Here is a 46,327-nt window from a genome sequence, read left to right as displayed (position 1 = left end):
TGGTCGTTCCGGCCACATGCGCACTCAACTCGATCAGTGCACGTAGGTGTCGTAGGTCCGCTCGCCACGGAACGGCGCGACGTGCTGCGCGACGAAGCCCTCCGGAACCGACTCACGCTTGAACACGCCGTACTCCTCCGGCCAGCTGCCGTCACGCGGCAGCCTGAACGACCCCATCAGCATGTCCACGACCGGGAGGTGGATCGCGTAGTTGCGGTCCCAGTAGTCGGTGTGCCGGGCGTGGTGCCAGTGGTGGTAGCGCGGCAGGGTGATGACGTACTCCAGCCAGCCGAACCTGATCCCGATGTTGGCGTGGGCGACGACGGCCTGGATGCCGACCAGCACGGCGTAGGCGTTGACGACCGGCTGCGAGAAGCCGAGGAAGAGCAACGGCAGCAGCACGACGCTACGGGTCAGGACGGTCTCGACGAAGTGCACCCGTGAGCCGGCCAGCCAGTCGAGCTCGGGGCTGGAGTGGTGCACCGCGTGAAAGCGCCACAGCACCATGACCCGGTGGTAGCAGCGGTGCAGGACGGCCTGTGCCGCGTCTGCCACGAAGACCGCCAGCAGGAACGCCGCCACGAACGGCAACCCGCCGATCCACGCCTGAAGCCCTTCGTGCTTCGCGGTGTCGACCACCAGTCCGGTCGAGGTCGTCACCAGGATCAGGATGAACTGCACGAGCACGTGGCTCATGAAGAAGTACGCCGCGTCGGTGCGCCATCCATGGCGGAAGACCGCGACGGGACGGCGCGCGAAGTGGTGCTCGAGCGGGATGAAGACGAGCGCAGACACGAAGAGCGACAGGACGAACCAGTCCAGTCCGAGCGAGTACGGCGTCTGCCGAATCGGCCCCTCGAACGGGACGTCGGCGCCGCCCAGCAGCAGGGCCGCCGTCGCGGTGCCGACGCCGGTGAAAGCGAGCCGCTTGTGCTCGTCGCGGAGGACCGCGAGCGTGCCGGTGAAGAAGGCGAGCGAGAGGCCGATGAGCAGCAGCGTGCGGGCGAAGTCCTCGGTGTACACAGCACGGAACTCACGGCTGGTCAGCAGATCGGGAAAGTGGAAGCAGACCACCGACACGAGCGCGAGCACGCCGAGGAAGCACGATGTCGTGGCGAGGAAGCGGGGGTGGCGGACCAGGGTGGCGAGCGGGCGCCGGGGCGCAGGCATCTCGGACATGCTCCGACCATGCCCGCGAGTGAGCCTGACCGTCCTCGGCACGGCTACTCAACTCGGTTCGGACGTACTCGTCGGACGTGGGAGAATCTCCTCCCGTGACCGTGCCGAACGTTCTTGCCACCCGCTACGCCGCCGCCGACCTCGCCGCCATCTGGAGCCCCGAGCACAAGATCGTGCTCGAGCGCCAGCTCTGGATCGCCGTGATGAAGGCCCAGAAGGACCTCGGCATCGAGATCCCCGACGGCGTCATCGAGGCCTACGAGGCCGTCGTCGACAAGGTCGACCTCGGCTCCATCGCGGCCCGCGAGCGGATCACGCGGCACGACGTGAAGGCGCGCATCGAGGAGTTCTGCGCGCTCGCCGGGCACGAGCACATCCACAAGGGCATGACCTCGCGCGACCTCACCGAGAACGTCGAGCAGCTCCAGGTGCTCTCCTCCCTCGCCCTCGTGCGCGACCGCGCCGTCGCCGCCCTCGCGCGGCTGGCCCGCCTCGCTGCCGAGCACGAGGCGCTCGTGATGGCCGGTCGCAGCCACAACGTCGCCGCCCAGGCCACGACGCTCGGCAAGCGCTTCGCGACGATCGCCGACGAGATGCTGGTCGGCGTCCAGCGCCTCGAGGAGCTGATCGCGCGCTACCCGCTGCGCGGCATCAAGGGCCCGGTCGGCACCGCGCAGGACATGCTCGACCTGCTCGGAGGCGACGCGACCAAGCTCGCCGAGCTCGAGTCCCGGGTCGCTGCGCACCTCGGCTTCGGCAACGTCTTCACCAGCGTGGGCCAGGTCTACCCGCGCTCGCTCGACTTCGACACGCTGTCCGCGCTGGTGCAGATCACCGCGGGTCCGTCCAACCTCGCCACGACGATCCGCCTGATGGCCGGCATCGAGCTCGTGACCGAGGGCTTCAAGGAGGGCCAGGTCGGCTCCTCCGCCATGCCGCACAAGATGAACACCCGCTCCTGTGAGCGCGTCAACGGCCTCGCCGTCATCACCCGCGGCTACCTCTCGATGGTCGGTGAGCTCGCCGGCGACCAGTGGAACGAGGGCGACGTCTCCTGCTCCGTCGTACGCCGCGTGGCCCTGCCCGACGCGTTCTTCGCCGTGGACGGCCTGTTCCAGACCTTCCTCACCGTGCTCGACGAGTTCGGTGCCTTCCCGGCGGTCATCCAGCGCGAGCTTGACCGCTACCTGCCGTTCCTCACGACCACCAAGGTGCTCATGTCGGCCGTCCGCAACGGCGTGGGGCGCGAGACCGCCCACGAGGTCATCAAGGAGGCCGCCGTCGGCACGGCGCTCGCGATGCGCCAGGGCCAGGTCGAGAACGACGTCTTCGCCAAGCTCGCCGCCTCCGAGGAGCTCGGCCTGACCCGGGAGCAGATCGACGCCCTCGTCGCGAACCCGATCGAGTTCACCGGTGCTGCCGTCGACCAGGTCCGGGCCGTCGTCGCGAAGGTCGAGGAGCTCGTGAAGCGGTTCCCGGACGCCGCGGCGTACGTGCCCGGAGACATCCTCTGACCCCACACCCGAGTGTTGCGTATAGCGCAGCGTGTTGCGAGGGTTGCATATTTCTCGTGAAATAGGGCACGGTCGAGGGGACGCATCCACGCACCCTCGAGGAGGACGGCGTCCCTGACGCCCTGAAACGTTGACCCTGGATCTCGGACGACCCCGACAGCCGGACCCCGACGACACGCCGGCGGACATCCCGCACCCGGAGCACCAGGCGCACCCGGCGCTGGACTTCGCGGTGCCCGACGAGCAGTTGGCGGAGACCGGCGGTCTCGACCGGGTCGTCTTCGGTGTCACGGCGGTCCTGGCGGTCGCGTTCCTGATCTGGGGCTTCGTCAGCACCGCGACGCTCGCCGACGTGTCGGGGCGCTCGCTGACCTGGGTGATGACCAACAGCGGCTGGCTGTTCGTCCTCGCTGCCAGCGCCTGTGTCGTGTTCGTGCTCTGGCTCGCGCTCGGCCGCTTCGGCAGCATCACCCTGGGCCGCGACGGGGAGGACCCGGAGTTCCGCACCGTGCCCTGGATCGCGATGATGTTCAGCGCCGGCATGGGCATCGGCCTGATGTTCTACGGCGTCAGCGAGCCGATCACGCACTTCGCCACCCCGCCCCCGGGCACCGGCGAGGCCGGCAACCCCGAGGCCGTGCAGCACGCCATGGCCACCACGCTCTTCCACTGGACGCTGCACCCGTGGGCGATCTACGCCGTCGTCGGCCTGGCCATCGCGTACGGCGTCTACCGTCGCGGCCGCCTGCAGCTGATCAGCGCCGCCTTCGAGCCCCTGCTCGGCCGGCACGCGCACGGTCCCGCCGGCAAGGTGATCGACATGCTCGCGATCTTCGCGACGCTCTTCGGCTCGGCAGCATCGCTCGGCCTCGGTGCGCTGCAGATCCGAAGCGGTCTGGAGATCGTCAGTGGTGCCGGCCCGGTCGGCAACGGCGTGCTCGTGATGATCATCGCGGTGCTCACCGCGGCGTTCGTGGTGTCCGCGGTCTCCGGCGTCGCCAAGGGGATCCAGTGGCTCTCCAGCGTCAACATGGTGCTCGCCGTGGCGCTCGCCCTCTTCGTCTTCGTCGCGGGGCCGACGGTCTTCATCCTCAACCTGATTCCGACCTCGATCGGCTCCTACGTCCAGGAGCTGGCGATGATGGCGGCCCGCACCGGCGCCGAGGGCTCCGAGACCAGTGAATGGCTCTCCGGATGGACGATCTTCTACTGGGCCTGGTGGCTCTCGTGGACGCCGTTCGTGGGCATGTTCCTGGCGCGGATCTCGCGCGGCCGGACGATCCGCCAGTTCGTCAGCGGTGTCCTGCTCGTGCCGAGCCTGGTCAGCCTTGTCTGGTTCTGCATCTTCGGTGGCGCCGCGATCGACCTGCAGAAGGCCGGCACCGACATCGCGGGCGCCGGCGGTGTCGAGTCGCAGCTCTTCGCCACGCTCGACGCCTTCCCGCTCGCGACCGTCGCGAGCATCGTGGTGATGGTGCTCGTCGCGATCTTCTTCGTGTCGGGAGCGGACGCCGCCTCGATCGTCATGGGCTCGCTCTCCGAGCGCGGCACCCTCGAGCCATCGCGCTGGACGGTCGTCTTCTGGGGTGTCGCGACCGGTGCCGTCGCCGCGGTGATGCTGCTGGTCGGGGGCGCCGACGCCCTGACCGGCCTGCAGACGATCACCATCGTGGCCGCGCTGCCGTTCGTCGTGGTGATGGTCGGGCTGAGTATCGCGCTGGTCCGCGACCTGCGGTCCGACCCGTTGATGGTCCGCCGGACGTACGCCGTCGAGGCGGTCGAGCAGGCCGTGATCGCGGGCGTGACCGAGCACGGCGACGACTTCGTCCTCTCGGTCCAGCACAACGACAGCACTGGCGAGACACCGATGGTGAAGGCGGAGCAGCCCGACGCCGAGCAGCCCGACGCCGAGCAGCCCGACGCCGAGCAGATCGAGGCCGAGGTCGAGCAGGTCGAGGCCGGGCGGCAGATCTGAGCGACAACGGCCCCCGACACTCCGCGTCACGCGGCGTGTCGAGGGCCGTTCGCCGTCAGATCGGCCCCGGGCTGACGAAGATGGCGGCATGCGGACCTTCGCTCTCCAGCCCGTCGCCGACCGTGACTTCGAAGTCGGCCAGCCCTTCACGCACCGCTTCACGGTCCGCACGAAGCGGTCCGCCAGTGAGGTCTTCGCCGAGCTCCACGGCGACCGCCCGCTGCACTGGTGCAAGGGGATCCGCCGGGTCACCTGGACCTCGCCGGGCCCGCACGCAGCAGGAGCGACACGCACCGTCGCGCTCGCCAACGGCCTCGTCGTCCACGAGCGCTACTTCCTCTGGGACGACGCCACCCGGGTGACGGCCTTCGCCGTCGAGTCGGCCAACCTGCCGCTCTTCCGCAGGTTTGGTGAGCGCTACACGGTCACTCCGACGGCCGATGGAGGCTCGGAGTTCCTCTGGGAGTTCCTCGCCGAGCCGAAGGTGCCGGGCCCGCTCAAGGGCGCGGTGCTGTCGCTGGTGAAGCGGCTCGACCTGGCGAAGCTCGAGCGCGACACCCGCGCCTACTTCTCCTGACCACAAGCGCAAGGTCGACCGACCACAACCGCACGTTCGACGCCGAGCCTGCAGGTGTGGTCAGTCGAACCGGTCGTTGTGGTCAGCGAGCGGGAGCGACATCCAGCACGACCTCGAACTCCAGCAGGTCGGCGCCCGTGGCGACCGGCCGCTTCGGTGCCTCACCGGGGGCCGAGGCGTGGGCGGCCTTCGCGTCACCGTCGCGCCAGGCGGCGAACGCCTCCTCCGACTCCCAGTGGGTGACGACGAAGTAGCGGTCGTCGCCGGCGACGGGTCGGAGCAGCTGGAAGCCGAGGAAGCCGGGAGACTTCTCGACCGCGCCTGCGCGCGCAGCGAAGCGCTTCTCGAGCTCGGCGCCGGCCTGGGCGGGGACGTGGATGGCGTTGATCTTCACGACGGACATGTCCCCGAGCCTAGGAGACGCCACGACTAGGCTCGGACCCATGCTGAACATCCCCGACGCGCCGGAGATCCCGGGCACGACGCACCTGCACTCCGGCAAGGTCCGCGACCTCTACCGGATCGACGAGGGCGAGCACGCCGGCAACCTGCTCATGGTGGCCAGCGACCGCATCTCGGCGTACGACTTCGTGCTCTCGTCGACGATCCCGGACAAGGGAGAGATCCTGACGCGGATGTCGCTGTGGTGGTTCGAGACGCTCGGTGTCCCGCACCACGTGCTCTCCACCGACGTGCCGGCGTCGGTCACGGGACGCGCGGTGGTCGTGCAGAGCCTCGAGATGTTCCCCGTCGAGTGCGTCGCCCGCGGCTACCTCACCGGCTCCGGCCTCGGCGACTACGAGCAGACCGGTGAGGTCTGCGGCATCGCGCTGCCGGCCGGCCTGGTCGACGGCAGCCGCCTGCCGGAGCCGATCTTCACCCCGGCGACGAAGGCCGCGGTCGGCGACCACGACGAGAACGTCTCGTACGACGCGGTCGTCGCCACTGTCGGTGAGGCCGACGCCGCCGCGCTCCGGGCTGCCACGCTCGACGTCTACGGGCGGGCGGAGGCGATCGCCCGTGAGCGGGGGATCATCCTGGCCGACACGAAGTTCGAGTTCGGCCGTGGTGCCGACGGGTCGCTGGTGCTCGCGGACGAGGTGCTGACCCCCGACTCGAGCCGCTTCTGGCCCGCCGACGCGTGGCAGCCGGGCCAGACCCAGCCCAGCTTCGACAAGCAGATCGTGCGCAACTGGTTGACCTCGCCGGCGTCCGGATGGGACAAGAAGTCCGGGGAGCAGCCGCCCGCGCTGCCTGCCGGCGTCGTCGAGCTCACCCGCGCGAAGTACGTCGAGGCGTACGAGAAGCTCACCGGCCAGACCTTCTGACCCACCGCCATTCCGAGGAGAGCACCATGACCGCCGCGCCCGCGCAGGACCCGACCCCCGCCACGCCCGCCGAGCTCGACGAGGCGGTCGAGGCGCTCGCCGCGGGCGCGCGCCTGGGCTGCGATGGGGCTCCGCGAGCGCGCCGCGCTCCTGCGCCGCACGCAGCAGGCGATCGCGGCGAACGCCGAGGCCTGGGCCACCGCCGCGTGTGCCGCCAAGGGCGTCCCGGCAGGCCACCTCGAGGGCGAGGAGTGGATGTCCGGTCCGGCCGCAACGGCCCCGATGCTCGGCGAGTACGCCACCTCGCTCGACAAGCTGGCGGCGGGCGGGTCGCCGCTCGACGGCCTCGCGCTTCGCACGGTCGGCGACCGCACGGTCGTCCAGGTCCTCCCCGAGGACCTGAAGGACTCCCTCCTCTTCAGCGGCTTCAAGGCCGAGGTCTGGCTCCAGCCCGGGGTCACCCCTGAGCAGGCGAAGGCCACGGCCGGCCTGGGCGCCCGCAGCGCCGGCGAGGCCGCCGGGCAGTCCCACGGTGTCGGCCTCGTGCTGGGCGCGGGCAACATCTCCGCGATCGCGCCGCTCGACGCGGCGTACGAGCTGGTGGCCTTCAACCGCGCGAGCATCATCAAGCTCAACCCGACGTTCCAGCACCTCAAGCCGGCGTACGACGCAGCGCTGGCACCGCTCATCGCGGCCGACCTGATCCGGGTCGTCAACGGTGGGGCCGAGGTGGGCGCCCACCTCGTCGACCACCCGGGCCTCAACCACGTGCACATCACCGGCTCGGCCCGCACCCATGACGCGATCGTGTGGGGCGTGGGTGACGAGGCCGCGCGCAACCGCGCGGCCGGCACCCCGAAGCTCTCCAAGGAGATCACCTCCGAGCTGGGTGGCGTCTCGCCGATCATCGTGATCCCGGGGAAGTGGACGAAGTCCGACCTGGCCTTCCAGGCCGAGCACGTCGTCACCCAGCGGCTGCACAACGCCGGCCACAACTGCATTGGTGGGCAGGCGCTGATCGTCTCCTCCGACTGGGACCAGAAGGACGCCTTCCTCGCCGCGATCCGCACGGTGCTGACGCAGGTCACCCCGCGCCCGCCGTGGTACCCCAACGGCCAGGCTGCCGTAGACCGTGCCAAGGCCACCTACGGCGACGCGGCGGAGCAGGTGGGCTCCTGCACGCTCGTGACGCTGCGCGACGACAGCCCGACCGAGCTCTACGACGGGGAGTACTTCGCCGGCGTCCTCGGCATCACCGAGCTCCCCGGCCTGGGGGCCGACTTCCTCGCCAACGCCGTGGCCTTCGCCAACGAGACCCTCGACGGCACGCTGGGCGCCTCGATGATCGTGCGCCCCCAGGACATCAAGGAGATGGGCGACCGGTTCGACTCCCTGGTCGCGGACCTGCGCTACGGAGCGGTCGGCATCAACGTGTGGAGCGGCATCGCCTTCCTCCTCGGCGGTGCGGTCTGGGGTGCCTTCCCCGGCCACACGCTCGAGCAGGTCGGCTCGGGCATCGGCGTCGTGCACAACACGCATCTGATCGCCCAGCCGGAGAAGACCGTCGCCCGGGGGCCGTTCCGTCCGTTCCCGCGGTCGGTGCTCCGTGGCGAGCTCGCGATGGCGCCGCGGATGCCGTGGTTCGTGACGGCGCGCACGTCGGACAAGTCGGGCAAGGCGCTCGCGGCGTACGGCGGAAAGCGGAGCTGGGGCAACCTGCTGAAGATCTTCCCGCCGGCGCTGCGCGGCTGAGGCGGGAGAGCGGTCGGCGACTGGAGGCGCGCACAACACCCCCGGATGGGAATTTTGTGCTCATGCACATCCCTTGGGTGACGTGTGTCGCCTAGGTTTGGGCGCATGCTGAACCTCTCCATCCTCCTCGAGGACTCCGCCCGCAAGTACCCCACCCGTGATGCGATCGTCCTCGGTGACGTGCGCCTGAACTACGCCCAGGTCAACGGCGCCGCCAACCAGGTGGCGAACCTGCTGGTCGAGCGCGGCATCCAGCCCGGCGACAAGGTGGCGCTGAGCTGCCCCAACCTGCCGTACTTCTCGATCATCTACTACGGCATCCTCAAGGCCGGAGCGACGGTCGTCCCGCTCAACGTGCTGCTCAAGGGCCGCGAGGTCGCCTACCACCTGGCGGACTCGGGTGCGAAGGCGCTCTTCGCCTTCCAGGGCACGCCGGACCTGCCGATCGGCGCGGAGTGCCACGCGGGCTTCCAGGAGACCGACACCTGCGAGAACTTCTTCGTCATCACCGTCGACCCGGCCGGCGCTTCGCCGATCGAGGGCACCGAGACGTTCGGCCAGGCGGTCAACGGCAAGTCGCCGGCGTTCGAGACGGTCGCCACCGACGAGGACGACACCGCCGTCATCCTCTACACCTCCGGCACCACCGGTCAGCCCAAGGGCGCCGAGCTGCGCCACCGCAACATGCACTCCAACGCGCTCACCGGTGCCGACCTCTTCGGGGCTGACGAGAGCCGCCCGGACACCTACCTCTGTGTGCTGCCGCTCTTCCACTCGTTCGGCCAGACCGTCATGCAGAACGGCGGCTTCGCCTACGGCGGCACCGTCGTGATGCTGCCGCGCTTCGACGCGACCCAGGCGCTCGGCCTGATGCTGAAGGAGAAGGTCACCTTCTTCGGTGGCGTTCCGACGATGTACTGGGGCCTGCTCGGCGAGGCGGCCAAGGGCGAGCTTCCGGTTGACCACATCAAGGACCACCTCCGCGTCGCCGTCGCCGGCGGTGCCAGCCTTCCGGTCGAGGTGCACAAGCAGTTCGGTGAGGTCTTCGACGTCACCATCCTCGAGGGCTACGGCCTCTCCGAGACCTCGCCGGTCGCGGCGTTCACGGCCAAGGGCACCGAGGTCAAGGTCGGCTCGATCGGCCAGGAGATCCCGGGCGTGCAGCTCAAGCTGATCGACCCGGACACCGGTGCCGACCTTCCCGAGGACCCCGAGACCGTGGGTGAGATCGCGATCAAGGGCCCCAACGTCATGAAGGGCTACCTCGGCCGCCCCGACGCGACCGCCGAGGCGATCGACGCCGACGGCTGGTTCCGCTCCGGCGACCTCGCACGCAAGGACGAGGACGGCTACTACTTCATCGTCGACCGCGCGAAGGACATGATCATCCGCGGCGGCTTCAACGTGTACCCGCGCGAGATCGAGGAGGTGCTCCTCACCCACCCGGCGATCTCGCTAGCCGCCGTCATCGGCGTGCCGCACGACTCGCACGGCGAGGAGGTCAAGGCCGTCGTGATCCTCAAGCCGGGCGCCGAGGCGACCCCCGAGGAGATCGTGGCCTGGAGCAAGGAGCAGATGGCGGCGTACAAGTACCCGCGCATCGTCGAGATCGTCGACGCCCTGCCGATGACCGCCACGGGCAAGATCCTCAAGCGCGAGCTGCCGCGCTGACCCACTCCGTCGAAGCGGCGCGCACCTGCACCCAGATTGCGTCGAAGCGGCGCGAACCTGCACCCCGAGTACGCCGAGGCGGCGCGGACCTGCAGAAGGCCTGCAGGTTCGCGCCGCCTCGGCGTGTTTCGGGTGCAGGTCTGCGCCGCTTCGGCGACTCAGAAGAGCGGGCGATCGGCCTTGCCGGAGTTCTCGTCGACGAACCGCGTGACGTGCGAGGCGATCACCGCGGGGGAGTGCTCGACCACCCAGTGGTTGCCGGTGACCTCGTGCGTGGCCAGCGACTCGCACCAGGGAGCCGGAGCGGTGCGCTGCATCTCGCCATCGACGTGCAGGTCGCCGGACGGCGCCAGGACCTGCACCGGCACCGTCGTACGGCGGGGCGCAGGGCGTGCGAGTCGCGACAGGAAGTTCGCGCGGTACAGGGCCAGGCCACGCTCGGCGTCGGAGCGGCTCTTCTCCCGGATCGTCGTCCCCGCATCGAGTCCGTGCAGGGCCGAGTGGCGCACGACGCGGTCGAAGAGGCCGAGGCGGATCGCTGCCTCGGGCAGCGCCGGCAGCTGGAAGAGCGCCACGTAGTAGGAGTCGAGCAGCTGCCGGGCGATCGCCCGGGGGCACTGCCGGACGCCGCGCAACCAGACGCCGACCATGTCGAGGTCGGGCCCGGAGATCGAGGTGTACGAGAGGAGTCGCTCGCTCCACGCGGGGTCCGTGACCAGGCCCCAGGTCTGGATCGAGCCCCAGTCGTGAGCCAGCAGGTGCACGGGCTTCTCGCCGGCCGTGGCAGTGACGACCTCACCGAGGTCCGCCGCCAGGCGCGGGATCGTGTAGTGGCGCCGGCCGCGCGGGCTCTCCGACGAGCCCGCCCCGCGCACGTCGTACGTCACGACGTGGAAGCGGCCGGCGAGCTCCGCGACCACGCCGTCCCACACGTGGTGGTCGTCGGGATAGCCGTGCACAGCCACGACCGTCGGCAGGGCCGCGTCTCCGTGCTCCTGGACGGCGAGGCGTACGCCGTCGGTCGTGGTCACGACGTGCTGTCGGGCGTTGGTCATGGCCGGAAACCTAGGGCATGTGATCGGTGTGCAGGCGAAGGTGTGGCGAGGGTCGCGTCGGCGGCTGAGACGCGGTTTCGGCGGGGCGCACAGCGCTCCGTAGACTGAGCGCGCCCCGAACCAAGGGCACAGTCGCCACCTTCCAAGGAGCTCATCGTGGCCCGTGTCGTCGTCGACGTCATGCTCAAGCCGGAAATCCTCGACCCGCAGGGCAAGGCCGTCCAGGGCGCGCTGCCGCGCCTGGGCTTCTCCGGCGTGACCGACGTCCGCCAGGGCAAGCGCTTCGAGCTCGAGGTGGAGTCGGCCGACGAGGCCACTCTCGCCGAGATCGAGAAGATGGCCGAGACCCTGCTCGCCAACACCGTCATCGAGGACTTCACCGTCCGCGTCGAGGACGCCCAGTGAAGATCGGCGTCGTCACCTTCCCGGGCACGCTCGACGACGTCGACGCGTCCCGCGCGGTCACCATCGGTGGCAACGAGGCCGTCGCCCTGTGGCACGGCGACCACGACCTGAAGGGCGTCGACGCCGTCGTCCTGCCGGGTGGCTTCTCGTTCGGCGACTACCTGCGCTGCGGTGCGATCTCGCGCTTCTCGCCGGTCATGACCGAGGTCATCGAGGCGGCCCACAAGGGCATGCCGGTCCTCGGCATCTGCAACGGCTTCCAGATCCTCACCGAGTCGCACCTGCTGCCCGGCGCGCTGATCCGCAACGACCACCGCAAGTTCGTCTGCCGCGACCAGCGCCTCCGCATCGAGAACAACGCCACCGCCTGGACCTCGTCGTACGCGAAGGACCAGGAGATCACGGTCGTCCTCAAGAACGGCGAGGGCTCCTACGTCGCCGACGAGGCCACGCTCGACATGCTCGAGGGCGAGGGCCGTGTCGTCGCCCGCTACCTCGACGTCAACCCCAACGGCTCGCTGCGCGACATCGCAGGCATCACCAACGAGCGCGGCAACGTCGTCGGTCTCATGCCGCACCCCGAGCACGCCGTCGAGGAGCTGTGCGGTCCCGGCACCGAGGGCCTCGGCTTCTTCACCTCGCTCGCCGCCTCCGTGTTCGCATGAGCGCCACCCAGACCAACGACCGCGCCGCGGAACCGACCACGGCGCTCGGGCCACTGCGGGTCTTCCGCATCGTCGCCGTTGCCGAGGCGATGACATGGGCCGGCCTGCTGGTCGGCATGTTCCTGAAGCGGGTCACCGACACGACCGACCTCGGCGTGACGATCTTCGGGCCGATCCACGGCGTCGCCTTCCTGGCCTACGTGCTGGTGACCGTCGCCGTCGCCGTCGACCAGCGCTGGTCCGTCGGGCGCACCCTGCTCGGCCTGGCCGCCGCGCTCCCGCCGTTCTTCACCGTCCTCTTCGATGCGTACGCCGAGCGGAGCGGGCTGCTGGGCACCTCCTGGCAGTCGCGTGCGGACAGCGCCTCGCGCGGCCAGCGTGCCGTCTGCTGGCTGCTGCGCAACAAGCTCCGGGCGCTCGTCGTCTTCGTCGTGGCCCTCGCGGTGCTCACGACCGCTGCTCTCGTCGCTGGTCCGCCGGTCGGCTGACCACCGCCGCAGGCTCGACTGACCACAAGCCCCACCTCGACTGACCACAAGCCCCACCTCGGCGTCGAGGTGGGGCTTGTGGCGTGTCGAGGTGGGGCTTGTGGTCAGCGGCCCCGGTAGAGCAGGTTCCAGAGGGCCGGAGTGACGACGCCGTTGACGGCCTGGCCCCGCGACGACTCATACGAGCGGACCGCGGAGTCGGTGGCCCGGTCGAAGACACCGGACAGGGGCACGGAGATGCCACGGGCGATCAGTGCACGCTGGAGTCGCCACACCGAGGCGCCGCTGGATCCGCGCTTCTGCCAGCCCGCACCACCGCGGGGGAGCAGGCCCTTCCAGTGGCCCGCACGCCAGGTCGTCGACGGCCGGAAGCCCTCGCGCGTCAGCCAGGCGTTGACCGCGTTGGCGGCACCGCGGCCGTAGTAGTTCGACTTCAGGTTGATGCCGTAGCTGGTCATGCCCTGTTCGACCAGGAGGCACTTGAGGGCCCGCACCTCGGGACGCGACGTGCCGATCGAGAAGCCCGGGTAGGACGGGTAGTCGACCCGGATGCCGCCGCAGTGCGTCTCGGTGCGGGACCGCGAGCCGCCGCCCACGTCGAGCCAGTTGCGGTCGATGTTGATGGTCACGCCGCCCCAGGTCTCGTTGTGGCCACCCTGGTACTGCTTGAGCCGGTTGCCGCCGGTCCAGCCGTCGCTGCGGAGGTAGCGCGTCTCGGTGGTCGTGTTGGCCACGCCGTCCCAGCGCGCGATCCACAACGTGTCGGGGAGGGCGAAGACGCCGGGATGGTTGACGCGGGCGTCGTCGACCATCTTGATGCCCGAGCTGGCGCTCGAGTAGAAGCCCGACTTGTAGCCGAGCTCGTGGAGCCGGAGCGTCCACGCGTGCACGAAGCGGAGGGCGGACTCGCGGCAGTTGGTGTTGCCGAGGTCGAAGCCCTCGAGGTCGTAGAAGAGCGTGCTGCGCGGGACGATGCCGAGGTTCTTCGCTGCGGTGACCGCTCGCTCGGCCTCGAGCTTGCCCTGGGCCTTCGCCTTGGACCACCAGCTCGTCGGGTCCGGGTTGATCCTCGGGTCGTCGTTGTACTTGGGGTAGCGCGGCTGGCAACTCGCCTGCGGGCCCAGCGTGATCGGCAGCAGTCGCCAGCCGCGGGCGAGCTGGGTGGAGACCCAGGTCCGGGTCAGGTTGGGCTGGCTGCGGCAGGCGCGCGAGTTGCCGCTGATGTAGATGCCGACCGCGTGGAACGGGGAGTTGTCCAGCCAGGCATCCATCTTGGCCTGCGTCGGCGCGAGGCACTGGTCGAAGCCGTAGCCGGTGAATGCCCCGGGCGTCGCCGGGTTGCTCCCCGCCGCGAGTACGGCGCGCCCCTGGTCGCGCGTGACGGCCAGGCCGCCGAGGCCGAGGCCGGCGACGGCGGCGAGGGCGACCAGCGTCGTGGTCAGGCGGGTGCGGAACTGGCCGGACGGCGAGGTCCTTGGGTCGTTCCGAGGGCGGGTCAGGGCGCGCATGTGACTCTCCGAAGTGGGGGAAGGAGACCACGTTAACCACATCAGTCACACCAGCAACAGAGATCACGGCGAACTACAAATGTGTAGTTTCCGCAGGTCAGACGGGGTCCGTCCGGGTGGGGCGGACCGTGGCTCGGAGCGCCCTCCCGCGCCCGTAGAATCTGGCGCGTGACTGAGAGCCGCACCTCCGCCCTGGACACCGTCGCTGTCGCCAGCACCGACCCCGAGCGGGAGCAGCCCTGGGCTGACCTCGGCCTCAAGGAGGACGAGTACGCCCGCATCCGCGAGATCCTCGGCCGCCGCCCCACGGGCGCGGAGCTGGCGATGTACTCCGTGATGTGGTCCGAGCACTGCTCGTACAAGTCCTCCAAGGTCCACCTCAAGCAGTTCGGCGAGCTCGCCCAGGAGACCCCGCGCGGCCCGATGCTCGCCGGCATCGGCGAGAACGCCGGCGTCCTCGACATCGGCCAGGGCTACGCGGTCAGCTTCAAGGTCGAGTCGCACAACCACCCGTCGTACGTCGAGCCCTACCAGGGCGCCGCGACCGGCATCGGCGGCATCGTCCGTGACATCATCGCGATGGGCGCCCGCCCGATCGCGGTCATGGATCCGCTTCGCTTCGGCCCGCTCGATGCTCCCGACACCCACCGCGTCCTGCCCGGCATCGTGGCCGGCGTCGGGGGCTACGGCAACTGCCTCGGCCTGCCGAACATCGGCGGCGAGGCGGTCTTCGACGCGACCTACTACGGCAACCCGCTCGTCAACGCGCTCGCGGTCGGCGTCCTGCGCCACGAGGACCTCCACCTCGCCAACGCGACCGGCACCGGCAACCTCGTCGTGCTGTACGGCGCCCGCACCGGTGGCGACGGCATCGGCGGCGTCTCCGTGCTCGCCAGCGAGACCTTCGACGCCGACGGGCCGGCCAAGCGCCCCGCCGTCCAGGTCGGCGACCCGTTCATGGAGAAGCTCCTCATCGAGTGCACCCTCGAGCTCTACGGCGCCCACGTCGTCGCCGGCATCCAGGACCTCGGCGGTGCGGGCCTCTCCTGCGCCACCTCCGAGCTGGCCTCCGCCGGCGACGGCGGCATGCACGTCCACCTCGACAAGGTTCCCCTTCGTGACTCGACGCTCTCGCCCGAGGAGATCCTCATGAGCGAGTCGCAGGAGCGCATGATGGCGGTCGTCGAGCCGAAGAACATCGACGCCTTCCTCGCCATCTGCGCCAAGTGGGACGTCGAGGCCGCGGTCATCGGCGAGGTCACCGACACCGGCCGCCTGGTCATCGACTGGCACGGCCAGACCGTCGTCGACGTCCCGCCGGGCACGGTCGCCCACGAGGGCCCCGTCTACCAGCGCCCCTTCGCGCGACCGGACTGGCAGGACGAGCTTCAGGCCGACGGCGCCGAGAAGCTTCCCCGCCCGTCGACGGGTGACGAGCTGCGCGCGACGGTGATCCAGCTGGCCGCCTCCCCGAACCTCTGCGACAAGTCCTGGATCACCGACCAGTACGACCGCTACGTCCGCGGCAACACCGTCCTCTCGCAGCCGTCCGACTCGGGCATGATCCGGATCGACGAGGAGACCAACCTCGGCGTCTCGATCTCCACCGACTGCAACGGCCGCTTCGCCAAGCTCGACCCGTACGCCGGTGCGCAGCTGGCGCTCGTCGAGTCCTACCGCAACGTCGCCACGGGTGGCGCGGAGCCGCTCGCGGTCTCCGACTGTCTCAACTTCGGATCGCCGGAGGACTCGGCGGTGATGTGGCAGTTCGCCCAGGCCTGCACCGGCCTCAAGGACGCCTGCAAGGAGCTCGGCACCCCGGTCACCGGCGGCAACGTCTCGCTCTACAACCAGACCGGCGAGACCGCGATCCTGCCGACCCCCGTGGTCGCCGTCCTCGGCGTCATCGACGACGTCACGCGCCGTACGCCGAGTGCGTTCGAGGCCGCAGGCCAGTCCGTCTACCTGCTCGGTGAGACCCGCGAGGAGCTCTCCGGCTCGGAGTGGGCCCACGTCGTCCACGGCCACCTCGGCGGTCTGCCGCCGAAGGTCGACTTCGCCGCCGAGAAGGCGCTCGCCGTCCTCCTCCGCGAGGGAGTCGGGCTGCTGACCACCGCCCACGACCTCTCCGACGGCGGCCTCGCGCAGGCGCTCGTCGAGTCGTCGATCAAGAACGGCATCGGCGCCACCGTGACGCTCGAAGGCGACCCGTTCCTCGCGCTCTTCGCGGAGTCGACCGCCCGTGTGCTGGTCGCCGTGCCTGCCGACCGTGCCGCTGAGCTCGAGGCGCTGGCCGCCAAGCACAGCGTCCCGGCTGCGGCGCTCGGCACCACCGGCGGCGACGCGATCGTCGTCGAGGGCCAGTTCGAGCTGCCGATCGCCGAGGTCCGCGAGGCCTGGAGCGCGACGCTCCCGGCCGCGATGGCCTGATCCCCGTCCGCTCGCTGCAAAGCGGGGCTACTTGCACTACCGCGCCCTCATGGGGGCGCGGTAGTGCCATCGAGGGCGCGGAAGTGGCGGGGACACCACCGGCATCCGCCAGCACACACGGAGCCGCCGCCCCTCCGGAATCGGGGTACCGGAGGAGCGGCGGGGTCTGGGGTCCGCGAGGGTGTCGGGACCGGGGAGACATCCCCTAGCTGAGCAGCCCGTCGTGGTCGTGGTCGTCGTGCAGGCCGCCACCCTCGGGGGTGCCGGTGCCGCTCGGCTCACCATCGGGCGTCGCCGGTCCGACCGGGTGGCCCTTGGTGCTGCCGTTGACCGACTTCGTGCTCATGGCGTAGCTCAGGATGGCGTGCGCGATCGCGTCGGAGTTGGCGTCGATGGCGTCGACGCTGACGTTGGCGATCGTGTCACAGGCCTGGTGGTAGCACGGGTCGTAGGCCTCGCCCGCGGTGCCGCCGAAGAGGGCAGCCTCCTCGGCGGTCTTGATGCCCTCGGCGCCGGTGAAGAGCCCGCCGGCCGGGATGCCGACCGCGATGAACGGCCCGTAGTCACTGCGCCCGCTGAACGGCGTCTCCGCCGACGGCGTGTTCACCGAGGCGAAGTAGTCGTGGAAGAGGTCCTCGATTGCGCCGGAGCCGGCCGGGCCCTCGGCTGCGCTCGGGCCGACCGGGAACTTCGAGTTGTCACCGTCGTAGACGAAGAGCGCGTAGTTCGGCGAGCCGACCATGTCGAAGTTGAGGTAGAGCGCGATGTCGCCGAGCTTCTCGGGGTCGTTGGCCTCGAGGTCCGCGACGTAGTGCTCCGAGCCGAGGAGGCCGAGCTCCTCCGCGCCCCACCACGCGAAGCGGACCTTGTTGACGGGCTTCACCTTCGCCATCGCTTCGGCGACCTCGAGGATCGCGGCCGAGCCGCTGCCGTTGTCGTTGACGCCCGGGCCGGGCACCACGCTGTCGAGGTGTGCGCCCGTCATGACGACGTTCTCGGCGTCGCCGCCCTTCGTCTCCGCGAAGACGTTCCACGTCGTGCGCATCTCCGACTCCGTCGAGGCCGCGACGTGGGCCTGGGCACCGTCGACGGCGAGCGCCTGGCCGATCGCGAAGCTGGTGCCGATCGCCGGCACGGTGCCGACGGGTGCGCCGAGCGTGCCGGCGAAGGCGTCGGTGCGGCCCTCGGTGCCCTGGTTCATGACGATGACCGCGCTCGCGCCGGCCTCCTGGGCGTTGACGACCTTCTCGCCGAAGCTGCAGGTGCCGCGGCGGATGAGGGCGATGTTGCCTGCCGTGAAGCCCGCGAAGTCCGCGTCCTCGCAGCCGCTGGTCGACACGGCGAGGTTGTCGAGGGCCAGGTCGACGCCCTGCACCGCGGCCGTCACGTCACCCGAGCCGGAGTAGGTCATCGTCGCGTAGTCGGTGCCCTCGGCGTACGACGTGGGGGTCGGTGCGACCTGCTCGAAGGTGGCCGGCGCCAGCTGTCGGTAGAAGGGGAACTCGAACGCCTGGACCTCCGGGGTGTAGCCCGCGGCCCGGAGCTTCGACACGACGTAGTCGCGCGAGGCCGCGTAGCCGGGCGTGCCCGAGGCGCGGGTCCCGCCGTTGGCGGTGCCGATGGCGTCGAGAGCCTCGAGGTGCTCCATGACGCCCGCGGGGGTGACCGCGGCGCGGAGGGACTTGGAGGTCGTGTTGGTGCGGTCGTCGGGGCCCGCCCACGCGGTGGCGGGGAGGGCTGCGGCGGCGAGGAGGGCGAGACCGGTCGCACAGGCAGCTGTGCGCCCGCGACCTCCCGCCCGGGAGTTGGTGTGGGTCACCACGGATAGGCCTTTCGCGAGAGGGCCTGCCCGATGCCGGCCCTCTCGGCACCCTGTGTGACCCGGGTCACGATCCGGTGACGGCGGGGTCACGTTTGTAGGCTGCCGGGATGCAGGGCGATCTGGTGGTGAGTCGTGGCTTCATCGTGCCCGCCGCCGATCTCGCCGAGCGGTTCTCGCGGTCGTCGGGGCCGGGCGGGCAGGGCGTCAACACCACCGACAGCCGCGTGGAGCTCTCGTACGACGTGGCTCGCGCGGCCTCGGTCCCGGCCCACCTGCGGGAGCGTCTGGTGAGCGTGCTCGCAGGGCGACTCGTCGACGGCGTGCTCACGATCGCGGCGAGCGAGCACCGCACCCAGCTCGCCAACCGCAAGGCGGCCCGCGAGCGCCTCGCCCAGCTGCTCCGGGAGGCCGCAGCGCCGCCCGCACCGAAGCGACGGCCCACGAAGCCGACGCGTGGCTCGCAGGAACGCCGGCTCGCCGGCAAGAAGCAGCGCTCCCAGATCAAGCGGGGTCGTAGCGGCAGCTTCGACTGACGACGTGCAGGCGGAGGGGTGCCGGCGGACGGGTGCTGGGAGACTGGTTCCATGCCTCCCCGTCAGCGCCCGGTCGACCCTGCGGCCGTCGCCGCGGCCTGGCAGGCGCGGCGCGACGGCACCGCGCAGCGCGCCGAGGTCAAGCTGCTCGTCAAGGAGACCCTCAGCCTCCTCGAGCGCCGCGCGCCGGGCCACTCCGTCGAGGTCCGCGTCCCGCCGTACGGCGCGGTGCAGGCCGTCGAAGGCGGCCGCCACACGCGCGGCACCCCCCGTGCGGTCGTGGAGACCGATGCCGCGACCTGGCTGGCGATCGCCGCTGGGGAGCTCTCCTGGCACGAGGCGCTCGACTCGGGCGCGCTGCGGGCCAGTGGTGAGCGGACCGACCTGACGGCGTACCTCCCGCTCGTCGCTCCCGCTGGCCCCTCGACTGCCGGGTAGTTCGCCCCATCGGTTGGCGTTGACACGCACCCGCCCGGCCGGACATCATCGCGGCGGCCGTTGGCCGCAGTGGTCTGGTCCACGTGCGGGGCCATGGGGGAAGGTGTCTGCGTGGAGATCTGGGAGGTCGACGACGACGGCAAGGCGTCCGTCGAGGGACTCTTCGAGGACGGTACGCCGGACCCGGCCTACGCCGCCGCCCTCGGACTCGTCTCCGCGCCTCTGGGTCGCCGCGCTGCGGCGTACGCGGTGGAGTACGCCATCTACGCCGTGGTGCAGCTGCCGCTGCTCATCTTCATGCTGCCGCTTCTCCTGAAGCTCCTGACGGGGCGGATCAGCGTCTACGGCTTCGTCAACCACCCGTCGTTCACCCTCGCGGCGATCATGGCCGGCGTCACGATCGGCCTCACGGTGGCCGGCGGCCTTGCCCAGCTCGTGCTCCATGGCGGCAGGGGAGTGACGCTCGGCAAGGCCGTCTTCGGCATCCGGTCGGTCAACGTGCGCACCCTCGAGAAGCCGGGCTTCTTCCGGATCGTGCTGCGCCTGCTGGTCGTCCTCGGAGCCTCGATCATCCCGTTCGGTGCGGTGGTGGTGCTGCTCTCACCGCTCTTCGACAAGACAGGTCGGGGCCGCGGCTGGCATGACCGCATCGGCGAGACCTGGCTGGTCGACATCCGCGCGGGCCTCGACCCGTACGACGAGAAGCGTATGCGCGTCGCCCGCAAGACCGTTGCCGCGCAGCCGCGCGCTGAACGGGCCGCGCTCCCGTCGCTGACCAGCGCGCCCGGCCCCGCCGATGGCTTCCGTCCGGGCCAGCGTCTGAGCGCGGGCGTGATCGGTCGCTCCGACAGCCGTGCCAGCGATGCTCCCGCCCCCGCCGGCGGCAGGCTCGCGACCGGCGCCGCGGTTCCGCGCGCGACGCCCGCACCGGCCCCGTTGCCTCCGGCGGCCGCACCGGCCCCCGTTCCTGCGCCGCCTGCTGCCCCGCCCGCTGCCGCACCTGCCGCACCTGCGGCACCTGTGGCCCCACCCGCGGCCCCACCCGCGGCCCCGGTGCCTGCTCCTGCTCCCGCTCCGCAGACGAGCGCGACGAAGGTCGACGCGGCCGCAGCGGCGTACTCCCTCGTGCTCGACGACGGCACCGAGATCGCGATCGACGGACCGGTGGTCCTCGGTCGCAACCCGAAGCCCCCCGCGGGCACGGATGCGCGATCGGTGTCCCTCTCCGATGAGCAGCTCTCGCGCACGCACCTGCTGGTCTGCCCGCTCGACGACGGTCTCGAGCTCACCGACTGCGGCTCCAGCAACGGCACCACCGTCACGCATGCAGGGGTCGAGCGGCGCCTCACGGCACAGCAGGTCACCCGCGCGGGCGCAGGCGACTCCATCGGCATCGGCCAGCGCACGGCGACGGTCAGGCGATCCTGACGCCATCGCGGCTCGGGACGAAAAGGACACAGGATGAAGCTCAAGCTCACGCTGCAACGACCGCAGGCAGAGGCCGTGGACGTCACGATCACGGTCGACTCGACGGCTACCGCGCACGACGTCGCCCGACACCTCGTCGACGTCGATCCCGGTCTGGGGCTGCAGGCCGGACCGGACGACCTCCTGACCCTCGCCGTTGCGGCCCCGGACACCGCCCGGCTGATCCCGCTCGAGTCGGGGATCCCGATGGGCGAGGCGCCGATCGGCTCGGGCTTCATGGCCCAGGTGGTCAATCTCGGACCGGCCTCGGCCCAGGGCCGACGTCGCGGCGGCGACGCAATCGCCGTGCTGCGGGTCCTCGAAGGTCCCTCGCGGGGTCAGGAGTTCCCGCTGCGTGCAGGGCTCTCCTCGATCGGTCGTGCTGACGACAACGACATCGTGCTCAGCGACCCCATGGTCTCCAAGCGCCATGCCCGCCTGGATGTCGGCTCCGTCATCGAGCTCGTGGACCTCAACTCGGCCAACGGCGTCCTCGTCGACGGGGTCCCCGTGCAGCGCTGGCAGGTGGTCTCGGGGGCGCCGTTCGTCATCGGAGACACCACCCTCGTCGCCGAGCGCACCACGCCCGACTTCGCCACCCCCGACGCGATCCTGGAGCGCGGCGGTGGCCTGCTCTTCAACCGCAGCCCGCGGGTGGAGGAGCGCTACCCCGGCACCGTGCTCAAGATGCCCAACCTTCCGAAGGAGAGCTTCAAGAAGCTCTTCCCCTGGATGATGCTGATCGCGCCGCTGCTCATGTCGGCGGCGATGTACCTCATGACCGGTCGCCCGCGCACCTTGATGATGCTCGGAATGACGCCGCTGATGATGATGATGAACCACCTCAATCAGCGCCGGATGATGGGCGGCCAGGAGGAGCACCAGCTGCGACTCTTCGAGCGCCAGTACGAAGAGCTGGAGGAGAAGCTCTTCTACGCCAAGCCTGAGGAGGAGCTCGCCCGCAACCGCGAGGTGCCACCTGTCGCCGAGGTCTTCGAGCAGTCGATGAAGCTCGGCCCGATGCTCTGGACCCGCCGGCCCGAGCACTGGAACTTCCTCGCCGTTCGCCTCGGCGTCGGTCGCCTTCCGGCACGCAACGCGATCTTCGATGGTCCCGAGGCCCCCGACGGCCTCCCCGAGTACGTCGAGCGCGTCGACAAGCTCCGTGAGCGGTACCGGTACGTCGACGACGTACCGCTGGTGGAGACGCTCGAGAGCGCAGGGTCGATCGGCGTTGCCGGGCCGCGTGGCGCGGCAGCCGACGCGATGCGGGGCCTCGCCGTCCAGATCTTCGGCCTCCACGCGCCGAATGACGTCGTCGCTGTCGCCTTCACAGGTGCGGGCTGGCGCACGGAGCTCGAGTGGCTCAAGTGGCTGCCGCACACGACGAGCGAGACCAGCCCGTTCCGTGAGCAGCCGCTGTCCGACTCGGCCCCCACCGCCGCCGCGCTCCTGGGTGCCCTGGAGGCCCACGTCGCGCGTGTCGGGAAGCCCGCCGAGCCCCGTGGGCCCCATCGGGACGACTGGAATCCCAACATGTACGGCGCAGACGTCAACCGTGCGGTCGGCGAGGACAAGAGCCAGCCGCCGGTCTCGGTCGTCGTCTTCGTCACCGAGGACGCCCCCGTGGACCGCGCGCGGCTGGTGTCGTTGCTCGAGCGGGGTCCCGACTGCGGTGTCCACGCGGTGTTCGTCGGCTCGACGGTCGAGGCGCTCCCGGCGTCGTGCCGCACGTTCGTCGACGTCAGCGAAGGCCTCGACAAGGCGGAGGTGGGCCTCGTCCGCAGTGGCGAGCGCCACGTCGACACGGCTCTGGAGGGCGTCTCCAACGACTACATGCTCCTGCTCGCCCGGCACCTCGCGCCGGTCGTCGACGCGAGCGTGGTCGTCCACGACTCCTCGGACATTCCCAACTCGGTCGCGCTCCTGGCGCTCACCGGCCAGGAGATCGCCGAGGACCCTGCCGCGGTCGTCGAGCGCTGGCGGCAGAACAACACGCTCGTCGACCGGTCCAGTGCACCTCGTCCGCGCCTGAAGAAGGCTGGCAACCTGCGGGCGATCGTCGGCCAGGGCGTCAGCGACGCGATGTCGCTCGACCTCCGGAGCCAGGGTCCGCATGCCCTCGTGGGCGGCACGACCGGTGCCGGAAAGTCGGAGTTCCTGCAGGGGTGGGTGCTCGGCATGGCGTCGGCGCACAGTCCCGACCGCGTGACCTTCCTCTTCGTCGACTACAAGGGCGGTTCGGCCTTCGCGGACTGCGTCGAGCTGCCGCACTGCGTCGGCCTGGTCACCGACCTCAGCCCCCACCTCGTACGCCGCGCGCTCACCAGCCTGCGTGCCGAGCTGCACCACCGCGAGCACCTCTTCAACCGCAAGAAGGTCAAGGACCTGCTCGAGCTGGAGAAGCGCCAGGACCCCGAGACCCCGCCCGCACTCGTGCTCGTGATCGACGAGTTCGCCGCCCTGGCGGGTGAGGTGCCGGAGTTCGTCGACGGCGTCGTCGACATCGCCCAGCGCGGCCGGTCGCTCGGCATCCACCTGATCATGGCGACGCAACGTCCGGCTGGTGTCATCAAGGACAACCTCCGGGCCAACACCAACCTGCGGGTGGCGCTCCGGATGGCCGACGAGAACGACTCCGAGGATGTCGTCGGTGACCCGGTCGCGGCACGGTTCCCGGCCTCCATCCCGGGACGTGCGATCGCCAAGACCGGCCACAGCAGCCTGATCCCCTTCCAGTCGGCGTACGCCGGTGGCTGGACGGGTGATGTCGAGGACCCGGCCGAGATCGCCGTGTCGGACCTCCGGTTTGGCACCGCGCCGATCTGGGAGTCTCCGCATCTCGAGGAGTCTGACTTCCACGACGCCGACCTCGGTCCGAATGACCAGAGGCGGATCGTCGACAACCTGATCGCAGCCTCGCAGGTCGCGGGCTTGATGAGGCCGCGTCGCCCGTGGCTGGAGGACCTTCCCGAGGTCATCGACCTCGAGTCGCTTCCCAACGAGGGCGACGGGCAGATCCCGTTCGCGCTCGTCGACGTCCCGGAGAAGCAGAGCCAGGAGCCGGTGACGTTCGACCCGGACCGGGACGGGTCCATGGTCGTCTTCGGGACGTCGGGATCCGGCAAGTCCACGCTCCTGCGGACCCTGGCGGTCGCCGCGGGGTCACGGCCCGAACGAGGCAACGTCAACGTCTACTGCCTGGACTTCGCCTCGGGGGGCCTCTCGGTGCTGTCCCGGCTTCCGCACGTCGGCTCGATCGTCGACGGCGAGGACGTCGAGCGGATCACCCGTCTCCTGCTGACGCTCGACGCCGAGATGGACCGGCGCTCTGCAGCGTTCGGTGCCGTCAACGCCGGCGACCTGACGCAGTACCGGCTGCTTGCTGACGCGACGACGCCGCGCATCCTGCTCCTCGTCGACAACTTCGCTGAGTTCAAGAAGGACTGGGAGTACCAGGCGGTCCGCCAGCCGGCGTACCGCGCGTTCCTGAGGATCCTCTCCGAGGGCCGTCAGCTCGGCCTCCACGCCGTGCTGACGGCCGACCGCTCCAACGCGATCCCGACCGCGGTGGCCGCCAACATCCAGCGCCGTGTCATCCTGCGCCTCGCGGACCAGAACCAGTACATGATGATCGGCGTGCCGAAGGACATCCTCGACGACCAGGCAGCCGCGGGCCGTGCGATCGTCGACAAGCACGAGGCGCAGGTCGCCGTCATCGGTGGCACGGCCAACACCGCCGAGCAGGCCGGGGCACTCGATGCGCTCGCCGCCCGACTGCGGGCGGCCGGGGTGGACGACCTTCCGGAGATCGGGGCGCTGCCGACCAAGGCGCCGATCGCCTCGTTCCCGGCGACCGTGGACGGGATGCCGGCGATCGGCCTCGCGGACGACACGCTGGCACCGTGCGGCTTCGATCCGGTCGGCTGCTTCGTCGTCACGGGGCCACCGGCGTCCGGCAAGACCAACATGATGAAGGCGATGATCATCGCCGTCGAGCGGTTCGATCCCGACGTCCAGCTCTACCACTTCGGTGGGCGCCGGGCGGAGCTGAAGGACTTCCGCCCCTGGGTGAAGAGCGCAAGCCGCGAGGAGGAGGCCAAGGAGCTCGCCGAGGAGCTCGCCGCCCTGCTCGTCGACGACGGCAACTCCAAGCGGATCATGATCGTGATCGAGGAGGTCCCGCACCTCGGTGATGGTGCGGCGGAGCGGGCGTCGCGGCTGATGTTCAAGGCCGTGCGTGACAGTGACCACCTGCTGATCGGCGACGCTGACGTCAGTCGCGCGACAGGTGCGCTGGGCGTGCTCGGTGACTGGAAGCAGAGCCGCCAGGGCATCGTCCTCAAGCCCGACCAGTACGACGGCGACTCGATCTTCAAGACGTCGTTCGGGAAGATCAAGCGCGGTGATTCGCCTGTGGGGCGTGGCTTCTTCGTCCAGGGCGGCCGCGTGCGCATGGTCCAGACGCCTTTTGTGGACTGATGCCTGCATGACGCAAGGAGCGGGTAGTTCTACCCCTTGCTGGTCCAGAACACTTGTGAAAAGTTTCCTTCAGGTCCGGGGCTCGGGCCTCAAGGAAAGAAAGTCAACCAACCAGGACGGTCACCACGACCTCCTGACAGAACGGGGAGTTACCTCATGAGCCTTGAGCTGAACTACGACGACATCGACGACGCCGCCGCGAAGCTGACCGACGGTCAGGGCGCGATCGTCGACCTGCTGAACGAGCTGAAGAGCCTCGTCGCCGACCTGACCGCGTCGGGCTTCAACACGGAGAAGGCTTCGCCGCAGTTCGACGAGGACTACGCCACGCTGACGGACGAGCTGACCCAGGCCTCCGACGCCATCGGCCAGATGTCGCAGCGGCTGACCGAGATCCGCAACGGCTTCGAGGAGTTCGACACTCAGTCCGCGGGTGGCTGAGTCCTGACCTGCCGACAGGGGGCCGCGTGGCACTCGCCCGCGGCCCCATGTCGACCCTCGTAGCAACAGCACCGAAAACGCGGAGAACTCGATGTCGAACAACGAGAGCTACTGGTACGACGTGGCGAACGCCCAGGTGGTCAGGGCCACGGAGCGGCAGGACGCCTGGCTGGGTCCCTTCGGGACGGCCGACGAGGCGGAGGAGGCTCCGCAGACCTTCATCGCCCATGCTCGGGCCTTCCTGGACAGCGAAGAGGGCAGGCGCTACCTGGACCTGGCCAAGGAAGAGCACCCGGACATCGACACGTCCTGGCTCTGAGCCGAGGGGCGGAAAACCAAAGGGGGAAGACCATGGCGTCGTGGCCGACGATCATGCTGCCGGACAATCTGATCTGGATTCTGGACAAGCTCGGCCTGGAGTGGCCGGACATCAACGAGGGCGAGGTCTGGCAGGCGGCGGAGTACATCCGCCAGTTCCGCGATGACCTCGAGGGCCTCATCCAGAACGCCGACCAGAAGGTCGGCGTCGACCTCGCGGCCGGCGTTCGCAGCCGGGGTGGCGAGGCCTACATCACCGCCTGGAACACCAACCGGTCCCAGAACATGCAGCGGTTCCTGGACTCCCTCGATCCCGTCGCAACGGGCGTCAACGGCGCGGCGGTCGCCGTCGCTGGCCTCAAGGGCAAGTTCCTCGCCGAGATCGCGTTCACCGTGGCCACGATCGTGCCGCTCCTCCTGCTCGGTCCCCTGGGTGCCGGAGCGGCAGCGGCGAAGATGGTCGCGCAGAAGATCGCGATGGGGATCATCATGGACCTCGCCATCTCTGGCCTCATCGAGGTCGTCGACGGGCCCGTGATCAGGTTCCTCGAGGACGAGATCCCGGGTCTGATCCAGCTCATCCTCGACGCCCCCCTCGTCGAGGACACCATGGCCGATCTCGGCGGCGTCTACTTCGACATCCAGGCCATGGAGCAGGCTGAGGCCGACATGGACCAGCACGCGACCGACACCGAAACCATCATCACGGAGTTCCTTGCGAACATCGCGAACCTGCACTTCACGGAGTGACCCATGTCGAAACTCACGCAGCTCTTCAAGGACATCAAGTTCTCGGTCGACTTCGCCGGGACCCACATGAACATGGGGCTTCCCAGCAAGTTCAAGTCGCAGCAGGCCAAGCTTGCACTCAACCGCACGACCCTCAAGGACACCGACGCGGATCTGGGTCGCTTTGCGACGGCGCGCAAGAACTTCCGCGACAGCATCGAGAACAACCGCACCCGCGAGGGTCGGGACGGCAACCGGACCGGCACCGACGACTACGTGCAGATGGTGGACCTCATCATCCGGCGCGGAGGGCTCCTCGAGCACTACTCGCCGGTGGTGAACCCGAAGGACCTCGCCAAGCTGACGTCACTGCGCGAGGCGCTGCCCCTGTTTCGCAACGGGGACTTCTCGAAGGCGATGGAGCACATCAGTGACAACGAGGGGCTCAAGGCGCTGAACGGGCTGCTCTCCCTTGGGAACACCGCCGTCTCGACCGCGATGAGCGAGCTGTCGGCGACAGCGACGCAGGAGGTCGGCCCGGAGGTGCGCAACGCGGTGGTCGAGGAAGTCGTCGTCCAGCTCAACGCGGTGAGCGGCGAGGCGTTCGGCGAGCCGATCACCGCGGCAGACCTGAACACCTACATGGACAGCGTCACGGATGGGCTGGGTGAGCCGACCGACTTCACGCGGGACGGCTTCACCTCGGATCTCGTGCAGTGACGGAGCAGTCTTACTGGTTCGATGTCCGTCCGCTGGAGGGCGGACGAGCCGCGAGCATGGGCCGGCTCCGGCCAGGCGCCAGGTCCCAGTCGATCGAGCGCTTCGCCGTGGCCAACGGCCTTCAGTACGCCGGCACGTCGCGGCCCGGGGACGAGGAGCATCCGATCAGTGGCGCCGCCGTCTCGCGCTGGGTGACCACGTGTGAGGACGTCGTGCGCTGGGACGGCCCCCAGCGGGTCGAGTTCGGCAACTCCGGCAGGGCGATCAGCGTCAACCTGAAGCCGACCCGCTTCGGCTTCATCGCTGTCGAGCACGGCATCGAGCTGCCCGACTTCCGCCTGACGTCGCGCTCGTTGGGCACGATCAGTCCCGCGCGCGCGGTCTCGATCGGCCTGGGCGTCGGTGCGATGGTGCTGTCCGCGATCCCCGGCGGCGATGGCGACTTCGGGACTCCCATGGGCAAGGCCCCGGCCACGTCGCGATCGGACAAGCGACTCGATCGCTCGCGCGATCTCGGCTACGACGTCTGGCTCGCGCCCGAGGATGAAGAGCGGGTGGAGGCGTTCCTGCGCGGCTCGGGAGACTTCTGGAAGCTGCTCTCCGCCTCCTTCGACGTGCACGTCGCGGACGGCTGGCTGGTCCTCGAGAGCCTCCACGGCGACCTTGCGACGCTCCAGCCCGCAGACTGGGCCTGGGCGTTCTCGACCGCGTCGCGGGTGCTCGACCAGATCGGCGCGTGGTCCGGTGACGCCGCTGTGGTCTCCGCGGCCCGTCGCGCGACCTTCTACACCGAGCTGCAGGTGGGCCGCCCGTGAGGATCGCTGTCTGGCGTGGTGGGACGACCCTGCTCGCCGGCCTGGTCCTGAGCGCGTGCTCAGGGCCGGGCCTTCCGGCATCGGTTGCGAAGGACACGAAGGTCACCGTCGCCTGGTCCGGACCGCTCACGAGCACCAACACCGCCTCGATGCTCGGGCAGAGCCCCGGCAACCTCGACGTCGCTTCGATGACGCGCAGCCGCTTCGGGGCCGTGGTCAACGGCCGGTTCACCCCCGACACCTCGTTCGGTGCGGTGAAGATCGTCGACCAGAAGCCGTTCAGCGTCCGCTACGACCTCGCCGAGCCCGCCTGGTCGGACGGCGTACCCCTGGACGCGGCGGACCTGCTGCTGGCCTGGATCGCCGGCTCCGACCGCCGTTCCGGCTTCCAGCCGCTGCCGACCGGCCTGGCGCAGAGCGAGAGCCTGGTGGAGGTCGACGAGTTCGGACGGGCGATCACCGTCTCCTTCGCCCAGCCGGTCCGCGACTGGAGCTCAGCCCTCGCGCCGACGGTGCCTGCGCACGTCGTCGGCCGGCTGGCGTTCGGTGTCGAGGATCCGATGGAGGCCAAGCAGCGCGTCATCGAGGTCGTCCGTGACCGTGACAGCCAGGCGCTGATCGCGGTCGCGAAGGCCTGGAACGAAGCGTTCTCCCTCGAGGCCGGCAAGACTCCCGCCCGCGGACTCCTCCTCTCCAGCGGCCCGTACGTCGTCGACGAGGTCGGCACGGGCAAGGACGGTGGGCAGGTGGTCAGCCTCCTCGCCAACCCCGCGTACGTCGGCGCCCACGCGCCGAAGGTGGCCCGCATCGACCTGGTCCAGACGCCGGACGGCCGCAAGCTCGATGCGCTCGGCACGACGGCGGACGTCATCGAGGTTCCTCCCCATCAGAAGAACTGGGAGGCGATCCATGAGCTCGAGCGCCGCGACTACACCTCGACATCGACGAACGATGGCTCCCTCTGGATGCTGGCGCTGCGGGCGGACAGTGGCGTCTTCAAGCGGCACCCGGCGCGCGCCGCGTTCCTGCGCTCCGTGCCGCGCGAGCAGCTGGTCAAGGCGGGCGCAGGCCCGTGGGGCGGCGCCTTCGAGTCCTCCGACATGCTCCTCAGCGCGCCCGGTGGCGACGCCGCCGAGGTCATCAGGGAGGACGCGAAGTTCAAGGAGACGCTGGGGTCTGCCGAGGACCCGGCTGTCGAGCTGGCCAGTGCCGGCCTGTCGCGTGGCACGCCCGTATGTGTCGGCTACGACACCCGCGACGCCTTCGCGCAAGCGGCGTTCCGGGCGCTCGGTCCCGGCATGGCCGAAGCCGGGTGGGCGATCCGTGACTGCGGACGGTCTGGCTTCTCCCCGACCGCGAAGGGCACCTGGCAGGCGATGCTGGTGCGGGCGCAGGTGCCCTCGACCACGCTCGATCTCTCCCTGCTCTGGGGCGGGTCCCCGGCACTCAACCTGACCGGCCTCGCGAGCCCGGGCCGCGAGGGCATGATCGCTCGCCTGGACCGCACCACCGACATCTACGCCGTCCGCGAGCTGCTTGCGAAGATCGAGCGGTCGATCTTCGAGGACGCGATCGCCGTGCCCCTCGCGATGAATCCCGTCGTGGTCGTGAGCTCGCCGCACGTCACCGGGGTCGCGGCGCAGCCCGGTCCGGCTGCTGTCCTGACCGCGTCGGCGGCGGAGTGGAGCGTCGTACCCGGAAAGTAGTCGGGTCGTGACCTCCTCGGCGCAGGCTGGCGACAGCTCCGCCGCTAGCCTCCAACTCATGAGCGTCGACACTGCCCGCCAGAAGATCCAGCAGCTGATGCCGCAGCTGCGCCGTGACCTCGAGGATCTGGTCCGGATCCAGAGCGTGAGCGCGGATCCCGCGCGCGCCGGCGAGGTGGAGCGGAGTGCGGAGGCGACCCGCGACCTCTTCGTGGCGGAGGGCTTCGACGCGCGGATCGTGCGCTCGCACGACGGCGCCCCGCCGGCCGTCATCGGCGAGAAGCGTGGCCCTGAGGGGGCGCCGACGGTGCTCCTCTACGCCCACCACGACGTCCAGCCGGAGAACGACCACGCCGAGTGGGACTCGGCTCCGTGGGAGCCGACCGAGCGCGACGGTCGCCTCTATGCGCGCGGTGCGGCCGACGACAAGGCCGGGATCGCCGCGCACCTCGCCGCGATCCGCGCGCACGGCGACGACCTGCCGGTGACCGTGCGGCTCTTCATCGAGGGGGAGGAGGAGGTCGGCTCCGAGACCCTCCCCGCGCTGCTGAAGGCCCACCTCGACGAGCTCAGCGCCGACGTGATCGTGATCGCCGACTCCGCTAACTGGGACATCGGCGTGCCCGCGCTGACCACGAGCCTGCGTGGCCTGGTCCGCGCTGACGTGGAGGTCCGCACGCTCGACCACGCGGTCCACTCCGGTATGTGGGGCGGGGTCGTTCCTGACGCGCTCATCGCGCTGAGCCGACTGATCAGCACGCTCCACGACGACGCAGGCAACGTCGCGATCGAGGGCCTGCACAGCGGCCCCGCAGCCGAGATCGTCTACCCCGAGGAGCGTCTTCGCACCGAGTCCGGCATCGCCGACGGGGTCTCGTTCATCGGAGACGGCAGCGCGGTCGCGCGGCTCTGGACCAAGCCGAGCCTCAGCATCATCGGCCTCGACGCCCCGAAGGTCGACGGTGCCTCCAACACGCTCGTGCCGGTCGCGCGGGCCAAGGTCAGCCTGCGCGTCGCGCCCGGCGACAGCGCCACGAGCGCCCTCGAGTGCCTCACCCGGCATGTGACGTCGCACGCGCCCTGGGGTGCTCAGGTCACCGTCACGCCGGTCGACACCGGCGAGGCCACGCGGATCGACGCCACCGGCCCGGCGTACGACGCGGCACGCGACGCCTTCGCCGAGGCGTGGGACGGCGTCGCGCCGGTCGACATGGGTGTCGGCGGGTCGATCCCCTTCATCGCGGAGTTCCTCGACGCGTTTCCGCAGGCCAGCGTGTTGGTGACCGGTGTGGAGGACCCCGACACCCGGGCGCACGGCGCCAACGAGGGGCTCCACCTGGCGGAGTTCGAGCGGGTCTGCGTGGCCGAGACGCTGCTGCTGGAGAAGCTGGGCTCGGCCTGAGCGAACCGAGGGCGCTGCGTCTGCGGAACACCTCGATGAGCACACTCGACTCCGCGACCGTTCCGGTGAAAACGTCCACGGTTCGGCGCGTCGCTTGTCAGGACCTAGAATTCCCGTCGTGTCCCACAACCGCGCGCGCAAGGGTGGCGACGGCCGGCTGACAGCCGCCCTCGACCCCCAGGACCAGGGTCCCCAGGACCAATGCGGCGTCTTCGGCGTCTGGGCTCCGGGCGAGGACGTCGCCAAGCTGACCTACTACGGCATCTACGCGCTGCAGCACCGCGGCCAGGAGTCCGCGGGCATCGCGGTCTCCAACGGCAAGCAGATCCTCGTCTACAAGGACATGGGCCTGGTCTCGCAGGTCTTCGACGACGCGACGCTCGAGGCGCTCAAGGGCCACATCGCGATCGGCCACGCCCGCTACTCCACGACCGGTGCGAGCACCTGGCACAACGCGCAGCCGACGTTTCACCCGACTGCTGACGGCTCGATCGCGCTGGCGCACAACGGCAACCTGACCAACACCGCCGCGCTCGCCGGCAAGCTCGACGAGATCGCCGACGCCGAGGGTGGCCTGCCCGCTGACGTCCGCGGCCCGAGCGGCGCCACCAACGACACCTCCGTCCTGACCGCCCTGCTCGCCCTCCACAAGGACCAGAGCGTCGAGGAGAAGGCGGCCGAGCTGCTGCCGCAGGTCCACGGCGCCTACTGCCTCGTCTGGATGGACGAGAACACCCTGTACGCCGCGCGTGATCCCCAGGGCATCCGTCCGCTCGTGCTCGGCCGCCTCGAGCGTGGCTGGGTCGTCGCCTCGGAGACGGCTGCCCTCGACATCGTGGGAGCGTCGTACGTCCGCGAGGTCGAGCCGGGCGAGATGGTGATCATCGACGCCGACGGGCTCCGCACCCGCCGCTTCGCCGAGGCGAAGCCGAAGGGCTGCCTCTTCGAGTTCGTCTACCTGGCGCGTCCCGACACGATCATCTCCGACAAGCGGGTCCACAGCGTCCGTGTCGAGATCGGCCGGAAGCTCGCCCGCGCGTTCCCGGCCGACGCAGACCTGGTCATCCCGGTCCCGGAGTCCGGCACGCCGTCCGCCATCGGCTACGCCGAGGAGTCCGGCATCCCCTACGGCGTCGGCCTGGTCAAGAACTCCTACGTGGGACGCACGTTTATCCAGCCCAGCCAGACGATCCGGCAGCTCGGCATCCGGCTGAAGCTCAACCCGCTGCGCGACGTCATCGAGGGCAAGCGCCTGGTCGTGGTCGATGACTCGATCGTCCGCGGCAACACCCAGCGTGCCCTGGTCCGGATGCTGCGTGAGGCCGGTGCCAAGGAGGTCCACGTCCGGATCTCCAGCCCGCCGGTCAAGTGGCCCTGCTTCTACGGCATCGACTTCGCCACCCGCGCGGAGCTGATCGCCAACGGCCTCTCCGCCGACGAGATCGCCACCTCGATCGGTGCCGACTCACTCGGCTACGTCTCCCTCGATGACCTCGTCGACGCGACGACCCTGCCGATGGACTCGTTCTGCCGTGCCTGCTTCGATGGCGAGTACCCCGTGCCGCTCGCGGAGGTCCGTGGCAAGGACGTCCTGGAGATCGAGCAGGACCCCTGCTGTGTCGTCGACCCGCTCGACGGCGTCTCCACCACCGCTGCCGCCGGCGGCGCCTCCGACGCGCTCGCGCGCCCCTGACCCGCCGTACAGCGAAGGAAAGCCCATGACTGCCAACCCGACTGGGACCCCGAACGCCTACGCCGAGGCCGGCGTCGACATCGAGGCCGCCGACCGCGCCGTCGACCTGATGAAGGAGTGGGTCGCCAAGTCGCGTCGCCCCGAGGTCATGGGTGGCCTGGGCGGCTTCGCTGGCCTCTTCGACGCCTCCGCGCTGAAGAAGTACGAGCGCCCGCTGCTCGCCACCTCCACCGACGGCGTCGGCACCAAGGTCGACATCGCGCGGAAGATGGACAAGCACGACACCATCGGCTTCGACCTCGTCGGCATGGTCGTCGACGACCTGGTCGTCTGCGGTGCCGAGCCGCTGTTCATGACCGACTACATCGCGACCGGCAAGGTCGTCCCCGAGCGCATCGCCGCGATCGTCAAGGGCATCGCCGAGGCATGCACCGAGGCCGGCTGCGCGCTGGTCGGCGGTGAGACCGCCGAGCACCCGGGCCTCCTCGCGCCCGACGAGTACGACGTGGCCGGCGCGACGACCGGTGTCGTCGACGCCCACCGCCTGCTCGGCGCCGACAAGGTCGAGGCCGGTGACGTCGTCATCGCGATGAAGGCGAGCGGCCTGCACTCCAACGGCTACTCGCTGGCCCGTCACGTCTTCTTCACCAAGCTCGGCTGGGAGCTCGACCGTCAGGTCGACGAGCTCGGCTCCACGCTCGGTGAGGAGCTGCTCGTCCCCACCAAGATCTACGCCAAGGCCTGCCTCGCGCTGGCCGACGCGACCGGCACGCACGCGATGGCGCACATCACCGGTGGCGGCCTGGCCAACAACCTGGCCCGCGTCATGCCCGCGCACCTGAGCGCCACGCTCGACCGCGCGAGTTGGACTCCGCAGCCGATCTTCGACGTCGTCCGCACCGCCGGTGGCGTCGACCAGGCCAGCCTCGAGGCGACCCTCAACTGTGGCGTCGGCATGGTCTCCCTGACCCCTGCCGGCGACGTCGACACCGCCATCGCCACGCTCGCTGAGCACGGCGTCGAGGCGTGGGTCGCGGGTGAGGTCCAGGCCGGCGACGGCACCGTCTCCCTCACCGGTCAGCACCCCGGCTGGTGACCCCTCGCGGGCGGGCCCGGAGCCTGCCCGCGACCTGCCCGCGCGCCCCACGTGGGTGCGCGTGGTGACCGCCACGTCTCGTCGCCTGTCGTCGGTTTCCGGTAACGACCACGGACCCGGTAGCGTTGGGCCCACGAGACAACGAACCCAGACCGGGCGTGCTGGCTGAAACGCCAGCCCCGGCAGACGCGCGAGGGGGTCGGCTCCTATGGGACGCGGCCGAGCCAAGGCAAAGCAGACGAAGGTCGCCCGCGACCTGAAGTACCGGACTCACGAGACCGACTTCGGGGCGCTGGCCAACGAGCTGCATTCACAGACTGGCTCCTACACGAGCCAGCCCGACTCCGCGCCGGAGGACGAGTACGGCGACTGGTCGGAGTACTCCGACTCGCGCGACTGACGCTCTCGAGCGTCGTTCCCGGCCGCTACCCCGGCCGGACCTGTGGCATGCGCAGATGACGGGTGACCTCGGTCACCCGGGCCGTCACGAATGGCAACTGGTGCGATCCGTGTGGCAGGCTGGAGTTGTTCGCGGGGGCGGGCGTCTTCGGGCACCCGGCGCGAAATCGGTGGAATTCGGGTTCCATTGACGTGAACCAATCTCGGGAAGGTGTGCACCTCATGACTGCGACTTCTGTCGACGAAGATCCGCTGCTGACGCCGGCGGAGGTGGCCGCGCTCTTCCGCGTCGACCCCAAGACCGTGACGCGTTGGGCACAGGCCGGCAAGATCGGCTCGATCCGCACGCTCGGCGGCCACCGCCGGTTCCGTCAGTCCGAGGTCCGTGCGCTGCTCGAGGCGGCGACTGAGGAGGACTGAGCGCTCCCGCTCCGCAGCACCAGCACGTCACCGTGCGTCCCGTAGCCCGGGAGCGGCCCGCCGTACTCCGTGCCGTCGAAGGTGAGCATCGCCCACTCCGACGGCACGTCATGCAGGCGGACCACGCTCGGCCACGGGATGTTCGATCCGTACGGCGCGTCCAGCGCGCCCACCTCGCGCAGCTCCAGGTCGAACGCCGGGTAGCGCTGCCGTAGCCCGCGTCGGTTGTCGACGCCGTCGCTGGCGAGCAGGCGCCAGCCCTCCTCGGTCTCGACGATCACGCCGCCCTCGGTGGCGGTCCGGTCCTCGATCACGCCGACCAGCTCCCAGGGTCCGGTCGGCGTCGCTGCACGCGCCAGCGCCGGCCGGAAGTCAAAGAACCTGCGCGCGGTCACCCACGAGAGGTGCCAGGCCCCGTCGATGCAGACCAGGTGGGGGTCCCAGACGCCCTTCTGGGCACCGGGCGGGCGGGGCAGGTCGACCTCCTCCGCCTCGAGGACGTGCTCGCCGGTCAGCAGGTCGGTCGCCGTCGTGACCTGCGTGATCGCCACGCGGGTGCGGGCGAAGTCACCCCACGTGCTCGCGAGCGCCCTCCACGCCTCGCCGTCACGCACGAGGTGCACGGCGTGGTCGCCGTGCACGAGTCCGTCGCGGCGCCACCAGAGCAGCGCCTCGGGCCGGAGATCGTCCGTGCCGGCCCGCCAGGACCAGACGCCGGTCTGCGCGGTGTCCGCGAACCCGGGTCCGGCCTGCGTCGCCGTCACGTAGTGCCGACCGTCGCGGACGTACGCCGACCCGTCGGCGTACGTGACGACGTGGAGGTCGCGCAGGCCGACCTGGCCGAACGTGCCCGCACGCCAGCCGGCCGTGCCCTGGGGCTCCACGACCGCGAGGCTGTGCAGGAAGGCGGGGTCGCGGACCTCGACGACGTCGGTCACGGCCGTCTTGCAGCGTGCGGTCCAGGGACCGTCGGCGGTGTCGCGCGTCCAGGCGGTGAGCCAGCGGCCGGTCAGGGTGAGGGCGAGGGCGACCGGCATCGCGCGCACGCGGCCGTGGCGCCGGCTCCGGATGCGCTGGGTCGCACCCGGCAGGTGCACCTCGAGACGGACCCGGCGCCGTCGCGCATCGTGGATGGCGCTCAGCAGCGTGTCGCCCGACCGGAGGCTGAGTGCCGTCGAGGGGGCCGCCGGATCGAGCTCCGCCTCGACCGCCACGAACGGTGCACGGAACCCACTGAGGCGTTCGTGCTGGACCAGCTGGACCGGCCGGAACCGGTGCACGAGGGCCAGGGGCGGGATCATGCCCGCGACCCTAGCGACCCCCGTCCGACCCCGGTCGCCGCCCTCAGCGAAGGCCGCGCACGTAGTCAGCCGCGGTGCGGACGTTGGCGAGCCGCTGCTCCCAGGTGAGGCCCAGGAAGGTGAGCAGGACCCCGGCCAGCGCGATCAGGGCCCACTGGGGCAGCGTCTGTGCGGTGGTCATCTGCCGCACGACCAGGACGGCGAGGGTGCCGCCGCCGGCGAGCAGCGGAGCAGCCCAGCGCTTGCCGACGCCCACCCCGACCAGGACCACGCAGCCGACGCCGAGCATCGCGGCCCGCACGGCGAGGGGCTCCGCGAGCACCTGCAGCAGGGTCGGGACCAGCGCGAGTCCGAGCCCCGCGCCCTGGGTGCGCAGGCTGGACCGGTCGCCCTGGAGGAGGGCGAAGGTGCCGACGGCGAGAAGAACCGCAGCGAGCGGCAGCGTGTAGGCCTCCACCGTGCCGACACCCAGCTGCTCGAGCCGGAGCCACGTCGCGGCCGTGAGCAGGGCCAGGCCCGCCCAGGCGACCAGTCGGCGGGTCGGGTGCAGGAGGGCCGAGAGGGTGCAGGCGACGCCGCCGAGGGTCAGGTAGGCCGCTGCCCAGCCCTGCGGGTCGGGAAGGGCAGCGAGTGAGGCGGCGGCTGCGCAGGTGGCGACGAGAGCGGCCGGCACCTCCCGCTCGGGGTCCGGTCGCCAGACGGCCAGGGCTCCGAGGACGACCACCACGGGGACGCCCTGCCACGCGGCACTCGCACCACCGAGGCCGGCAAGCGTCCACAGCAGGGCTCCGAGTGCGACCGGGGTGGCGCACCGCGCGACGAGAGCGGTGGTGTCGGTGCGGTCCTCACGGCCGGGGACCTCGGGGCCGCGGACCTCGTGGAAGGTCGTCACCGCCGTGGCGACGGCGAGGACGATCGCGGCGGTCACGGGGTCCTCCCAGGCTGCGAGCCCCGCGCAACCGAGGAGCACCAGCCCGACCAGGCCCGCCTCCGGCCGACGGCGTACGCCGACGTACGTCGCGACGAGCGCCACGGTGAGGAGCTGGGCCGCGACCAGGCGGAGGTCGACGGGAAGGAAGCCCGACGAGACGACGATCGCGACCAGGGCGGAACCGAGGCCCACCGCTTCGTGCGCGGGGGCCGGCCGGACGACGGCGAGGGCAGCGACGACGGCGATGACCGGCGCGGCCCGCCAGCCGCCGTCGAGGTGCGCAGCCGAAGCGATCGCCCAGGTGGTGGCAGCAGCGCTCGCCGGAAGGAGCCAGGCGCCCACGTCGGCCAGCCACGCCGGCGTACGCCGGGTCTCGGCCACGGCGAGGGCCGTGGTCAGGAGCGAGAGGACCGCGATCGTGAGGCCGTCGTCGGCGAGTGCGCCGCCCAGTGCCAGGAGGGTGAGGGCGACACCCAGGACGCCGGCGACCGGGTCGGTGCGCCTGAGGGCCCAGGCCAGGAGTGCCGCGGCGACGAGGACGAGGCTGCCGACGGCGACGTAGCGGGGCACGGCGTACAGCACGGGGGAGAGGGAGGAAACCGCCAGGACGACCGCACCGGCCGGCGCGACGACGAGTCGTGGATCCAGTCGCCCGATGTGCAGGAGGGTGAGGGAGGCGACCGCGGTTGCTGCTGCGGTCAGGGGCATCAGCGCGGCCCAGGTGCCGTCCACGCCCCACGCCAGGACGTAGCTGCCGGCGTCGTCGGACCAGAGGCCGTGGTCGAGCAGGGCGGAGTCGGCGACTGCCCGGAGCGCGGCGACGATGGCCAGGAGGCCGGCTCCTCCGCCGGCGACCAGGAGCGGCGCCGCGGTGACCGCGTGCCACGGACCGGAAAGCAGCCATGCTGCGAGGGCGTGGACCGCGACGACGGTGACGAGCGCGAGCGCTCCGACCTGGAGCCCCTCGTCCAGCGCGGGCGTGGCGAGCAGGCTGGTGAGCAGGGCGACGGCGACGGCGGGTCCGGAGACGCGCACGGGGAGGGGGAGGCGGCCGAGCGCCGCGGGCGTGGCCGCGACCAGCGCCGCCACCAGCAGGGGCCAGGTCTGGAGGTCGTCGAGGAGCCCCGACCAGGAAGGCTCGGAGAGAGCGCGTATGCCACCGATCGCCAACAGGCCCGCCCAGGCCGCGCCCGCGAGGCAGACGGCCGTCCAGAGGACGATTTCGAGCCGAAGTCTCCACCCCGCCAGTGCCAGGAGCCCGGCGATCACCATGCTGGCGAGCACCCATCCGGCGTCCGGGAAGGGCAGGCTGTCGTGCAGCCCGGCGAGGGCCACGGCCATCGCTCCTGAGGCCGCGATCTCCGCGCTGAGCAGGCGCGGCTCCGCCGTACGCCGGGCGCCCACCGCCGCGGCGCCGCCCGCGAGCATCACGGTGGTCCCCGCAAGGACGAGGAAGCCGCCCGTGCCCAGGTCGCCGAACCAGCCGGCTCCCTGCGCGCCGGTGAGGTCGAGGGCCAGGAGTCCGAGTGCCACCGTCGTCATCGACTCGGCTCCGGCCCGTAGTCCGGCGCGGGCGCTCCACGTGGCGAGGCCACCCGCGACCAGGGTGAAACCGACCAGCACACCCGTACGCCCACCGACGCCGAGGGAAGCCCACGCCACGACGAGGAAGACCAGGGCCGCGACCACGAGGCAGAGCGCACCGAGGCCGAGCAGGATCTTCGGCACCGTGAGGCCGGAGAGGACGGGGCGTCCCGGACCGGTGTGCCCCGCCAGCGACCCGATCGGCGGTGGTGCGTCGCCGGACGCAGGTGCGGGCGCCGCCCCCGGCGCAGGGACAGTCCCAGGGGCGATCGCGGGGACAGCCGCGGGGGCGTCCGGGCTCGCCGACGCGCGCGCGGGGACGGGGGCCGGCGCAGCGAGGGGGCGCTCGCCGAGCCGGGTGACGAGACGGTCCACCTGCTGCAGGGCGACGAAGACGTCGTACGCGGCGCTGTCGTCGAGCCGGGCGCCGCAGCGGGCGCAGCCGGGTGTGGCGGGAGCGAGGGCCACGCGGCAACGCGGGCAGACCGTGTGGTCGGCGTAGAGGAACATGTGCTGATCCTCAGCCAGTTGGGGCCGTCGCAGCGTCCGTTCGGCTACTCAAATGGCGAAAGCCGCAGGTCCGGGGACCTGCGGCTTTCATGGGTGTGGCCAGGGGCGGGGTCGAACCGCCGACCTACCGATTTTCAGTCGGTCGCTCGTACCAACTGAGCTACCTGGCCGGGCCGTCGAGAACCATACAACAGAGGTGCGGGACCCGTGAAAACGACCATTTGGGGGTGCCCGACGGCTGGCCCTATGCTGAGCGGGCTCCGGCGCCCAGGCACCGGAGCGGGCCCCCTTCGTCTAGCGGCCCAGGACCCCGCCCTTTCACGGCGGTAGCGCCGGTTCGAATCCGGTAGGGGGTGCGGTTCGGTCCGCTCGCGACTCTCGATTGTGAGTCTGTGGCGGAGATGGGCTAAGGTTCCACTCGCTTCTTCACGAAGCGAATGGCCCCGTAGCGCAGTTGGTTAGCGCGCCGCCCTGTCACGGCGGAGGCCGCGGGTTCGAGTCCCGTCGGGGTCGCAAGAGTGAAGCGACGTGTGTCTCTCGGAAGAGAGACCACGTCGCTTCTTGCATTTCATCGGCTCGGCTCGGCTCCGCCTCGCTGTTGTGCTCCGCACGACGCGTGCCTGGCTGCCGTTCGTCGGCTGGGTTCCCTGTACGGCGTTGCTAGGTTTCGCGTGTGCCTGTCGAGATGAGTGCTGACCGCTTCGACGCGCTGGTGGACGAGGCGCTCGACTCGGTCCCGCAGGAGCTGGCCCGGCTCGTGCACAACGTGGTCGTGCTGGTCGAGGACGAGGCCCCGGCAGACGACCCCGACCTGCTCGGCCTCTACGACGGCGTCGCCCTGACGGAGCGGAGCATCCAGGACGGATTCGACCTGCCCGACCGGATCCTGCTCTTCCGGCGCAACCTTCTCGACATGTGCGACACCGAGGAGGAGGTCGCTGACGAGGTCCGGATCACCGTCGTGCACGAGATCGCGCACCACTTCGGGATCGATGACGACCGCCTCCACGCCCTCGGCTGGGGCTGACCTCCGCTGTAAACGGGGTTTGCAGCGCGGTGGGTCAGGCAGCGAGGAAGCCGAGCTGAGCGGCGGCGAGCGCGAGCAGCACGGTGCCGACGGCGTACGCCGTGCCCGAGCGGCGGCCCAGCTCGACCGACTTCACCGCAAGCGCGGAGTACGTCGTGAGCGCCCCGCAGAAGCCGGTGCCGAGCAGCGCCAGCTGGTGGCCGTCCAGGGCGAGGCCCGCGAAGAGGCCGAGCAGGAACGCCCCCACGACGTTGACGAGGAGGGTGCCGTAGGGGAGCTGGGCGTCGAGGTAGTGACCGGTGACGTAGCGCAGCGGGGCGCCGACCGAGGCGCCCGCGATGACGAGGAGCGGCTCCACTACTCGTTGCCCTCCTCGAGCTCGAACTCCTGCTGTGCCGCCGCCGTCGACCAGTGGTGCGCCAGACGGACCGCGAGCACGCAGGCCAGCAGCGTGCCGGCGAGGTAGGCGAGCGCGAGCTCCGGCCGGCCGTCGGCCAGGAGTGCACGTCCCTGGTCGGCGTACGTCGAGAGGGTGGTCCATCCGCCGAGCAGGCCGGTGCCGAGGAGGACCGGCAGCACCGGGCGGCGGCGAACGGAGGGGAAGGCCGGCAGCAACGCGAGCAGGAAGCTGCCCGTCACGTTGATGGCGAGGGTGGCCCAGGGGAAGCCCGTGCCGGCAGGCCAGGTCGCGTCGACGCCCCAGCGAGCGAGCGCGCCCACGGCACCGCCCAGAGCCGCTGCCAGGACGAACAGCGGCGGAGGTGCGGGCTTCACTCGCCGCGCTCCTCGCCGTCGAGCGTGAGCAGCTCCTCTTTCCACGGGATCGGGGGCTCACCGTCGCCCTGGCGGACGAACTCGCCGAGGTACCACCTGCGGAAGGCGCGCTGCTCCGGGGACGTGGCTAGCGAGAGGAGCCGCTCGGAGCGGCAGAACGTGTCGGCCAGCTCGAGCATGTCGATCATGCGGCTGGCGGTGTGCGGCAGAGTCGGCGGGACGACGAGCGCGGCGTCGATCGAGGCGCTGACCGCCTCGCCCTCGAGTGCGGCGTCGAGCGAGGAGGTGCCGCGCGAGAGGCGGAGCTGGTCGTCGAAGCTTCGGAAGACCCGGGAGATGCTCGACGCGATCGGATAGGCGTCACCGTGGGCGAGTGCGAGCAGGCGCAACTCGCGGCGCAGCTCCTGGTGGTGGACGTAGGAGTCGGCATAGAGATCCACGGGGAGGTCGCGGAGGACCACCGGCAGGCCGTCCTCGATGGGCCCCTCCCCGTTGGTGAGCGGATCGGCATCGAAGATGACACCCTCGAGGATCGGCTCGTCGGCGATCGTCGCCGCCGGCACGAACCAGACGACCTTTCCCTGGCGCTCGATCTCGGCGCCCCACGAGGTCGCGGCCCTCGCCACCAGGCCGAGGCCACGACCGACGGTCGTCAGGTGCTCGCTGTCGGGCGCCACCCGGACCGGCGGGGTCGGCGGCTGGTCGGACCCGTCGAGGACCTCGATGCGCGGGTGTTCGCGCGTGCCGCGCATCCGGATGCGGATGGGCCCGCGCGCGTGGAGCAGCGCGTTGCCGACGAGCTCGGAGATGCCCAGTTCGGCCGCTTCGACGAGATCCTCGCGACCGAGGCTCCGGCACGACTCCACGGCCCACTGGCGCGCCAGCTTCACGCAACCTGGACCGGGATCCAGGTGGAAGGCGGGCTTGCTGAGCGGCACGGGCGACCTCTCGGGACGGGGCTACGTAATCTGCCTCACACAAAAGACGGACCCATGCTTGCACATCCGACATCTCGGACGCTGGACGGCGATCGGTGGGCCGCTGGACGTGCGGGGGGTTCGAGGTGGCAGGCTAGGGCCGTAAGCCCGCGGGGAGGGCCCAGGAAAGGCCAGTACATGACTGACAGTGCCAAGCGCCACCACGTGGTGGTCATCGGCTCCGGATTCGGTGGACTCTTCGCGACGAAGGGCCTCAAGCGCTCCGACGTCGACGTCACCATGATCGCGAAGACCAACCATCACCTCTTCCAGCCGCTGCTCTACCAGGTGGCCACCGGCATCCTGGCGCCGGGCGAGATCGCGCCAGCGACGCGTGACGTCCTGTCCGGCCAGAAGAACGCCCGTGTCGTCCTCGGCGAGGTCAGTGAGATCGACCTGGTCAACAAGACGGTCACCTCGCGGATCCAGCGCCGCGAGACGGTCACGTCGTACGACTCGCTGATCGTGGCGGCCGGTGCGGGCCAGTCCTACTTCGGTAACGACCACTTCGCCGAGTTCGCCCCCGGCATGAAGTCGATCGACGACGCCCTCGAGCTCCGAGGTCGCATCTTCGGCGCCTTCGAGCTCGCCGAGCTGGCCGAGACCGAGGAGGAGCGTGTCCGCCGGATGACGTTCGTCGTCGTCGGTGCCGGCCCGACCGGTGTCGAGATGGCCGGACAGATCGCGGAGCTCGCGCACCGCACGCTGCGCAAGGACTTCCGCAGCATCGACACCAGCAAGGCTCGCGTCATCCTGCTCGACGCCGCCCCGCAGGTGCTCCCGCCGTTTGGCAAGAAGCTGGGCGCGGTCACCAAGAAGTCGCTCGAGAAGCGCGGCGTCGAGGTCATCCTCGGTGGTCTCGTCTCCGACCTCGACGAGCGCGGCCTCACGGTGCAGTTCAAGGACGCCGAGCCGATGCGCATCGAGTCGGGATGCAAGGTGTGGGCCGCCGGTGTCCAGGCGAGCCCGCTCGGCACGTCGCTCTCCGAGCAGTCGGGCGCCACGCTCGACCGCGCGGGCCGCATCGGCGTCAACCCCGACCTGACCCTGCCGGGCCACCCCGAGGTCTTCGTCGTCGGCGACATGATCGCGCTCGACAACCTCCCGGGCGTCGCGCAGGTCGCGATCCAGGGTGGGAAGTACGCCGCGAAGACGATCGACGGCCGGCTCGCCGGCAAGGCCCCGCTCAAGCCGTTCAAGTACTTCGACAAGGGCTCGATGGCGACGATCTCGCGCTTCAGCGCGGTCGTGAAGATCGGCAACTTCACGCTGAGCGGCATCATCGCCTGGTTCATGTGGCTTGCGGTGCACCTCGCGTACATGACCGGCTACCGCAACCGGCTCTACGCCCTCGGCCACTGGCTGGTCAGCTTCCTGGGTCGCGGGCGCTCGGAGCGGGTCATCACCGAGACCCAGATCTTCGCGCGCCGGGCGATCAACCGTCTCGACGGTGGCACCGCCGCGGTCGCGTCGGCGCCCGCCGACTGGAACAAGGTCCGTGCGAAGCTCGAGGCGAAGGCCGAGCAGGAGTCGACCCTCACCGACCAGGGCAAGCGCGGCGTCCACTCGGAGTCGGCCGCCGGCTGACCCGCCGTACGTCGAAGGGCCGCGCACACCAGCAGGTGTGCGCGGCCCTTTGCTCTCTGCCGCTGCCTCGAGGGAAGGCTCAGAGGTCGGGGCGGAACTGGCGCAGCACGTCGGTGAACTGCTGCGGGTCGACCATCGAGCCGTTGATCTCGTACGGCGCCATGCTGGCGCGGTGGATCAGCACGCGCCAGCGGCGGCTTCCCGGCGGCTCCGGCATCTCGATCTGGATGCGCGGGTTGGCCAGGTCGAACTTGTAGCGCGACTGGTCCTGGAGGACCTCGAGGATGCCGTCGTCGATGCGGACCTGGGTCGCCCCGGACCCGCCGCGGAAGGCGACGAAGAGCAGCAGGAGGCAGAGGGCCGCAGCAATGCCGATGGTCACCGACGTCGGGTCGAGGTAGGCGAAGTAGCAGCCTCCGAGCGCCACCGCGAAGAGGACGAGCTGAAGCATGCCGTTGACGAGCGGCGAGGGGCCGCTGCGACCGAAGTCCACCGATCCGGTCGGGCCCTGGACCCGCTCGAGCTGACCGGTCGTCTCGGCAGGTGCCGCGACCTGCTGCTCGGCAGGCGCGGCGACCTGCTGCTCAGCGGGCGCGGCCACGTGCTGCTCTGCCGGCGCAGGTGGCACGGCGGGGAGGGAGCTGGTGGAGGTCACCGCCGACTCGGCGAGCGACTCGGCCACGGGCGGGCGGAACGCCTCGAACCCTGCGAACGCCGCCGGGGCGGCGGGCGTCGCCGGGACAGCAGGAGCGGCGGGTGACGCCGGGGCTGCGAGGGCGGCGGCCTCCGCGGGGAGGTCGTCGGCGACGTCGTCCCGGTGGCGTGCGTCCGCCGGGGCCGTGAAGGCACCGGTGTCGGGCGGGATCGGCAGCGCGCGGGATCCGGTGCGCTCGGCCGGCGTCTCCTCGGCCTCGAGCCGGGCGGCCTCCTCGGCCTCGAGCCGGGCGGCCTCGGCCGCCTGCTGGCTGGCGGCCTCCTCCACGGCGCGCTGGTCGGCTTCGGCCTCCTCGGCTGCGGCACGCTCCGCCTCGAGCAGCGCAGCTGCCTCGGCCTCGCGGTGGGCAGCCTCCTCGGCCTCACGCCGCGCCGCCTCCTCGGCAGCGAGACGCTGCGCCTCAGCCTGGGCAGCACGCTCGGCGGCGAGTTGCTCCGCCTCTGCGCGCGCGGCCTCGGCCTCGGCGAGGCGGGCTTCCTCCGCGCGGACTGCCTCTTCTGTGGCCAGCCGGGCCGCCTCGGCGCGCTCCGCCTCGGCCCGGGCGGCTTCGGCTCGCTCGGCTTCAGTCTGCGCGGCAGCCATGCGGGCGTTGAACTCGGCCTGTGCGTCGGCCTCTGCAACGCGGCGTTCCTGCGCGGCCTGCTCGGCGAGGGCGGCCTCCTCGGCTGCGCGGCGCTCGGCCTCGAGCCGGATGTTGGCGAAGTGGGCGGCCTCGCTCGCCCGCTGCCGGGCGGCCTTCTCGGCCTGGATGCGCTCGGTGGCGAGCTGCTCGGCCTCGACGGCACGGCGTTCGGCCTCGACGGCGCGTTCGTGGGCAGCACGCTCGGTCTCGATGCGGGCCTGCGCCATGCGCTCTGCCTCCGCGGCACGCTCCTGCGCGGCACGCTCGGCCTCGCTCCGCGCCTCCGCCACGCGCCGGACCTCGGCCGCCTGCTCGTGGGCGGCGCGCTCAGCCTCCTGGCGCGCGAGGGCCAGGCGCTCCACCTCGGCGGCGTGCTCCTGGGCGGCGCGCTCGGCGGCGATGCGCTCGGCTTCGGCCTGCTGGGCGGCGCGCTCGTGCTCGGCCGCGATGCGCTGCCGGAGCTCGACCTGCGACTGTTCCTCCGAGACTCGGTTGCTGTGCGCCACCTCCTGCGCGAGAGCCGCCTCCTCGGTGGCGCGCTGCTCTGCCTCGAGGCGGAGCGCCGCAAACCGCGCGGCCTCGTCGGCGCGCTGGCGTGCTGCGGTCTCGGCGGCGATGCGCTCGGCAGCGAGCCGCTCGGCCTCCGCCGCCCGCTCCTGGGCCTGCAGCTCGGTCGCGATGCGCGCCTGGGCGATGCGCTCGGCCTCGGCGGCCTGCTCGGCAGCGAGCCGCTCGGTCTCGATGCGGGCCTGTGCTGCGCGCTCGGCCTCGGCGGCCTGCTCGGCGGCGCGCCGCTCGGACTCCAGGCGCTCGGCAGCGACCCGCTGCGCCTCGGCGGCAAGTGCAGCGGCGGCCTTCTCGGCGGAAGCGCGCTGCTCGGCGGCGGCGCGCTCGGTCTCCGCCTGCTCCGCGGCCAGCCGGGCAGCCTCGTTGCGCGCGTGCTCCTCGCGGGCGAGTGCGAGGGCGCGCTCGTCGCGCTCACGCTCCTCCTGCTGGATGCGTGCCATGCGGTCGGCCTCCGCCTGGCGGGCAGCCTCGAGGCGGGCGTTCTCGTCGGCGATGCGCTGCTCGAGCTCGGCGCGCGCCTGCTCTTCCGCAGCCCGGCGAGCCTGGGCCGCCACCTCGGCGAGGGCGGCCTCCTCAGCGGCGCGTCGTTCGGCCTCGAGGCGGACGTTGGCGAAGTGCGCGGCCTCGCTCGCGCGCTGGCGTGCGGCGGTCTCCTCGGCCAGGCGCTCGGCGGCGAGGCGCTCGGCCTCGGCCGCCTGCTCGTG

General features: G+C 70.9%; 37 protein-coding genes, 3 tRNA genes and 1 pseudogene. 29 read left to right on the top strand and 12 right to left on the bottom strand.

Going from position 1 to position 46,327, the window contains the following annotated elements; all coding sequences use genetic code 11:
- Window positions 1-33: 33 nt before the first annotated feature.
- On the bottom strand, window positions 34-1,179 hold the full coding sequence (locus VLF38_RS03445) for a sterol desaturase family protein (protein ID WP_325269889.1): 1,146 nt from the start codon (window positions 1,177-1,179) through the stop codon (window positions 34-36).
- Window positions 1,180-1,274: 95 nt separating this feature from the next.
- Here VLF38_RS03445 and purB point away from each other — a divergent pair, with 95 nt between their 5' ends.
- The 3 genes from purB (at window position 1,275) to VLF38_RS03430 (ending at window position 5,245) form a co-directional block, all read left to right on the top strand.
- Window positions 1,275-2,693, top strand: a complete 1,419-nt coding sequence (purB, locus tag VLF38_RS03440) for an adenylosuccinate lyase (RefSeq protein WP_325269888.1) — start codon at window positions 1,275-1,277, stop codon at window positions 2,691-2,693.
- A 130-nt stretch (window positions 2,694-2,823) separates the two neighbouring features.
- Window positions 2,824-4,668 carry a BCCT family transporter gene (locus VLF38_RS03435; protein WP_325269887.1) on the top strand — a complete coding sequence of 615 codons (1,845 nt, stop codon included), beginning with the start codon at window positions 2,824-2,826 and terminating at the stop codon, window positions 4,666-4,668.
- Window positions 4,669-4,756: 88 nt separating this feature from the next.
- Window positions 4,757-5,245 carry an SRPBCC family protein gene (locus VLF38_RS03430; protein WP_325269886.1) on the top strand — a complete coding sequence of 163 codons (489 nt, stop codon included), beginning with the start codon at window positions 4,757-4,759 and terminating at the stop codon, window positions 5,243-5,245.
- 82 nt (window positions 5,246-5,327) lie between these two features.
- On the opposite strand, the gene VLF38_RS03425 is transcribed toward VLF38_RS03430, so the two are convergent.
- On the bottom strand, window positions 5,328-5,648 hold the full coding sequence (locus tag VLF38_RS03425; protein WP_325269885.1) for an antibiotic biosynthesis monooxygenase: 321 nt from the start codon (window positions 5,646-5,648) through the stop codon (window positions 5,328-5,330).
- Window positions 5,649-5,688: 40 nt separating this feature from the next.
- Here VLF38_RS03425 and VLF38_RS03420 point away from each other — a divergent pair, with 40 nt between their 5' ends.
- The 3 genes from VLF38_RS03420 to VLF38_RS03410 all read left to right on the top strand — a co-directional run bounded on the left by VLF38_RS03420 (window position 5,689) and on the right by VLF38_RS03410 (window position 9,996).
- Entirely contained in the window at window positions 5,689-6,573 is an 885-nt protein-coding gene (locus VLF38_RS03420) for a phosphoribosylaminoimidazolesuccinocarboxamide synthase (protein WP_325269884.1), read from the top strand.
- 123 nt (window positions 6,574-6,696) lie between these two features.
- Window positions 6,697-8,325, top strand: coding sequence for an aldehyde dehydrogenase family protein (locus VLF38_RS03415; RefSeq protein ID WP_325269883.1), 1,629 nt, complete (start codon window positions 6,697-6,699; stop codon window positions 8,323-8,325).
- 105 nt (window positions 8,326-8,430) lie between these two features.
- On the top strand, window positions 8,431-9,996 hold the full coding sequence (locus VLF38_RS03410) for a long-chain fatty acid--CoA ligase (protein ID WP_325269882.1): 1,566 nt from the start codon (window positions 8,431-8,433) through the stop codon (window positions 9,994-9,996).
- A 158-nt stretch (window positions 9,997-10,154) separates the two neighbouring features.
- On the opposite strand, the gene VLF38_RS03405 is transcribed toward VLF38_RS03410, so the two are convergent.
- Complete coding sequence (locus VLF38_RS03405; RefSeq protein WP_325269881.1) at window positions 10,155-11,051, bottom strand: alpha/beta fold hydrolase; 897 nt, start codon at window positions 11,049-11,051, stop codon at window positions 10,155-10,157.
- Between the two features lie 156 nt (window positions 11,052-11,207).
- Here VLF38_RS03405 and purS point away from each other — a divergent pair, with 156 nt between their 5' ends.
- From purS to VLF38_RS03390, 3 genes are read left to right on the top strand one after another with little or no spacing between them, the layout of a single operon-like run.
- Window positions 11,208-11,456, top strand: a complete 249-nt coding sequence (gene purS, locus VLF38_RS03400) for a phosphoribosylformylglycinamidine synthase subunit PurS (RefSeq protein ID WP_325269880.1) — start codon at window positions 11,208-11,210, stop codon at window positions 11,454-11,456.
- On the top strand, window positions 11,453-12,121 hold the full coding sequence (purQ, locus tag VLF38_RS03395) for a phosphoribosylformylglycinamidine synthase subunit PurQ (protein WP_325269879.1): 669 nt from the start codon (window positions 11,453-11,455) through the stop codon (window positions 12,119-12,121). Before purS ends, purQ begins: the two co-directional genes overlap by 4 nt.
- Window positions 12,118-12,609, top strand: a complete 492-nt coding sequence (locus VLF38_RS03390) for a DUF3817 domain-containing protein (RefSeq protein WP_325269878.1) — start codon at window positions 12,118-12,120, stop codon at window positions 12,607-12,609. The genes purQ and VLF38_RS03390 overlap by 4 nt, the downstream gene beginning before the upstream one ends.
- Before the next feature lie 104 nt (window positions 12,610-12,713).
- On the opposite strand, the gene VLF38_RS03385 is transcribed toward VLF38_RS03390, so the two are convergent.
- The gene (locus VLF38_RS03385) at window positions 12,714-14,117 is read right to left on the bottom strand and encodes a glycoside hydrolase domain-containing protein (protein ID WP_325269877.1); all 1,404 of its coding nucleotides are present in this window, start codon (window positions 14,115-14,117) and stop codon (window positions 12,714-12,716) included.
- Window positions 14,118-14,285: 168 nt separating this feature from the next.
- Here VLF38_RS03385 and purL point away from each other — a divergent pair, with 168 nt between their 5' ends.
- Window positions 14,286-16,547 (top strand): phosphoribosylformylglycinamidine synthase subunit PurL, encoded by a 2,262-nt coding sequence (purL, locus tag VLF38_RS03380; RefSeq protein WP_325269876.1) that lies wholly within the window; start codon window positions 14,286-14,288, stop codon window positions 16,545-16,547.
- Between the two features lie 205 nt (window positions 16,548-16,752).
- Here purL and VLF38_RS03375 read toward each other — a convergent pair whose 3' ends face one another.
- The gene (locus tag VLF38_RS03375; protein ID WP_325269875.1) at window positions 16,753-18,369 is read right to left on the bottom strand and encodes a M28 family metallopeptidase; all 1,617 of its coding nucleotides are present in this window, start codon (window positions 18,367-18,369) and stop codon (window positions 16,753-16,755) included.
- A gap of 107 nt (window positions 18,370-18,476) precedes the next feature.
- On the opposite strand from VLF38_RS03375, the gene arfB reads away from it, so the two are divergent.
- The 15 genes from arfB to VLF38_RS03300 all read left to right on the top strand — a co-directional run bounded on the left by arfB (window position 18,477) and on the right by VLF38_RS03300 (window position 35,028).
- Complete coding sequence (arfB, locus tag VLF38_RS03370) at window positions 18,477-18,902, top strand: alternative ribosome rescue aminoacyl-tRNA hydrolase ArfB (RefSeq protein WP_325269874.1); 426 nt, start codon at window positions 18,477-18,479, stop codon at window positions 18,900-18,902.
- Between the two features lie 51 nt (window positions 18,903-18,953).
- Complete coding sequence (locus tag VLF38_RS03365; protein ID WP_325269873.1) at window positions 18,954-19,340, top strand: sterol carrier family protein; 387 nt, start codon at window positions 18,954-18,956, stop codon at window positions 19,338-19,340.
- A 111-nt stretch (window positions 19,341-19,451) separates the two neighbouring features.
- Window positions 19,452-20,768, top strand: a complete 1,317-nt coding sequence (locus VLF38_RS03360) for an RDD family protein (RefSeq protein WP_325269872.1) — start codon at window positions 19,452-19,454, stop codon at window positions 20,766-20,768.
- A 33-nt stretch (window positions 20,769-20,801) separates the two neighbouring features.
- Complete coding sequence (locus VLF38_RS03355) at window positions 20,802-25,289, top strand: FtsK/SpoIIIE domain-containing protein (protein ID WP_325269871.1); 4,488 nt, start codon at window positions 20,802-20,804, stop codon at window positions 25,287-25,289.
- A gap of 156 nt (window positions 25,290-25,445) precedes the next feature.
- Window positions 25,446-25,730, top strand: a complete 285-nt coding sequence (locus tag VLF38_RS03350; RefSeq protein ID WP_325269870.1) for a WXG100 family type VII secretion target — start codon at window positions 25,446-25,448, stop codon at window positions 25,728-25,730.
- A 91-nt stretch (window positions 25,731-25,821) separates the two neighbouring features.
- Window positions 25,822-26,049: a hypothetical protein gene (locus VLF38_RS03345; protein WP_325269869.1), complete on the top strand. Its 228-nt coding sequence runs from the start codon at window positions 25,822-25,824 to the stop codon at window positions 26,047-26,049.
- Window positions 26,050-26,081: 32 nt separating this feature from the next.
- On the top strand, window positions 26,082-26,798 hold the full coding sequence (locus VLF38_RS03340; RefSeq protein ID WP_325269868.1) for a hypothetical protein: 717 nt from the start codon (window positions 26,082-26,084) through the stop codon (window positions 26,796-26,798).
- Window positions 26,799-26,801: 3 nt separating this feature from the next.
- The gene (locus VLF38_RS03335; protein ID WP_325269867.1) at window positions 26,802-27,497 is read left to right on the top strand and encodes a hypothetical protein; all 696 of its coding nucleotides are present in this window, start codon (window positions 26,802-26,804) and stop codon (window positions 27,495-27,497) included.
- Window positions 27,494-28,312 carry a hypothetical protein gene (locus VLF38_RS03330; RefSeq protein WP_325269866.1) on the top strand — a complete coding sequence of 273 codons (819 nt, stop codon included), beginning with the start codon at window positions 27,494-27,496 and terminating at the stop codon, window positions 28,310-28,312. The genes VLF38_RS03335 and VLF38_RS03330 overlap by 4 nt, the downstream gene beginning before the upstream one ends.
- Window positions 28,309-30,018 carry an ABC transporter substrate-binding protein gene (locus VLF38_RS03325; RefSeq protein ID WP_325269865.1) on the top strand — a complete coding sequence of 570 codons (1,710 nt, stop codon included), beginning with the start codon at window positions 28,309-28,311 and terminating at the stop codon, window positions 30,016-30,018. The genes VLF38_RS03330 and VLF38_RS03325 overlap by 4 nt, the downstream gene beginning before the upstream one ends.
- Window positions 30,019-30,076: 58 nt before the next feature.
- On the top strand, window positions 30,077-31,420 hold the full coding sequence (locus VLF38_RS03320) for a dipeptidase (protein WP_325269864.1): 1,344 nt from the start codon (window positions 30,077-30,079) through the stop codon (window positions 31,418-31,420).
- A gap of 118 nt (window positions 31,421-31,538) precedes the next feature.
- The gene (purF, locus tag VLF38_RS03315; protein WP_107698579.1) at window positions 31,539-33,113 is read left to right on the top strand and encodes an amidophosphoribosyltransferase; all 1,575 of its coding nucleotides are present in this window, start codon (window positions 31,539-31,541) and stop codon (window positions 33,111-33,113) included.
- Window positions 33,114-33,138: 25 nt separating this feature from the next.
- Window positions 33,139-34,209 (top strand): phosphoribosylformylglycinamidine cyclo-ligase, encoded by a 1,071-nt coding sequence (gene purM, locus VLF38_RS03310; protein WP_325269863.1) that lies wholly within the window; start codon window positions 33,139-33,141, stop codon window positions 34,207-34,209.
- Between the two features lie 208 nt (window positions 34,210-34,417).
- On the top strand, window positions 34,418-34,609 hold the full coding sequence (locus VLF38_RS03305; protein ID WP_107698581.1) for a DUF3073 domain-containing protein: 192 nt from the start codon (window positions 34,418-34,420) through the stop codon (window positions 34,607-34,609).
- Window positions 34,610-34,830: 221 nt separating this feature from the next.
- A complete protein-coding gene (locus tag VLF38_RS03300) occupies window positions 34,831-35,028 on the top strand; it encodes a BldC family transcriptional regulator (protein ID WP_325269862.1) in 198 nt (65 codons plus the stop codon).
- Here VLF38_RS03300 and VLF38_RS03295 read toward each other — a convergent pair.
- From VLF38_RS03295 to VLF38_RS03285, 3 genes are all read right to left on the bottom strand, one after another.
- A complete protein-coding gene (locus VLF38_RS03295) occupies window positions 34,980-36,329 on the bottom strand; it encodes a hypothetical protein (protein WP_325269861.1) in 1,350 nt (449 codons plus the stop codon). The two genes, VLF38_RS03300 and VLF38_RS03295, sit on opposite strands and share 49 nt — an antisense overlap.
- A 43-nt stretch (window positions 36,330-36,372) precedes the next feature.
- Window positions 36,373-39,354, bottom strand: coding sequence for an SCO7613 C-terminal domain-containing membrane protein (locus VLF38_RS03290; RefSeq protein WP_325269860.1), 2,982 nt, complete (start codon window positions 39,352-39,354; stop codon window positions 36,373-36,375).
- 96 nt (window positions 39,355-39,450) lie between these two features.
- A tRNA-Phe gene (locus VLF38_RS03285) sits at window positions 39,451-39,524 on the bottom strand.
- 113 nt (window positions 39,525-39,637) lie between these two features.
- Between VLF38_RS03285 and VLF38_RS03280 the strand changes: the two genes are divergently transcribed.
- The 3 genes from VLF38_RS03280 (at window position 39,638) to VLF38_RS03270 (ending at window position 40,381) form a co-directional block, all read left to right on the top strand.
- Window positions 39,638-39,710, top strand: a tRNA-Glu gene (locus VLF38_RS03280).
- An 83-nt stretch (window positions 39,711-39,793) separates the two neighbouring features.
- A tRNA-Asp gene (locus VLF38_RS03275) sits at window positions 39,794-39,867 on the top strand.
- A 160-nt stretch (window positions 39,868-40,027) separates the two neighbouring features.
- The gene (locus VLF38_RS03270) at window positions 40,028-40,381 is read left to right on the top strand and encodes a metallopeptidase family protein (protein ID WP_325269859.1); all 354 of its coding nucleotides are present in this window, start codon (window positions 40,028-40,030) and stop codon (window positions 40,379-40,381) included.
- Between the two features lie 34 nt (window positions 40,382-40,415).
- Here the strand turns inward: VLF38_RS03270 and VLF38_RS03265 are convergent, their stop codons facing one another.
- The 3 genes from VLF38_RS03265 to VLF38_RS03255 are packed head-to-tail and all read right to left on the bottom strand — an operon-like array spanning window position 40,416 to window position 42,045.
- Entirely contained in the window at window positions 40,416-40,739 is a 324-nt protein-coding gene (locus tag VLF38_RS03265) for a fluoride efflux transporter FluC (protein WP_325269858.1), read from the bottom strand.
- Complete coding sequence (locus tag VLF38_RS03260; protein ID WP_325269857.1) at window positions 40,739-41,155, bottom strand: fluoride efflux transporter FluC; 417 nt, start codon at window positions 41,153-41,155, stop codon at window positions 40,739-40,741. Before VLF38_RS03260 ends, VLF38_RS03265 begins: the two co-directional genes overlap by 1 nt.
- Window positions 41,152-42,045, bottom strand: a complete 894-nt coding sequence (locus VLF38_RS03255; protein WP_325269856.1) for an ATP-binding protein — start codon at window positions 42,043-42,045, stop codon at window positions 41,152-41,154. The genes VLF38_RS03260 and VLF38_RS03255 overlap by 4 nt, the downstream gene beginning before the upstream one ends.
- Before the next feature lie 225 nt (window positions 42,046-42,270).
- Between VLF38_RS03255 and VLF38_RS03250 the strand changes: the two genes are divergently transcribed.
- Entirely contained in the window at window positions 42,271-43,719 is a 1,449-nt protein-coding gene (locus tag VLF38_RS03250; RefSeq protein ID WP_325269855.1) for an NAD(P)/FAD-dependent oxidoreductase, read from the top strand.
- A 79-nt stretch (window positions 43,720-43,798) separates the two neighbouring features.
- Here VLF38_RS03250 and VLF38_RS03245 read toward each other — a convergent pair.
- Window positions 43,799-46,327, bottom strand: a pseudogene (locus VLF38_RS03245) (hypothetical protein); the annotation flags it as partial.

The sequence above is a fragment of the Nocardioides sp. genome, from assembly GCF_035481145.1.
In the GTDB taxonomy this organism is placed as follows: domain Bacteria; phylum Actinomycetota; class Actinomycetes; order Propionibacteriales; family Nocardioidaceae; genus Nocardioides.
The sequence above is the reverse complement of the archived record's forward strand: the minus strand, read 5'-3'. Positions and strand labels throughout refer to the sequence as shown.

Excerpts from the sequence above, each read along its gene's own strand:
- VLF38_RS03365 (WP_325269873.1), top strand. The coding sequence starts at position 18,954 with ATGCCTCCCCGTCAGCGCCCGGTCGACCCTGCGGCCGTCGCCGCGGCC.
- VLF38_RS03340 (WP_325269868.1), top strand. The coding sequence starts at position 26,082 with ATGGCGTCGTGGCCGACGATCATGCTGCCGGACAATCTGATCTGGATT.
- VLF38_RS03425 (WP_325269885.1), bottom strand. The coding sequence starts at position 5,648 with ATGTCCGTCGTGAAGATCAACGCCATCCACGTCCCCGCCCAGGCCGGC.
- VLF38_RS03335 (WP_325269867.1), top strand. The coding sequence starts at position 26,802 with ATGTCGAAACTCACGCAGCTCTTCAAGGACATCAAGTTCTCGGTCGAC.
- VLF38_RS03305 (WP_107698581.1), top strand. The coding sequence starts at position 34,418 with ATGGGACGCGGCCGAGCCAAGGCAAAGCAGACGAAGGTCGCCCGCGAC.
- VLF38_RS03415 (WP_325269883.1), top strand. The coding sequence starts at position 6,697 with ATGGGGCTCCGCGAGCGCGCCGCGCTCCTGCGCCGCACGCAGCAGGCG.
- VLF38_RS03410 (WP_325269882.1), top strand. The coding sequence starts at position 8,431 with ATGCTGAACCTCTCCATCCTCCTCGAGGACTCCGCCCGCAAGTACCCC.
- VLF38_RS03390 (WP_325269878.1), top strand. The coding sequence starts at position 12,118 with ATGAGCGCCACCCAGACCAACGACCGCGCCGCGGAACCGACCACGGCG.
- VLF38_RS03320 (WP_325269864.1), top strand. The coding sequence starts at position 30,077 with ATGAGCGTCGACACTGCCCGCCAGAAGATCCAGCAGCTGATGCCGCAG.
- VLF38_RS03430 (WP_325269886.1), top strand. The coding sequence starts at position 4,757 with ATGCGGACCTTCGCTCTCCAGCCCGTCGCCGACCGTGACTTCGAAGTC.
- VLF38_RS03420 (WP_325269884.1), top strand. The coding sequence starts at position 5,689 with ATGCTGAACATCCCCGACGCGCCGGAGATCCCGGGCACGACGCACCTG.
- VLF38_RS03300 (WP_325269862.1), top strand. The coding sequence starts at position 34,831 with ATGACTGCGACTTCTGTCGACGAAGATCCGCTGCTGACGCCGGCGGAG.
- VLF38_RS03445 (WP_325269889.1), bottom strand. The coding sequence starts at position 1,179 with ATGTCCGAGATGCCTGCGCCCCGGCGCCCGCTCGCCACCCTGGTCCGC.
- VLF38_RS03290 (WP_325269860.1), bottom strand. The coding sequence starts at position 39,354 with ATGTTCCTCTACGCCGACCACACGGTCTGCCCGCGTTGCCGCGTGGCC.
- VLF38_RS03295 (WP_325269861.1), bottom strand. The coding sequence starts at position 36,329 with ATGATCCCGCCCCTGGCCCTCGTGCACCGGTTCCGGCCGGTCCAGCTG.
- VLF38_RS03385 (WP_325269877.1), bottom strand. The coding sequence starts at position 14,117 with ATGCGCGCCCTGACCCGCCCTCGGAACGACCCAAGGACCTCGCCGTCC.
- arfB (WP_325269874.1), top strand. The coding sequence starts at position 18,477 with ATGCAGGGCGATCTGGTGGTGAGTCGTGGCTTCATCGTGCCCGCCGCC.
- VLF38_RS03350 (WP_325269870.1), top strand. The coding sequence starts at position 25,446 with ATGAGCCTTGAGCTGAACTACGACGACATCGACGACGCCGCCGCGAAG.
- VLF38_RS03345 (WP_325269869.1), top strand. The coding sequence starts at position 25,822 with ATGTCGAACAACGAGAGCTACTGGTACGACGTGGCGAACGCCCAGGTG.
- VLF38_RS03355 (WP_325269871.1), top strand. The coding sequence starts at position 20,802 with ATGAAGCTCAAGCTCACGCTGCAACGACCGCAGGCAGAGGCCGTGGAC.
- VLF38_RS03250 (WP_325269855.1), top strand. The coding sequence starts at position 42,271 with ATGACTGACAGTGCCAAGCGCCACCACGTGGTGGTCATCGGCTCCGGA.
- VLF38_RS03405 (WP_325269881.1), bottom strand. The coding sequence starts at position 11,051 with ATGACCAACGCCCGACAGCACGTCGTGACCACGACCGACGGCGTACGC.
- purM (WP_325269863.1), top strand. The coding sequence starts at position 33,139 with ATGACTGCCAACCCGACTGGGACCCCGAACGCCTACGCCGAGGCCGGC.